Genomic DNA, 57,383 nt, shown 5'->3' with positions numbered 1-57,383 from the left:
GCCGGACGCGCCATCGGATTGCCCGCTGTACCCGACCCGGTGTTCGCCGGCGCGATGGTGGGGCCCGGTACGGCCATTGATCCCGTACGCGAGCCGGGTGAGGCCGTCTCCCCGGTGGACGGTGTGGTGGTCTCCCTGCATCCGCACGCCTTCGTCGTGGTCGACTCGGACGGTCACGGAGTGCTGACGCACCTCGGTATCGACACCGTGCAACTCAATGGAGAGGGCTTCGAGCTGCTCGTCAACAAGGGCGACACGGTCACGCGCGGACAGGCCGTGGTGCGCTGGGATCCTTCCGCCGTGGAAGAGGCCGGCAAGTCGCCCATCTGCCCCGTCGTGGCGCTTGAGGCCACCGCCGATTCCCTCTCCGACCTCCGCGAGGACGGCGATGTGAAGACCGGCGACACACTTTTCGGCTGGCAGTGACGCCGTCGACGTATGTCAGGGACGGGCGCGGTGCGCTCGTCGTACATCCATCGTGGCGACCGGGTCGCCGCATAACCGGAGACGGGTGACATGGAGACAACGCTGCGAGGCGTCGGGGTCAGCCACGGAGTGGCGATCGGCGAGGTCCGGCATATGGGGACCGCGATGCTGGAGCCCCCGGCCAAGTCGATCCCGGCGGAGGAGGCGGAGCGCGAACAGGGGCGTGCTCACCAGGCCGTCGAGGCCGTGTCGGCCGATCTGATCGCCCGCGGCAATCTGGCCGGTGGCGAGGCGCAGGCCGTGCTTGAGGCGCAGGCGCTGATGGCGCAGGACCCGGAGCTGATGGCCGATGTGGAGCGGCGGATCGCCGTCGGGAGCACGGCCGAGCGCGGGGTGTACGACGCGTTCGCCTCGTACCGCGCGCTGCTCGCCGGTGCCGGGGAGTATCTGGCCGGGCGGGTCGCGGACCTGGACGATGTGCGGAATCGTATCGTCGCCCGGCTGCTGGGCGTTCCGATGCCGGGCGTGCCGGACAGCGACGAGCCGTATGTACTGATCGCGCGTGATCTCGCGCCGGCCGATACGGCGTTGCTCGACCCGACGCTGGTTCTCGGCTTTGTCACCGAGGAGGGCGGGCCGACGAGTCATAGCGCGATTCTGGCGCGTGCGCTCGGAGTGCCCGCGGTTGTCGCGCTGCCGGGCGCCGGTGAGCTGGCCGAGGGCACCGTGATCGCGGTGGACGGCAGCACGGGCGAGATCTTTGTCGAGCCGAGTGCCGAGAAGCGTGCCGAGCTTGAGGCGGCTGCCGCCGCGCGGAAGGCCGCGCTGTCCGCCTCCACCGGGCCGGGTGCCACGTCGGACGGGCACAAGGTGCCGCTCCTCGCCAATGTCGGCGGTCCCGCGGATGTGCCGGCGGCCGTCGAGGCGGGTGCGGAGGGCGTGGGTCTGTTCCGTACGGAGTTCCTGTTCCTGGACGACAGCAAGCAGGCCCCGTCGGAGGAGAAGCAGATCGCCGCGTATCGCGCGGTGCTTGAGGCGTTCCCCGAGGGCCGGGTGGTCGTACGGGTGCTGGACGCCGGCGCGGACAAGCCGCTGGACTTCCTGACGCCCGCCGATGAGCCGAATCCGGCGCTGGGTGTGCGCGGTCTGCGGAGCCTGCTGGATCACCCGGATGTGCTCCGGACGCAGCTGACCGCGCTGTCGAAGGCGGCCGAGGGTCTGCCGGTGTATCTGGAGGTCATGGCGCCGATGGTGGCCGACCGCGCGGATGCGCGGGCGTTCGCGGACGCCTGCCGTGAGGCGGGGCTGCACGCGAAGTTCGGGGCCATGGTGGAGATTCCGTCGGCCGCGCTGCGGGCGCGTTCGATTCTCCAGGAGGTCGAGTTCCTTTCGCTGGGCACCAATGACCTGGCGCAGTACACCTTCGCCGCCGACCGGCAGGTGGGTGCGGTGTCGCGGCTCCAGGATCCGTGGCAGCCGGCGCTGCTGGATCTGGTGGCGCTGTCGGCCGAGGGCGCCAAGGCCGAGGGCAAGAGCTGTGGGGTGTGTGGTGAGGCCGCCGCCGATCCGCTGCTCGCCTGTGTGCTGACCGGGCTGGGTGTGACGTCGCTGTCGATGGGCGCGGCGTCGATCCCGTATGTGCGGTCGGCTCTGGCGAAGCACACGCTGGCGCAGTGTGAGCGTGCCGCTGCCGCCGCGCGTGCGGCGGACACCGCCGAGGGTGCGCGGAAGGCCGCGCAGGCGGTGCTGTCAGGCGAGTGAGCTGAGACGGCCGGATTCCGGTCCGGGTTCTGGAGGGGCTTCCCGTCGCACAGGGCGGGAAGCCCCTCTGTCGTTGGCTCCGTTCAGTGGTGGGTCCCGGTGGTCAGTGATGGGTCCCGGTGTCGTCCGGGCCGAGATCGAATCCGGCGCAGTACTCCACGCCGGACTCGGGGGAGACCGGGTCGCCGGTGTCCGCGTCGGTGCAGTAGGCACTGAAGACCTCGCCGACGGTGAGCGGAACGAGGCTGCCGTGCTGGAGGCGCCAGCCGTGCAGCCGGTCGGGGTCACCGGCTCTGGCCGTACGGAGCACCACTCCCCCGGCGCTCTCCAGGGCGATACCGACGGCCAGCACGGTCACGAATTCGGTGGCCTGGGACGAGTCGAGCCGGGCGGACACGCCATCAGGGCCGTCGAGGCCGTCGGGGTCGTTGTCGGGACTGCCGGCGTCCTCGGTGCGCAGGACCGCGAGGAGTTGCTCGTCGGCGGCGGGGACGCTGCAGACGAGGTGATGCGTGCCGGAGCCGGCTCCTTCGAGCAGCCGGAGCAGCAGGTGGGAGGCGCGGTCGAAGGCCGCACGCCCGATGTCCTGTCCGCAGTCGGCGCACTCCCCGAGATCGGCGAGGAGCGTGGTCGCGTACTCCCAGGTGGCTCTGCGGACAGCGGTGCTGATGAGCTGTGGGACGAGACTGTCGATGGGCTGGCCGGTATAGGCGATGGCGGCGCCGCTCCCGGGGATTCGGGCCGTGAAGCGGCCGCGGCTGTCCGCGGTGTCGGGGTCGAGGCCCGAATCCGCGCAGTACTCGGCGTACTCCTCCGGGTCGAAGAGGGCGACGGTGGTGTGGAGACCCTGGGACGCCAGGGATTTCAGCAGTCCGTCGATCTGTCGCAGATACGTGGCGTGGTCGTCGAAGGTGAAGGTGCGGTAGCGCCGCATCGCGGTGAAGTCCCGCTCGTCGGCCAGCAGGCCGACGGTGCTGGGGACTTCGCGGCGCAGACTGCGCCGCGCGGTCCTGAATGTCTGTTCGCTGTGGTCGGTGCGCGCCATGGCTCCCCCTGAGCACGGTCGATCATTGCTCACTCAGCGTAACCAGGGGGTCTGACAACGGAGTCAGTGGCGCTCGCGGGCGAGGTTCTCGTAGAAGCGGAGGAGTTCGAGGTTGTCCACGGACCCCACGTTGACCGCCTTGTCGAGCGGCGCGCCCTGGAGCAGGCGCTTGACCGGGACTTCGATGCGCTTGCCGGTCAGGGTGTGCGGGATACCGGGGACTTCGATGATCTCGTCCGGCACATGGCGTGGCGAGAGCTGTTCGCGGATCGTCGCCTTGACGCGGGCACGGAGCGTGTCATCGAGGACGGCGCCCGGGGCGAGATGGACGAAGAGCGGCATCCAGTAGCCACCGTCCGGCTCCTCCAGGCCGATGACGAGGGATTCGCGGATCTCGGGGAGGCGTTCGACGGCCTCGTAGATGTCGGCGGAGCCCATGCGGACGCCCTGCCGGTTCAGGGTGGAGTCGGAGCGGCCGTGGATGATGACCGAGCCCCGGTCGGTGAGGGTGATCCAGTCGCCGTGGCGCCAGACGCCGGGGAACATCTCGAAGTAGCTGTCGCGGTAGCGGCTGCCGTCGGGGTCGTTCCAGAAGCGGATCGGCATGGACGGCATGGGGTTGGTGACGACCAGCTCGCCGACCTCCCCGATGACGGCTTTGCCGTGCGGGTCCCAGGCCTGGAGGTCCGTCCCCAGACAGGCCGCCTGGAGTTCGCCGATATGGACGGGGAGCGTGGGTACGGCGCCCGCGAAGCAGCTGCACACGTCGGTGCCGCCGCTGACGGAGGCGATCCACAGGTCCTCGGCCACCTCGTCGTGGAGCCAGCGGAAGCCGTCGGGCGGCAGCGGCGAACCGGTGGTGGCGACGCACTTCACCCGGGAGAGGTCGTGATCGCGGCCCGGGTGCGCCTCCGCCTTGCGGCAGGCCATGACGTAGGCGGCCGAGGTGCCGAAGAAGGTGGCGCCGGTCCGTTCCGCGATGCCCCACTGGGCGTCGACGGCGGGGAAGCCGGGGCTGCCGTCGTACAGCACGATCGTGGTGCCGGTGAGCAGGCCGGAGATGAGGAAGTTCCACATCATCCAGCCGGTGGAGGTGTACCAGAAGAACCGGTCCTCGGGTCCGAGGTCGCAGTGCAGGCCGAGCTGTTTGAAGTGCTCCAGGAGGATGCCGCCCTGGGACTGGACGATCGCCTTGGGCAGGCCGGTGGTGCCGGAGGAGTAGAGGACCCACAGGGGGTGGTCGAAGGGGACCGGTTCGAAGACGGGCCGGGTGGTTTCGGCCGCGGCGGTGCCTGCGGTGAGGTCCGCCCATTCCAGGGCGCCTTCGGGGGCCGGGGTGCCGAGGAGCGGGACATGCACCACGGCCCGCAGGGTGGGCAGTTCGCGCCGGAGTTCTGCGACGGTCTCCGTGCGGTCGTGCTCCTTGCCGCCGTAGCGGTAGCCGTCGACGGCGAACAGGACGACGGGTTCGACCTGCTGGAAGCGGTCCAGCACGCTGCGGGCGCCGAAGTCGGGGGCGCAGGAGGTCCAGACTCCGCCGACGGCCGCGGTGGCGAGCAGCGCGGTGACGGCCTGCGGGACGTTGGGGAGATAGCCGCTGACGCGGTCTCCGGGGCGTACGCCGAGGGCGCGCAGCTCGGCGGCGAGTGCCACCACCTGGCGGTGCAGCTCGGTCCAGCTGACGGGCGTCACCTCATGTGTCTCGTCGACATGGAGGAGCGCCGGGTCATGGGCGCGCGCCGGGTCCTCCGCGGTACGCAGCGCGTGTTCCGCGTAGTTCAGGGTGGCGCCGGGGAACCACTGGGCGCCGGGCATGGTGCGGTCGCCCAGGACTCGTGTGTACGGGGTGGTGAACCGTACGTCGAACCAGTCGGCGACGGCGGCCCAGAAGGTGTCGAGCTCATCGACGGACCAGCGGTGCAGCGCCGCGTAGCCGCCCTCGGCGGGAGCGCCGTACCGGTCGGCGGCCCAGTCCTGGAAACGGGTGATCCGGGCGGCGGCGATACGGTCGAGGCCCGGCTGCCAGAGGGGGGCGGGGCTTGCTGCTGCGGTCATGGGGCGGCTCCCGGGCTGACTCGGCGCTGAGATGATCGACGCTGGTGCACTCGACGCTGGTGTGCGTCGGTCGCGTGCGCGTGCGGGGTGTGCGCGGGCACGCGACTGAGACGGACGATGCCATGTGATCGTCTTTCGCACCAGGGTTGCTTCCCCATCGTCGACCAGGCAGATATGTGCTCCCACCACAGGTGAACGGGAGTTGAACGGAGCACCCGAGGCTCCGGACGGATGGCAGGCTGAGCAGCATGGACGGTCGTGAACTGGTGCGTTCGATGAAAGTGGTCGGTTCGGTGCGGGGGCTGCGCGCGGTGCGGTCTGCCTGGCGCCAACGGCGGACGGATGCCAGGGAGCTGGCGCCGCGCGGTCCCGAGCGGGCCCGGGTGCCGGGGCCGGTCACGGGCGCCGAGCCGCTGCCCGGCGGTGGCACCGTACGGTTCGCGCGCGCGGAGCTGCATGTGTGCGTCATGGTGGGCGGCGCCGTCTTCTGGGGATGGGACGGCGCGGAGCCGCTGCCCTCGTACGCGCTCGCCGACGTACCGCCGGAGCCCGATCCGCGGGCCGGGCTCGAACCCGACAAGGACGGCGGCTGGCGGGTCGTGTCGGAGCGGGTGACGGTCGCGGTCTCGCGCAACGGCGGGGTGGAGGTCCGTACGCCGGGTGGTGTCGTGCTGCGCCGGGAGCTGCCGCCGCGCTGGTGGGAGCCGGTCGCGGGCGGGCCCGCGCGGTGGGTGCAGCGGACCGAGGTGTCCGCCGACGCGCGCTTCTTCGGTCTGGGCGGGCGCGGTTCGGGGCCCCGGCTGCGGGACGGCACGTACCGGCTGTGGAACACCGATCCGGGCGGCGGTTTCGGCCCCGGCGACGATCCGCTGTACGTGACGATGCCCGTGCAGCTGGTGGTGGCCGATGCCGGGACGCATCTGGCGTTCCACGACAACTCCTGGGACGGCCGGGTCACGCTCCGGGAGGGCGAGGAGGGCGCGGGCTCGGGGCACGACCGGCCGGGCACGAGCGAGCTGCGGATGGACGGCGGACCGCTGCGCTGCTGGGTGGTGACCGGTACGCCCGCGCGGGTGCTGCACAGCTGGACGGCGCTGAGCGGGGCGCCCGTACCGCCGCCGTCCTGGGCGCTGGGGCCGCAGCACGCGCGCTGGGGGTTCGGCAGCGCGCGTGAGGTGCGACGGGTCGTCGCGGGGTACCGGGAGCGTGGGCTGCCGCTGTCCGCGCTCCATCTCGACATCGATCACTACGACGCGCATCAGGTCTTCACCGTGGACCGTGAGCGCTTCCCCGATCTGCCGGGGCTCGCCGAGGAGTTGCGCGCGGACGGGATCCGGCTGGTCTCGATCGTCGACCCGGCGGTGAAGGCGGAGCGCGGGAACGCGGTGTACGAGAGCGGGCGCGCGGTCGGTCCGGCCGGCGCGTTCGTACGGGACGGGCGGGGGCGCGAGGTGCTCGGTGTCGTCTGGCCCGGCGAGTGCGTGTATCCGGACTTCACGGATCCGGCGGTGCGCGACTGGTGGGGCGGGCTCTACGAGGAGCGGCTGGCGCAGGGGTTCGCCGGGGTGTGGCACGACATGAACGAGCCGGTCTCCTTCGCTCCGTTCGGGGACACGACCCTGCCGCGCTCGGCCAGGCATCAGCTGGAGGGCAGGGGCGGCGACCATCGCGAGGCCCACAACGTGTATGGGCTCACCATGGCGCGGGCCGGTTATGAGGGGCTGCGGCGACTACGGCCGGACGAGAGGCCCTTCCTCTTCTCGCGCTCCGGCTGGGCCGGGATGCAGCGGTACGGCGGCACCTGGTCCGGCGATGTGTCGACCGGCTGGCCGGGGCTGCGGGCCTCGCTCTCGCTGGTGCTGGGGCTCGGACTGTGCGGTGTGCCGTACTCGGGTCCGGACGTGGGCGGGTTCGACGGGAGTCCGACGCCCGAGCTGTTTCTGCGCTGGTTCCAGCTGGGGGCGTATCTGCCGCTGTTCCGTACCCATGCGGCGATCGACGCGGGGCGCAGGGAGCCGTGGGAGTTCGGCCCCGAGGTGCTCGAACACGCGCGGGCCGCGCTGAGCGGGCGGGAGCGGCTGCGGCCGTACTTCATGACGCTGGCTCAGCTGGCCCGGCTGACCGGGGCGCCGTACGTACGTCCCGTGTGGTGGGGCGCGCCGGAGGACCGGGCGCTGCGCGACTGCGAGGACGAGTTCCTGCTCGGTGACGCGCTGCTGGTGGCGCCCGTGCTGGAGCGCGGTACGGACCGGCGGGCGGTGCGGCTGCCGCGCGGCCGGTGGTACGACACGGCCACGGAGAAGGCGTACGAGGGCCCCGGCCAGGTGCTGCTGGACGCGCCCCGGTCACGTATCCCCGTCCTGGCACGGGCGGGCGCGGTGATTCCGGTACGGGGCGAGGACGGCCGGCCCGAACTGGAGGCGTGGGCGCCCGCCGCCGGGCGCGCGGGGGGCGGTCTGGTGGTACGGGACCCGGGCGACGGGCCGCGGGAGGCGGAGGTGGAGCGCTACACCTCGCGGCTGATGAACGGCGAGGTCCGGGTGGAGCGGGTGACGGACGAGGGCGCGGTGGAGCCGGAGTGGCCGGTGCGGGTGCGGGGTCGCTGAGCGGCCGGCCGGTGCGGGGGCGTTGAGGCGGCGCCGGTACGGGGCGCGGGGGTAAGTCCGTCCTGGCGCCCCGCGTTCAGCGGCGCGCCCCCGCCCCTTCCGTTCCGTAGCGGCCCGCGAACCAGGCCCGTACGGCGACCGTGTGCAGCGGGAACGCCAGCTCGGCCGGGCCGCGCAGCAGCTGCCATCCCGCGGTCTCCTCGGTCGGGGCCGAGGGCGGCAGCCGGTCCGCCGGGCGCGCCGGGAGCAGCCCGAAGAGCAGCAGATGGCCGTCCGGGGAGCTGAGCGCGTCGGCGAGCCGTACGTCGTGCGCCGGCGCCTCGATGCTGGTCTCCTCCCTCAGCTCCCGTACGACGGCGTGCCGCCAGTCCTCGGTGCGGTCGATGAAACCGCCGGGCAGGGCGAGAGCGCCGTACGCGGGCTCGATGGCGCGGGTGATGACGACGAGCGCGGTGCCCTTCTCGTCGGTCACCGGGAGCAGCGCGACGGCGACGGGCAGCGGGTTGAGATAGGCCGTGGCACCGCAGGCCGCGCACGTACGGGGCCAGCCGGCTCCGGGCGGGTACGGCGTGCCGCAGCTGCCGCAGTGCGAATGCGCCCCCGCGGGCTTCTTCTGGGACTCGGACACGCGCGGACTGTATCCGATCGCTCTTCCCCGCGGTCCCCGGAGCTGATAGACGAAGGTGCCCATGACACGTCTGATATCCGCACTCCGCGTCCTGACCGCTTCCGCCGCCGCTCTGCTGACCGTCGCCGCCACCGCGCCCGCGGCGCGGGCCACGGCCGAACCGGTGGCGCCGAAGGAGTTCGTGGCCCTGCGCACGGTCGCGCCGACGATCATCCAGGAGATGCGCTACCTCACGCCGCACAACTTCGTGGGCGAGCCCGTGGACGGCTACCGGCAGCCGGTCTGTCTCGTCACCCGCCCCACCGCCGAGGCGCTGCGCACGGCCCAGCGGAAACTGCTGCGGCAGGGGTACTCGCTGAAGGTGTACGACTGCTACCGGCCGCAGCGGGCCGTCGACCACTTCGTACGGTGGGCCGAGGATCTCCAGGACGAGCGTATGAAGCCGGAGTTCTATCCGCGCGTCGACAAGTCGCGGCTGTTCGCGGACGGTTACATCGCGGAGAAGTCCGGGCACAGCAGGGGCAGCACCGTCGATCTGACGCTCGTCAAGCTGCCGGCCCTGCCGACGCGGCCGTACCGGCCGGGTGAGAAGCTCGCTCCCTGCTACGGGCCGAAGGCCGAGCGGTTCCCCGACAACTCCGTCGACATGGGCACCGGCTTCGACTGTTTCGACACACTCGCGCACACCGATGATCCACGCGTCCAGGGCGAGCAGCGCGCGAACCGGCAGCTTCTGAAGTCGACGCTGGCCGGCGTGGGCTTCACCAATCTGCCCGAGGAGTGGTGGCACTTCACGCACAAGCCGGAGACCTTCCCGGACAGCTACTTCGACTTCCCGGTGGCGTGGCGTTCGGTCATGGGGAACTGAGGGAGCGAGAGGCCGGCCGGGGCCACCCCCGTGGGCTCCGGCCGGCCGTCTCCCGGTGGGACGCGCGGAACCCGTATCCGGTTCACAGGAAAGCCATTACGGTGCCCGTATGGCGCAGCGAACATATGAGCACCGGACGAGTGAGCGGCAGACGAACGAGCGACAGCCGGCCGAGCCGCGGACGTTCGATTCGTACGAGGAGTTCTGGCCCTACTACGTCGCCATGCACTCCAAGGCGGCGACGCGCTGGCTCCATCTCACCGGCACGCTCACCGGCCTCGCGGTCAGTGCCTACGGGCTGGCGCGCGGACGGAAGCGGTACGCGGCGGCCCTGCCGCTCATCGGATACGGGGCGGCCTGGCCCGCCCACTTCCTCATCGAGAAGAACAATCCCGCTACTTTCGGCCATCCGGCCTGGTCGCTGCGCGGGGATGTGCAGATGATCCGGATGATGCTGGCGGGCCGGGACCGGGAGCTGGCGGAGACCGCCGCCAAGTGGCTGGCCGCGAACCGCCCCTGACGCGCCGGGGCGGTCCGTACGGGCCCGGCCGGACAGGACCTGGTAGACGGTGCCGGGCTCAGGTCGTGGCCGCGTGCTCGCGCTGCCGCGCCGCCAGGGTCATCGCGTGCTCGACGACCGCCACCAGCACTTCCTTGACGGACTCACGTTCGCGCGCGTCACACATCACCAGCGGGACCTCGGGGTCGAGGTCGAGCGCCGACCGTACGGTCTCGCCCGGGAAGCGGTCCGCGCCCTCGAAGCAGTTGACGGCGACGGTGAACGGGATGCCGCGCCGTTCGAAGTAGTCGACGGCGGCGAAGGAGTCCGCGAGGCGGCGGGTGTCGGCCAGCACGACCGCGCCCAGGGCTCCCTGGGCCAGCTCGTCCCAGAGGAACCAGAAGCGGTCCTGCCCCGGGGTGCCGAAGACATACAGCACCAGGTCCTCGCGGAGCGTGATCCGGCCGAAGTCCATGGCGACCGTGGTGGTCGTCTTGCCCTCGACCCCGTCGACGTCGTCGACAGGCTGACCGGCCTCGCTCAGCACCTCTTCGGTACGGAGCGGTCTGATCTCGCTGACCGCGCCCACGAGAGTGGTCTTGCCCACCCCGAAGCCCCCGGCGACCAGGATCTTCAGCGTCACCGGATCGGCCGGACGCTGCCTGCGGCTAGAGCGCCCGAAGACCATTGATCACCTCGCGGAGAATGCTCACGTCCGGCAGTTCGGCCGGCGGAACGGGACGGGTTACGTGCACGATTTCGTCCTCCACCAGATCGCCGACGAGGACCCTGACCACCCCGACGGGGAGGTCGAGGCCCGCGGCCAGCTCGGCGATCGACTGGGGGCTGGTGAAGCAGCGTTCGACGATCTCCACGTGCTCGGGGGAGAGCGTCTGGTCCCGGCCGGGGTCACCGGCCGCGGGTTCGCAGACGACGAGCGCGATCAGGTCGAGCCGGTGGCGCGTCGCGCTGCTGGTGCGGCCACGCGTCATCGCATACGGGCGTACTACCGGTCCGGCTTCGCCGTCGAACCAGTGCTGCTGATCCTGATCCGCTTCGCTCATCGCAGCCCGCTCACCCTCCGGCGGGCAGGCCGGTCCGTGGGGCCGTACCCAGGTGGACGCCGACCCGCTTGACCATGAGCGTCATCTCGTAGGCGACCTGTCCGACGTCGGAGTCCGCGTCGGACAGGACGGCCAGACAGCTGCCGTCGCCCGCCGCGGTGACGAAGAGGAACGCGTCGTCCAGCTCCACGACGGTCTGCCGGACCTTGCCCGCCTCGAAGTGCCGGCCCACTCCCTTGGCGAGGCTGTGGAATCCGGAGGCGACGGCCGCGAGGTGCTCGCCGTCCTCACGCGTGAGGTCCTTGGACGTCCCGGTGGCGAGCCCGTCACCGGAGAGCACCACCGCTTTCCGGATGCTGGCGACCCGGTCCACGAGCTCGTCGAGGAGCCAGTTGAGCTCTCCGACGACGTTGGGGTCCATGGTGTGGCGTGCTGCGGCGTTCGGTGCGGTCATCGACCGTCCCCCTCCGATGTGGTTCCTTGTATCTCGCCGGGGCCGGTGGGGTCCTCGGCATCGTTCTGCCGACGACCGCGCTGCCAGCCCCGCTGGAGCGAAGCCATGCGGCTGCGTACTTCGTCCGCGTCCCGCTCGGTGTCCTGGCCCGTGGCGGGCGTGAGGTCGGTGCCACGGTCCGGAGCGGTGTCCTTCAGCTGAGGGGCCAGACTGGCCTGCCGGATACGGCGGGGCAGTCCGTCGATCATGGGCGGGGCCGCGTCGGACGCCGGTCCGCCCGGTGCCGAGGAGCGTGAGGGCTGGGCCGGAACGCCGGACCAGGTGCGGCCCGTTCCGCCGGCCGCCCGCTCCGGCTCCGTCGCGGCGCGGCCCACCTCGTCCACGCGCCGGCCGCGGTCCACGACCAGGGTCGGGGGCTTACGGCGGGGCAGTCCGGCCGGGCGGTCGGACGCGGTGGCGTCCACCGGGCGCTGCGGCTGTCCGTGCCGGCCGCGCGGCGGCTGGACGGGGCGGCCGTCGCGCCGGTCGCGGAAGTCCCGGGCGTCGTCCCGTGAACCGCGTACGTCATCACGGCTCAGCAGCCCGTCGGCGGCGTCGCCGGTGTCCCGGCCGCCGTACGGGTCGCGTCCGTCATCGCCGGCGTACGGAACGTCAAGGCCGGAGTCGCGGAGATGTTCCCGCGCGCGGAACAGTCCGCCGCGCTCGCTCTCCGTGTCCTCGATATCGGTGATGCCGTCACCTCCGCCGAGCAACGGCCCGCTCTCCCTTTCGAGAGCGCGTACCGGAGGTTCGAGTTCGACCGGGCCGTCGAGCACGGACGGCTCGCTGCCCAGTCCCGCGGGGACCTGCGCGAGCGCGGTGCGCCGGCCGCCGCCACCGCCGTCGGCACGATGGCGGCCGCGCTCCGTGGTGGTCTTGCGGTCGAGCCGGAAGCCGGTGCCCTCGGTCTCGGGCGCGTCGGTGAGCAGCGCGACCGGCAGGAACACGATCGCGGTGGTCCCGCCGTACGGGGAGGGCTGGAGCGAGACGCGTACGTTCTGGCGCTGGGCGAGCCGGCTGACCACGAACAGCCCGAGGCGGTCGGTGTCGGACAGCTCGAACTCGGGGGTCTCCGCGAGCCGCAGATTCGCGTCGAGCAGCACTTCCGGGGCCATCCCGAGACCGCGGTCGTGGATCTCCAGGGTGAATCCGTTGGCGACCCGCTCGCCGTGCACCTGTACCGCGGTGTGCGGGGGCGAGAACACCGTGGCGTTCTCCAGGAGTTCGGCGATGAGGTGGGTGAGGTCGGCGACCGCGGGCCCGCCGACGCCGATGCGCGGCAGCCTGCGGACCTCGATGCGCTCGTAGTCCTCGACCTCGGCGACCGCCGCGCGCACCACGTCCATGAGCTGGACCGGCTTGCGCCACTGCCGGGACGGGGCGGCTCCGGAGAGGATCACCAGACCCTCGGCGTGCCGTCGCATACGGGTGGTGAGGTGGTCGAGCCGGAAGAGGTCGGCGAGCTCCTCGGTGTCCTCCGTACGGCGCTCCATGGTGTCCAGGAGCGTGAGCTGACGGTGGAGCAGGACCTGGTTGCGGCGGGCGAGGTTGACGAACACCTCGGAGACCCCGCGCCGGAGGTCGGCCTGTTTGACGGCGGCCTCGACGGCGGCGCGCTGGAGCGTGTTGAGGGCCTGGCCGACCTGGCCGACCTCGTCCCTCTCGTAGTCGAGCCGCGGCGCCTCGGTCTCCACGTCGACCGGTTCGCCCGCGGCGAGCCGGCGCATGACGCTGGGCAGGCGTACGCCGGAGACCTCGTGGGCCTCCTTGCGGAGCCGCGACAGGTCGCGGATCAGATCACGGCCGACGCGTACGGACACGATGATGGAGACGAGGAGGGCGACGAGGCCGAGCGCGGCGGCGAAGCCGACCCGTACGAAGATGTCGTTGCGTACGGGGTCGATATGGCCCCGGTACAGCTCGGTGGCCTCGTCGCTCTCGCGGGTCAGGTCCTCCAGGACCGAGGCGGTCATCTGCTGCCAGCCCGCGGCGTCGAGCGTCTTCGGGGTCTCGGTGGCGCCCGCCGCGATGAGACGGTTCTCCGCCTCGCGCAGGGCGAGTGTGGCGGGGGTGCGCCAGTACTGTTCGAGCGTCGCGCGGTCCGAGAGCGGCAGGTCGGCGAGGTTGGTGTCGTAGAGCAGCGTGCGGTTGGCGACGAGGTCGGAGGTGGCGCGGACGTCCTCGGGGGTCACTCGGCGCGCGATCAGCGCGGAGGCGACGAGCGCGTCTTCGCGGGAGAGCATCTCCCGCGCGCGGTCGAACCCGATCAGCGCCCGGCCCCAGTTGTCGCCGTCGACGTCCTCGTGTCCGTACAGGGAGGCCAGGAAGTTGTGGCTGGGGTCGACGAGTCCGTTGTAGAAGGCGAGCGCCTTCTCACGGGTGACGGTGCTCTCGTCCACCGAGCGGCGCATCAGCCCGAGGCCTTCGAGGGAGCCGACGAGCCGGTCGAGCCGCTCGGTCGAGATGTCGTCCATCCGGTCGCGCGCCGCTGATTCGGCTTTTCTGACCGTGGCCAGGGCGCGGTCGGTGTCGCCACGCCGGGCGCGGAGTTCGGTCAGTGAGTCCGCGGCCGTGGGGTCGGCCAGAAAGATGAGGGTCTGTCGTCGTTCGCTCTGGAGGACGCCGACCGATTCCTCGACAGGGTTGCCGACGGTTTTGATGACATGTCTGACATCGATGAGCTGCTTGGCCTGGCTGCCGGCGAGCGTCGTGGCGAGTCCCCAGAGGACGGTCAGTGCGACGAGCGGCACGAGCAGCAGCGCCACGATCTTCCGGCGGATGGATTTCCCGCGAAAGCGCATGGCCTCCCCCAGCTCGATCCCCCGCCCGGTTGCGGGAGATTCTCCGTCAACAAACGGCGCGAGCCTACTACTGTCGCACCGGCAACTCGAAGACACATCCGGATGATTTTCGGCCGCCCCTTGATGCCTTGATCATGAGTTGTCCTGGTATTCGGCGAGTTGGCTTCCTTGACGCGCACGGCGAAGAGCAGACGGGACGGTAGATATCCGGCCGGAACAGATGGCTGAAACTTAATGTTCGGCGATCGTCCCGGGAATCTTCCGGGGCGTCCATTCGTCCTTGTGTGCGGGGATCAGGGGTTAGTTGGGAGCACTGCGGGCGGTTTCGCGTATCACATTCGGTTCCATGGCCGGCGTGAAGCGGAGCGAGCCGGGCAGTCACCCTTGAGACGGACATGGGTGGGGAGTGACGGTCCATGGAGACGGATGAGCGGCGTGGCGCGGCGTCGGCGGAGGGGTTCACGGAGGTGTCCCGTGGGCTCTGGGTCGAGGAGCCAGCGAAGCGGTATCGCATGCCGGACGCGGTCAGAACGGCCGCTGTACGCGCGGTGATCATCGCCGCGGTCACACTGATTCAGGCCATGATTGCGTTTCTCAGTACGCTCGCCGGTTCGTGGCTGGCGTTTCCGATGGTGCTGAGCAGTGTGGCCTCCACGGTGGTGGCGACCTGGGGTGTGCTGGACGTATGGGTGACGCGCCAGGTGTGGAACCAGCGCAACGGCGTGGTGTCCGTACCGAGCAGCACCGCGCGCCAGTTGCGCCGGGAGCGGCGCAGGGCCAGGCGCGCGGCGCGTGCCGCCGCGCGGGGTGCGGACCAGGGAGGAGCCCGGATACGACGCGGGGCCCGGCCCGAGGGAGGGGCCGGCGCTCCGGAGGCGGGTCCTCAGGAGGCCGGCCCCGCGGGGGCCGGTGCTCAGGAGGCCGGTGCCGCTACTCCGCTACGGGCTCCGGCGTCCGTTTGAACATCCGCGTCGCGGTGATCTCGCCGTGCACGGTCTCGCCGTCCGGGTCCTGCTGCGGCAGGCCGGGGCGCAGATGCTCCTCCACGCTGATGTACTTCAGCCCCGCGCGCAGATCGGCGTCATTGCGCAACCGGATGACCAGCGGGAATTCCGCGAGCGCGGTCGTGTCGAAGAGGCCCGTGGTGTAGAGGAGCTGCACCCCCAGGGCATCGGAGACGGCGCGCTGGAGCTCCAGCAGATAGGTGGCGTTGGCGCGGCCGATCGGATTGTCGAGGAAGAGCGTGCCCGCGTGCCGGTGCTTGTCGCGGCCCCGGTCATTGCTGCGCAGCGCCGCCATCGTGCAGTAGAGCGCGATCGCGGCGGTGAGCAGCTGGCCGCCCGAGAAGACATCGCCCATCTGTCCGACCGGAACCCGCTCGGCGCGCAGTACGGCGTCGGGCTTGAGGATCTCGACAGCGACACCTCGGGGCTGGAGCGCCGCCTGAACTCCACGCAGCAGCAGGGACATTCCGTCCCTGCGCAGATCGGAGTTCTTCTTCAGGGCCGCGCGGGTCGCCTCGTCGACGACCTCGCCGAGCCGCTCGGTGAGCGTCGTGCGGTCCGGCTCCTCGAAGCGGATCCGCAGGAACTCCTGGCCGGACCACTCCCCCAGGCCCTCGGGCAGCCGGGAGAGCCGCTGGGCCAAACGGAGCGTCGTGAGCGCGGAGTCCACCAACCCGCGCAGCCGGTCCACGATCGAGTCGCGGTTGCGCTCCAACTGGGCGAGCTCGTCCGTCAGTACGCGCAGCCGGGGCGCGAACGCCTGGGCCCACGCGGCGGCGTGCTCGGGCAGCGCGGACGCGGGCAGTTCGCGGATCTGCTGACGGGCGGGGGTGCGGACCTGCTCGTAGCGGGTGGCGTTGGCATGCCGTACGAGCACGTCGCAGGCTTCCCGTACGCCGGCTTCCGCCGCGGAGAGGTCGCCCGCGCAGGCGCGCAGTGAACGGCGGGCCTCGGCCGTGGAGTGCCGCGCCTCCTCCAGCGTGCCCGGGTACGGCTCCGGCGCCTGGGTCTCCTCGTCGCCGCGCTTCGGGTCGTGGTCGTCGGCCGCCGCGCCGCGCAGCAGATCGCGCAGGAGGGCGGCCGTCTCGTCGAAGCCGCCCGCGCCGTCCTCGGCGGCGCGGTGCGCGTACAGCAACTCGCCGTGGGCGGCCCGCGCGGTCTCCAGCGCGTCGGTCCGTACGGCCAGTTCGGTGGTGGCGGTACGCAGCAGGGTCTGCGCCTGCTCGGCGTCGGCCGGGACCAGCTCCGCGGGCAGTTCGGTGTGCGTGTCGCCGTCCTCGGGGGCGAGCCGCTCGGCCTCGCCGCGGAACCGGCCCAGTTGCTCGCTCGCGGTGGAGGCGCGCGACTCCAGCATCTGGACGAGCGACTCGGCGCGGGCGGCGGCGGCCTGCCGGGACGGGCCGTCGGCGCCGTCGGTGGATTCGAGGAGCTGGGCGGCGCGGGTGCGGACCTTGTTGGTGAGCCGGTCCAGCTCGGCGAGGGCGGCGCTCTCATCGCTCTCCGCGCGCGCCTGCTCGGCGCGCAGATCGGCGCCGACGCCCACCTTCTCGTAGAGCTGGGAGGCGGCACGGTAGGCCTCGCGCAGAGCGGGCAGCGCGGCGCGCGGGGCGTCCGCTTCCGGCTCGGGGACGGTCTCCGGGGCGCCGGCGATCTCGGCGCGTTCGGCGCGCAGGGCGCGGGCGGTACGGCGGGCGTCGTCGGCGGCGCGCTGGGCGGCCCTGCGGTCCTCGTCGGCGGCGCGCGCCCGCTCCAGGCATACGGTCGCGCGCGCCTCGGACTCGGCGGCGTCGTCGGCCAGTTCGCGCAGCTTCGCCTGCCATCCCGACCGCTCGCGGAGCCGGAACGCGAGACCGGCCAGCGCGTCGGCGGCGCGGCGGGCGCGCTGGGCCGCGTCCTGGCGTTCGTCACGTACCCGCGCGGTGTCCGCGGCGGCCTCGTCCGCCTCGGCGCGGGCCGTCCGGGCCTCGGCGAGGGTCGCGGCGGCCGTCTCGGCCGATTCCCTGGCGGTCCCGGCGGCGGCCGCCAGCTCCAGGAGCATGCCGGGCGGGCAGTCCGCACGCCAGGAGCCGAGCCGGGCGGCGAGCGAGCGGTCGCCGGTGAGCCGGGCCGCGAGCACCCGGATCTCCTCGTCACGGGCCGCCGCACGGCTGCGCAGCGCTTGGCGTTCCTCGTCGGCGGCGTGTTCGTCGTGCATGGCCGGGTTCGGCGGTACGAGGAACACCCCGCTGTCGGCCGGTCCTTCGGAGCCAGGGCCCGGTACGGGGGCCAGCAGCGCGGCGGCGGTGCCCACGGCGACGGCCGAGCGCGGCAGCAGGGCGGCGCCCGCGAGTGCCTCGCGGGCGCGGGCGTGCGAGGCGGGGTCGGTGATCACGACGCCGTCGACGAGCTCCGGCCTGGCGGCCAGCACCGCGGCGTGGTCGCCCGGGTCGACGGCCTGGGCCAGATAGCGCCAGCCGGGGAGGGCGGGGATGCCGTGCTCGCCGAGGTACTCGACGGTGGCGAGGACATCGGGCCCCGGCGGCAGCAGCCCGCCGTCGCCGAGCGCGCCGAGGATACGCGAGTCGTCGGCCGCGGCGGTGCGCAGATCGAAGAGCTGCCGCTCGGCGGAGGTGATGCCCTGGTCGAGCAGTTCGCGCAGTTCGTCGGCGTACCGGTCGAGGTCCTCGGGGCTCAGCGGCCCGTCGGGATGCCGGGAGGTGTGCCTGACCGGGGCATCCGGCTCCCGGTCGCCGGTGCCGTCGCGCGGGGCGGGGACCGAGGCCAGGGCGGCGGCCGTCGCGGGCAGGCTGAGCAGTCCGGCCAGCCGCTCGTCCTGGGCGATCGACTCCGCCGCGCGGCGCTCCGCGTCGTACGCGTGCTCCGCGGCCTGCGCGGCGTCGGCGGCGCGGGCGGCGGCCAGTTCTGCGCGGGACTCCGCGGAGGCCGCCTCCCTGGCCCGGTCGGCGGCCGTGCGCGCGGCCTCGCGCGCGGTGTCCCAGCCGGCGACGGCGGACTTCTCCGCGTCGCTCGCGGCCAGCGCGGCGCGGGCCGGATCCGCGTCGGGCGCCGTGTCGTCGAGCCAGCCCGCGCGTACCGCCTCGGCCGTCTCCTGCCCGACCTCCGCGAGACGCTGGCGCAGATGCCCGGCCTCACTGCGGGCGCGCTGTGCCTCGGTGGCGGCGGAGGTCGCGTCGCGGTGAGCGGCCTCGCCCGTCTCCTGGAGCGCGGCGGAACGCTCCTCCTCCTCGTTCGCCAGCCGCTCGCCGTCCTCGGCGGCGGCGTGCAGCGCGCGTACGAGATCGGCCGCGGCGGTGGCCCGCGCGGCCAGCGCGGGCGCGGCGTCGCGCTCGGCCTCCCGGATGGCGACGGCCACGCGCGCGGAGCGGTCGGCGGCGGCGCGGTGGCGCAGCACGGCCTCGGCGGCCTGCCAGGCGGAGTGCAGCGTACGAGCGTCGGTCAGCTCGCGGCGCTGGGCGGCGGCGCGCTTCTCGGCGACGGTGAGGGCGAGCGAGGCGTGCCGGTAGGCCAGTTCGGCGGCGATCAGCGCACTGCGGCCGCGCGCCTGCTCGGCGGAGGTCACCGTATGGGCGGCGGCGGTCACCTGCTGGGCGAGATCGGCGGCCCGCTCCCGCTCCTCCGCCGCGCGGGCCGTGAGCCGGCGTACGAGGGTACGGGCCCGGCGCTCGGCGCCCGCGTGGATGTCACGGGCGCGGGCGCGGGTGTCGGCGGCCTCGACGATCCGGCCGAGCAGATCGACGGACCCGGCCGTGAAGTCGCGCTCCGCGGTGAGCTCGGCACGTCGGCCCAGCTTGTTGCCGAAGCCCCCGACGAGATCCGCGAGCCCGTCCGTGTCCCGCGTGTCGGTGACGGCCCGCAGCAGCAGATCGGTGAAGTCGGAGTCCTTCTTCACCGCGAAGAGGCCCGCCGCCTCGCCCTCGTCGGCGTTCATCTCGCGCTGGTAGCGGAAGAGTTCGGGGTCGAGGCCCAGATCGCCGAGGTGCTCGTTCCAGCGGTCGTGGATCTCCTCCCAGTGGACGTCCAGATGGGGATAGAACTTGCCCGCCTCGGTGAGGGCGTCCCGGAAGCCCTTCATCGTGCGCCGCCTCCCGCGGGCGCCCGAGGCGCCCTCCACGGGAGGCCGTACGGCGGTGGACTCGGCGACGGGCAGGGAGTCGAGACTGAGCCCGGGGCCCGGCCGGAAGGAGTACCAGCCCTCGGCGAACTTCCGCGGATCGTTGGACACCTGACGGCCGCGCCACTCACTGGCCTTGCCGACCACCACGAGTTCACCGGTGAGCGTGTGCTGCCATTCCAGCGCGACATGGCCGCAGTCGTCCGCGAGGAGGAACTTCCGCAGCACGCCGGAGCTGGCGCCGCCGAGCGTATTGCGGTGTCCCGGCAGCATCACCGAGAAGATCAGCTTGAGCAGTACGGACTTGCCGCCGCCGTTCTCCAGGAAGAGCACGCCCGCGGGGGCGGGACGGCGCGGCGGGCCGACCGGCTCCTCCTCGAAGAACTCCGCCTGGGCAGGGGCGGGGTGGGGCACAGGCGCGCCCACTCCGCGCAGATCGAGCACGGTGTCGGCGTAGCGCGCACCGGCAGGGCCGATGGAGTAGAGGCGGACCCGGGACAGCTCGTACATGGCGGGACTCTCGTCGTGGTGGGGGGGTCGGGCGGGATCAGGCGTGGAACGGCAGACCGGCGTCGGCGGCCAGCTCCAGATCGTCGCCCTCGGGCGGTGGCAGCAGGGTGGCGGAGCCGTCGGTGACGGGGACGACGCCCAGCTCCAGCAGCTCGGCCATGGCCGCGTGGCCCGCCATGTCGCGGACCTGGAGCTGGTAGCGGGCGGTGGTGCGGTAGGCGCCGCCGGCGTCGTCGCCGGTGCGCTGGAGAAAACCGGAGTCGGTGAGGAACGCGACGGCCTTGCCGACGATGCCGGTGGTGGAACCGGCCAGCCTGCGGGCGTCCTTGGTCGCGCCCGTGGCACTGCGCCGTGCGTAGATCCGCCACGCGGCTTCCAGGCCCGGCTCGCCGGTCGACGGGTCGGTGTTCTCCCCCTCCTCCCCGGCGCGCTCCTCCAGCCGGCGACACGCCTGCCGTACGAAGGCGTCGACGCCGTTGACCGTGATCCGGCCGATGTATCCGTCGTCGGCGAGGTCGGCGGGGCGGGGGAACGCCATGGCCGCGACGGCGAGATGGGCGAGGCCGTGCAGGAAGCGGTCGGCGGAGTCGGTGGCGGCGCGGCGGGCGTAGTCGCCCATCCGGACCGCGAAGACCGAGTCCTCGCCGGCGGTCACGGCCATGCCGGCGCGGGGGGAGACCTCCAGGACGACGAGGCCGAAGCCGGTGGCGATGGCGTCGGCGACGCGGGCGAAGGCGGGGTCTTCGCGGTAGCGGCGGAGGAGTTCGGTGTACTCGGCGTCGCGGGCGGGGAGCAGCTTGGGCTGAAGGCCGAAGGAGACGAGGCGGGCGGCGTCGGCGGCGTCTGCGGGTGTCACGTGGCCGGCGTGGCCGGCGGAGCCGGCGGTCGCGGGTGCGGTCGCGGTCTCGGCCGCGTTGGCGTCGGCGGTCTCGGTCCACGCGGCGGGGTGCTCGGCGTGGTGGTCGGTCACGGGGTCTCCTTGTGCGGGGCGGTGCGGTTGCGGTTGCGGTTGCGGTTGCGGTTGCGGTTGTTGTGGCTGGTGCCGGGGGCCGGGGGGGGTGCGGTGTCCGGACTGCTTTCCTCACCGCGCTTCGCGCGAGCTGCGACGCTTTACGTCCGGACACGCACCTCCTCCGACCCCGACCCCCTCCCCCCGGCGGTCAGTCCCGGCCTCCGCCCGGCCGGGGGTTGGGGGTAAGTGCGGGCCGGTGGGCCCGGCCATTCGCCGCCTCGGCAGGGGCGAGTGGGCCAGTGCGGGATGGTGCGGTCGCCTCGCGCACGGCCCCGTCGCTTGTGCGGGCGGCGAAGGGGGGCGCGCAGGGGTCGTGTCCGGGACACTGAAGCGTGATGTGTGGCGCACGAACGCCCGCATCCTGACTATGGGCAGAGTCGCGCCGTACGGGGGTCCGGGGGTGTCCCCCGGAAAGCACAGCATGCCGTCCCGGGCGCGAGCCCCGGAGCGCACCCCGGCAACAACCCGCACCCGACCACCGGCCCCAGCCGAAACGCACCCAGGACCACGACCCCCCGCAAGGCGCGCACCGCGCCACCCGGTGACAACCCGCAGACGAAGACCGGCCCCAGTCACAACTCACGCGCCCTCGACCCGCACCGCGTCCCCGACGCGCACGCCCAAGCGGACCGTGCCTACGATCAGGTCCGCCCCGCCGAACTCCGGGTCGTCCAACCGCGTGCCGTCGTCGACCGCGAACAGCAGGCTCTCCTCTCCCTGCCGGTACGCCGTGCCCACCGGCGGGCTCGCCGCGTGGATGGCCAGGAGGGCGACCAGATACGGCAGTTCGGGATCGCGCCGGCGCGCCTCCGCCAGCAGGCCCGAGAGGCGGCGCGGGGCGTCGTGTTCCAGGTCGAGCAGTTCCTTCGCGCTCGCCAGTTGCTCTTCGCTGAAGCGGCTGTCGTCCGGGGTCGCGATCAGGTCCGGTTCCGGCATCTCCGCGCCCAGGTGTTCCCGCTCGACCGGTGGTGTCAGCAGCAGGTCGATCAGGTCGCCGACGCGGACGGAGACGGGCGTGCGCAGGCCGGTGCCGCGGGCGAAGAACGCGTCCGTCACGCGTGTGGCGCGCTCGACGGTCAGGGGCAGCAGCGGGGCGAGCAGCTGGCCGTACAGGTCGAGGCCCGTGCGGGCGGTGGGGCGGGCGAAGGCCTGGCGGTCCTGTTCCGCGCGGAAGAGCGGGCCCGCCTCCAGCAGCCGGGACTGGAGCTGGGTATGCCGGCGGATGCAGTCCTTGACGATGTCGACCAGTTCGGCCGCGCGACGCTTGTGCTCGGCGGTCTTGGGGTCCGCGCCGGTCTCGGCCTCGTCGCGGGCCTTGCGGATGTTGGTCAGGATCGCGTTCTCGTGGCGGTACCGGTCGGCGACATGGTCGAGGGCTTCGTCGATCAGGTCCGGCACGGCGTTGAGCCAGTCGACCGCCCGTACGTTGCGGCGGGTCGCCTCCAGCGTCCTGCGGAGCGTCTCCGCGTACTGCACGGTGCGGTATCTGGCCTGTTCGGCGGCGAGTTGGGCGTCGGCCAGTCTGCCGCGGCTGATCAGCACTTCGAGCTTGACCTCGGCGGCGATCTGCGCGCTGGTGACGTCCGTGTCGAGCGCGCCGACCAGGACGTTGACCGCTTCGTCGGTGGTCCGCAGGAAGACGCTGCCGCCGTGCCCGGGGACCTCTTCGATGAGTTTGAAGTCGTAGTCCCTGCGGGTGTAGACGCCGTCGGTGCCGAACGTGCCGTACACCGCGCGGAATCCGCGGTCCACGCTGCCGACGTTGATCAGATTCTCCAGCACCCAGCGGGCGACGCGCTCATGCTCCGCGACCGGGCGCCGGGGCGCCTGCGCGGCGACGCGTGGCAGCAGTCGGGACACGATCTGCTCATGGTCGGCGCCGGTGTCGAAGTCCATGTTCAGCGTGACCAGATCGATGGCCGAGAGCGCGACCTCCGCCATCGCGTAGACGGAGTACTCACCCGCGAGATTGGCCTTGCGGGTGTCCAGGTCGTGCAGCGGAGCGGTGCAGGCGAGCGCGCGCAGCCGCCGCGCGAGCCCTTCGTCGGCGGCCGGGCCCATCGCGGGCCGCGGCCCCGCGCTGAGCTGGGGCGGAGCGAAGTCCGTCGAGGCAGGCGAAGTCACGCTGCACAGATTATGTCCTCGCACTGACAACGGGCGAAACGGTGCGGAAGCGGCCCCCGCCTCACTCCGTCCCGTCCTCGGCGACGAGCCTCGCGTACACCTCCACGAGCTGCTCGCGCGAGTCGTCCAGATACGTGGCGAGCATCCGTTCCGTGCCTTCCCTGTCCCCGGATGCGAGGGACTCCAGGATCTGCCGGTTCCGTACGAGGTACGGCTCGTGCAGCAGGCGCGGGTCGTCCACCACGTGGAAGGCGAGCCGTAGTTCGGCCAGTACGGCGCTCATCAGTTCGTCGGTGCGTACGCTGCCCGCCAGCGCGACCAGTTCGCGGTGGAAGTGGATATTCGCCGTCGAGACGCCCTTCCAGCGCCCTTCGCGGGCCGCCCGCCGGCCGTTGGAGACCGCCTTCTCCAGGCCGTCGAGCGTGAACGGGGGCTTGCCGAGGCCGCGTACGACCGCGCATTCGATCAGCCGGCGCGTGCGGTAGATGTCCTCGACGTCCTCGACCGCGAGCACTCGCACGAAGACCCCGCGGTTGAGCTCATGGACGAGCAGCCGCTCGTGCGTGAGCAGCCGGAACGCCTCGCGCAGCGTGTTGCGGGAGACGACCAGCGCCTTGCCGATGGACTCCTCCGAGAGCCGTTCGCCGGGCTGGAAGTACCCCTCCGCGATGCGGGTGCGCAGGATGTCCGCCACCCGTTCCGCCGTGCTGGTACGGCCCAGCAGGGGGCGGTCGTCCGCCAGCTCGCCGAGTTCGGTCCCGCTCGTCGCCACAGCGCCCTCTTCCGTCTCCGTTCGCGTATGGACTCATCGTAGAAGCAAGAACGAAACAACAAGAGTCTTGTCGGATCGTTGAACAATCCCCTACGGTCTTCTCAGCTCACGGTCCCAGCACACTCCCTTTCCTGCGAGGTGCAGATGAGCACGACGCAAGCACGCCTGAGCAAGGACGGACTTCCCGACGACACCGGCGCGTTCGCCTGGCTGCGGGCCCTGGGGCCGCAGGGGCGCCGGGCCTTCGCCGGCGCGTTCGGCGGCTACGGCCTGGACTCGTACGACTTCTTCACGCTGCCGCTGTCCATGGTGGCGATCGCCGCGTACTTCAGCCTCGACAGCGGCCAGACGGGGCTGCTCACCACCGTCACCCTCGTCGTCTCGGCCATCGGCGGGGCGGTCGCCGGGGTGCTCGCCGACCGCATCGGCCGGGTCAGGGCCCTGATGATCACCGTCATCACCTACGCGGTCTTCACCGTGCTCTGCGGATTCGCGCCCAACTACGAGACGCTGCTGGTCTTCCGCGCCCTCCAAGGGCTCGGCTTCGGCGGCGAGTGGGCGGTCGGCGCGATCCTCGTCGCGGAGTACGCCTCCGGCAAGCACCGCGGCCGTACGCTCGGCGCCGTCCAGAGCGCCTGGGCGGCCGGCTGGGCGCTCGCGGTCATCGTCTACACGCTGGTCTTCCAGTTCCTGGACGCGGACACCGCGTGGCGCGTGATGTTCTGGACGGGCGCGCTGCCCGCCCTGCTGATCGTCTACGTACGACGGAACGTCCATGACGCGCCCGAGGCCGCCGCGCAGCGTCGCGAGAGCGCGGAGAAGGGCTCGTTCACCGCGATCTTCCGCGAGGATCTGCTGCGTACGACGTTCTTCGCGACGCTCATGTCCACCGGCGTGCAGGGCGGTTACTACACGCTCGCCACGTGGGTGCCGACCTATCTCAAGACGGAGCGCGGCCTCACGGTGGTCGGCACGGGCGGCTATCTGACCTTCCTGATCACCGGCGCCTTCACCGGCTATCTGACCGGCGGGTATCTCACCGACCGGCTGGGCAGGAAGAAGAACATCGCGATCTTCGCCATCCTGTCCGCCGTCGCCATCCTGGCCTACATCAATATCCCGGCGGGCGCGGACGGTCTGCTGCTCGTCCTCGGATTCCCGCTCGGCTTCTGCATGTCGGCCATCTTCAGCGGCTTCGGCTCGTTCCTCAGCGAGCTGTATCCGACGGCCGTACGCGGTACCGGCCAGGGCTTCACGTACAACACCGGGCGGGCCGTGGGCGCGCTCTTCCCCACGCTTGTCGGCTTCCTGGCGACCAGCTGGGGGGTGGGGGGCGCCCTGGTCTTCGGCGCGGTCGGTTACGGTCTCGCGGTACTCGCGTTGATCGGGCTGCCCGAGACCCGCGGCCGCGAACTGCTCGTACCCGAACCGGTCGGAAGGTGACTCCATGACCTGGGCGTCCATCGATCTCAACGCCGATCTCGGCGAGGGCTTCGGCCACTGGCGGCTGACCGAGGACGAGGAGCTGCTCTCCGTCGTCACCAGCGCCAATGTGGCCTGCGGCTTCCACGCCGGGGACGCGGCCACCATGCGGCGGGTCTGCGGCTGGGCCGTCGAGCGCGGGGTCCGGATCGGCGCCCAGGTCTCGTACCGCGATCTGGCCGGCTTCGGCCGCCGCTCGATGGAGGTGCCCGCGGACGAGCTGGCCGCCGAGGTCGCGTACCAGATCGGCGCGCTGGAGGTGTTCGCGAAGGCGGCGGGCGCCCGGGTCGCCTATGTCAAACCGCACGGCGCCCTCTACAACCGGGTGGTCCATGACGCGGAGCAGGCGGAGGCCGTCGTGGAGGGCGTGATGCTGACCGGCGAGCGGCTGCCGCTGCTCGGTCTGCCGGGCTCGCTGCTCCATGACGTGGCGGAGAAGGCCGGACTGCCCGTCGTCACCGAGGCGTTCGCCGACCGGGCCTACACCTCGGAGGGCACGCTGGTGCCGCGCGGGCAGGACGGCGCCGTGATCACGGACGCCTCCGCGGTGGTGGAACGGTCCGTGTCCATGGCCCGGTTCGGCGTGGTGACCTCTCTGTACGGACGGTCCGTCGGCGTCCGCGCCCGTTCGCTCTGTCTGCACGGCGACACCCCGGGCGCCGTGGATCTCGCCCGCCGGGTGCGCCGCCGACTGGAGGCCGCCGGTGTCCGGGTGGAGTCGTTCGTATGAGGGCGCTGCCGGTCGGCGACCGGGCGCTCCTCGTCGAACTGGCCGACGGCGAGGAGACGGCCGCGTTCCACGCCGAGTTGCTGCGCCGCCGCGCCGCGGGCGTCCTGCCGCCGGTGCGGGAGATCGTCCCCGCGGCCCGCACCGTACTGCTCGACGGCCTGGACGATGCGGCGAGCTTCGCCGCGGGGCTGGACGGCTGGCGGGCCGAGGCGCCGGACGCGCGCGTGCCGGACACGGTGGAACTGCCGGTCCGTTACGACGGTCCTGATCTGGCGGAGGTCGCCGCGCTGTGGGGCGTGCCGGCCGAGGAGGTGGCACGGATCCACTCCGCGGCCGAATTCCGGGTGGCCTTCTGCGGGTTCGCGCCCGGCTTCGGCTATCTCACCGGGCTGCCCGCGCGGTACGCCGTGCCCCGCAGGCCCACGCCCCGTACCGCCGTCCCCCCGGGTTCGGTCGCGCTCGCAGGCCCGTACACCGGGGTGTATCCGCGCTCCTCACCCGGCGGCTGGCAGCTGATCGGGACGACGGACACCGTCCTGTGGGACCCGGCGCGGGTGCCTGCGGCGCTGCTCGCGCCCGGGACGCGGGTGCGCTTCGTGGCGACGGCGGCCGGCCGATGACGGACCGGGCGCCAGGGCCTGTCCGGCGGATCTTCACGGGCCCGCAACGCCTGGCACCGCACCTCGCCGCGTTGTCGGAGTCGTCCGAGTACGGCCGGGCCATCCACAACGCCGATCCTCCGCCTTGCGATGCTCCCCCGTGGCCTGAACCGCACGGGGGTACCCCCGGCACCGGACTGCCGCGGCCTGATCCGCAAAGATCCGCCGGACAGGCCCTGGCCGTCGTACGGTCCGGGGCGCTGACCACCGTGCAGGACCTCGGCCGGTACGGGCACGCGCATCTGGGGGTGCCGCGCTCCGGGGCCCTCGATCCGCCGGCGCTGCGGCTGGTCAACCGGCTGGTGGGCAATCCGGAGGGCGCCGCGGCGCTGGAGACGACGCTCGACGGCTGTGCGGTTCGGCCGCGCCGCGCGGTGACCGCGGCGGTCGCCGGGGCGCCGTGCCCGGTCCTGGTCGACGGCCGCCCCGCTCCCTGGGGCGCTCCCGTGCGGGTGCCGGCGGGCGCGCTGCTTGAGGTGGGGAGGGTCGTCTCCGGGGTCCGGAGCTATGTGGCGTTCGGCGGCGGGGTGGCGGTGGAGCCGGTCCTCGGCAGCCGGTCGACGGATCTGCTGTCGGGCCTCGGGCCGGCGCCGCTGCGCGAGGGTACGGTCCTGCCGCTGGGCCCGGCGACGGGGCGCGCGGCGCCGGTCGACGGGGTGCCCACGCAGGCGCCGCCCGCCGAACTGGTGCTGCGGATACGGCTCGGGCCGCGCGACGACTGGTTCACGAGCGCGGCCCTGCGCACGCTGGCCACGCGCGTCTACCGGGTGTCGGCGGCGAGCAACCGCATCGGGCTGCGTACGGAGGGCCCGCCCCTGGAGCGTGCCGTCTCCGCCGAACTGCCCAGCGAGGGCATGGTGACGGGGGCCGTGCAGGTGCCGCCCGACGGCCGGCCGCTGGTGTTCCTCGCCGACCATCCGACGACCGGGGGCTATCCGGTGGTCGCGGTCGTGGCGGAGCGCGACCTCCCGGCGGCGGCGCAGGCCGCGCCGGGAACGCCCGTGCGGTTCGTAGCGGTACGGCACCGGTCTTCCGGGTGAAGCCATGAGGACCAGGGGCCGAACGGAAATTGGCCGAAGGGGCGGTGTGTGCGGCGGTCCGATCCCGGCAAGTTCACCGTTCGTCTCATCAACCACCGTAAAATCAGGAGTGGTTGAGAGGCTCTCCGGTAGGCTTGACGGTGTAGCCCCACGTGTGCGGGGCGGGTGGCTCGGGGGGGCTGATGCGCGTGACGGAATCCGGAGTGCGCATAGGCCTCAGGGGCCGCAACGGGATCGTCTCCCTCGTCGATGAGTGTCTGAGGCAGCCGCCCACCGCGGAACGTCCGGTGACGATGCTGCTCGGCCCGCGCGGCAGCGGCGCCAGCGAGGCGCACAGCGCGCTGATGGAGCAGTTCGGCCCCGAGAATCCGTTCGCCTACGTCAATCTCGCCGCCGAGCACGGGCTGCTGCCGCGCTACGGTCTGGGGCTGCTCGCCCGGCAGCTCGAACGGAAGCTGCCGCGGTACCGCCGCTCCCACTTCCCCCGGCTCACCCTCGGGCTGCTCGCCTCCGACCATGAGCTGCGGATGACCAGCCTGGCCGAGGGGCGGCGCAATATCCGGCGGGAGCTGGACGCGTTCCAGGAGCGGGCCGAGGCCCGGTACGGCGACTATCTGGCCGCCTTCTTCGAGGTGGCCGGCGGCGCCGTGGGAGCCCCTGACGGCGCGTCGACGGCGGCGCTCGCGCTGCTGCGGGACGGCCTGCGGCGCGGCCGTCGCCGGCTGCCCGGCCGTAAGTTCACCGGAAGCGCCGCGTGGTACGGCGGTCATCCGCTCATCCGGAGCCAGGACCCGTGGGAGGCGCTGGTCGAGCTCAACCTCTGGCGGCACGACGGCGACGCGGAGGACGAGGAGCGGCTCGACCGCGTGCTGTTCTCGGCGTTCCTGGCGGATCTGCGGGACAACGCGGACCACTCGTTCATGCCCCGCTCGTATCTGCTGCTGCTCGACAACTCCCATTCGGAGTACGGCCGTCGCTTCCTCGATCTGCTGATCCGCGCCCGGCACGACGACACCGTGGTGGCGGGGCTCTCCTGCGACCCGCTGACCATCGTCGCCAGCTCCAACCGCTGGCTGCCGCGCTGGGGCCCGGCCACCGGCGACCAGTGGCCCTGGCAGCTGCGCGGCCCGGACCGGGCCTCTCTCACGGACTGGAGCGAGCACCGGCCGACCCGCGACAGTGACGACACCTGGTGGTATCCGCTGCGGCTGCGGGATCTCAACCTCGACGAGGTCCGTATCCGTATCGAGCTGGAGCTGCGCCGCCACTCGGATCTGGCGCCCTTCACCCGGCTCGCGCCCTTTGTGCACCGGCTGACCTGCGGGCTGCCGAGCGCCGTGCACCAGGTCCTGGAGGTGCTGCGGCACTCCGACGTACCGGCCGAGGACGGCCCCGAGCAGGACCGCTGGCTGCGCGGCCTGCCCGACCGTACGCTGCGCGACGGCGAGGAGACTCTCACGCTCGCCGACGCCGCGCTCGACCATCTGCTCCAGGGCATCGACGAGCCGCGGCGCGCCACGCTCGCCGAGTGCGCAGCCGCGCGTGATCTGTCGATCGGTACGCGGGTGCTCAGCCCCGGGGACTCACTCTTCGGCGAGATGCGCGCCCGCTGGCTGCTGCTCGGCCCGGGAGGCGTGACACCGGCGCTCCACCCCTGGCCGCGACGGCTGCTGCTGTGGCGGCTGGCCCGGCGCCCCGACGACTGGGACACCGTGCACGAACTCCTCGCTGAGCACTTCGGATCCGTGGGGCGCACGGTCCAGGAGATGTACCACCGGCTGGCCTGGGGCCGGATCGACGAGGTGACCGCCCATCTGGTCGGGCGCTTCCCCGGGGTCCCCGCGGCGCAGTGGATCAGTGAGTTCAACGCGATCACGGCGGCGCCCAACCGGCTCGTCTCCACGGGCGGTCCGCTGGACCTGCTCGCCGGACTCGGCCCGGGAGAGCCCGGCGAAGCCGTCACCACCGCGGCGGTGATCCGGGAGCTGATCATCACCCGCTGGGTGTGGAGCGATCCGCTCGCCGACCCGGGAATGCGGCTGAACGATCTGATCGCCGACGGGTTCAACCAGTTGTCGCGGCTGCGCAGGAACGATGTCGTGGCGCTGTTCAACGAGGCGGAGCGCTATCGCCACTGGCGCCATCCGCTGACGTCCACGAGCGAGGGGTGAGCGGGATGCGCAGACTCGAATGGCCGCTGCACATCGTGCGCCGCGTGGTGATCGGGGTGGTCGTCCTCGCCGTACTCGCGGTGGCGATCCCGCTGGGCATCCGTTGGATCGGGGACGTCCGGGCCCGGTGCGACGACGGTGTCGTCAAGCGCGGCGAGAACAAGGAGTGCGTCGGCGTCACCGACGGCTCGTACCATTTCGCGGGCCACCTCGCCGCCGTGGTGAAGAAGATCAAGGAAGAGAACGACAAGGTCAGCAAGGAGGCCGAGGAGGGGGAGCCGTATGTCAGCGTCGCGTATCTGACCTCCTTCACGCTCACCAACGACGACAGCAACTCCGAGGATTCGGTACGGCACGAACTGGAAGGCGCCTATCTCGCGCAGTACCGGCACAACCGCGGCGATCTCGCGTCCTCCCCCAAGATCCGGCTGCTGATCGCCAATACCGGCAGCAGCTCGGCGCACTGGAACTACACCGTGGACGAGCTGATCGACCGGATGGACTCCGCCGACAAGCTGGTGGCCGTCACCGGTCTGGGCCCCAGCACCGACCCGAATCTGGAGGCGCTGAGGAAGCTCTCCAAGAGCGGCCTCGCCACCGTCGCCAGCACCATGACCGCCACCAATATCCAGGGGATCTCCGGCTTCGTACGGGTTTCGCCCACCAATGTGGACGAGGCGTACGCCGCGACGGCCTACCTGAAGGGGTCCACGAAGCTCCGTACGGCGGTGGTCGTCCAGGACGCCGCCAAGACCAATCTGTACGCCGCCACCCTGGGCACCGCCTTCACCGAGGCGTTCCCCGACAAGAAGACCGGCCACCGGCTGGTGGCGGAGCGGATGACGTTCGACTCGTCGGTGCCCGGCGGCGCCTGGAAGAACGAGCTGCGCTATTTCCCCGCGCAGCTCTGCGACACACGGCCGCAGGTCATCTACTTCGCGGGCCGCGGGCGGCACCTCACCAACTTCCTCGATTCGCTGGCCAACCGCAGCTGCACGGACCACACGTTCACGGTCCTCGCCGGTGACGACACCTCGAACCTGGACCGGGAGCAGATCGCCCACGCCGTCGAGAACGACGTCACGGTGCTCTTCACGGGGCTGGCCCATCGCGACATGTGGCGGGCCGATCCCAGGCGGGTCTCCGAACGCTCGGCGCGGTACTTCCAACAGGGCGGCCAGATGGACGAGTGGTTTCCGACCGACGACCGCTACGACGGCCAGGACATCATGGCCCATGACGCGGTTCTGACCGCCGCCGAGGGCATACGCATGGCGGCGATCGGCGGCCCCGACTCGGTGACAGGAATCACGGTGCGCCGGATGTTCCACCAGATGAACGGGCCGCAGCAGGTGGCGGGGGCGAGCGGGTTCATCTCCTTCCAGAACAACGGCAATCCGCGCAACAAGGCCGTCCCGATCCTCCGCCTCAACGCGCAGGGCCGCGCCGAACTCGTCGAGGTCTCCTCCGCCCAGGGCAAGCCTCCCGAGGGGCAGTGACCCGGCGTCAGCGAGGGCCTCTCGTCCGGATCTCGCCGGGCGCCGTTCCGTAGCCACCGCCGCCCGGTGTCCGCATGACCAGTACGTCGCCGGGGCCCACCTCCGCCGAGTCGACGCCCCGCAGCGGCGTGACCGTACCGTCCGCGCGCTCCACCGCGTTGCTCCCGAGCGCGCCGGGTCCGCCGCCCGCCATGCCGTACGGCGGGACCCGGCGGTGTCCGGTCAGCAGCGTCACCGTCATCGGCTCCAGGAAGCGCAGCCGCCGTTCGACGCCGTCGCCGCCGTGCCAGTGCCCGCCGCCGCCGCTGCCGTCCCGTACGGCGAACGCGTCGACCCGTACCGGATAGCGCCACTCCAGCACCTCCGGGTCGGTGAGCCGGGAGTTGGTCATATGGGTCTGTACGGCGTCCGCGCCGTCGAAGCCGTCGCCCGCGCCCGAGCCACTGGCCACGGTCTCGTAGTACTGCACCCGGTCATTGCCGAAGGTGAGGTTGTTCATGGTGCCCGAGCCCTCCGCCTGGACGCCGAGGGCCGCGTACAGCGCGCCGGTGACGGCCTGGGAGGTCTCGACATTGCCGGCGACGGTCGCCGCCGGAGGCTCCGGCGCGAGCATCGATCCTTCCGGTACGCGCACGTCCAGGGGCTCCAAACAGCCGCTGTTGAGCGGGATGTCATCGGCGACGAGCGTGCGGAAGACATAGAGCACGGCGGCCATCACCACGGACTTGGGCGCGTTGAAGTTGCCGGGCAGTTGGGGCGAGCTGCCGGTGAAGTCGAGGACGGCGGCCCGCGCCTCCCGGTCGACCCGGACCGCGACCTCGATCACCGCGCCGCCGTCGGTCTCGTAGCGGTACGAGCCGTCGTGCAGCCCGGCGACGATCCGGCGTACGGACTCCTCGGCGTTGCGCCGTACATGTCCCATATACGCCTGGACGACATCGGTGCCGAACTCGTCGGTCATGCGGCGCAGTTCGGCGATGCCCTTCTCGTTCGCCGCGATCTGGGCCCGCAGATCGGCGAGATTGGTGTCCGGGTCGCGGGAGGGGTGGCGGGCGGTGGTGAGCAGGTCCCGGGTCTCGGCCTCGCGCAGCCGGCCGTCCCTGACGAGCAGCCAGTTGTCGAAGAGCACGCCCTCCTCGTCGATGGTGGTGCTGAAGGCGGGCATGGAGCCGGGGGTGATGCCGCCGATCTCGGCGTGGTGGCCGCGCGAGGCCACCAGGAACTCCAGGCTTTCGCCCTGTTCGTCGAAGACGGGCGTCACGACCGTCACATCGGGCAGATGGGTGCCGCCGTGGTACGGGTCGTTGATGGCGTACACATCGCCGGGCCGCAGCGCGCCCTCGTTGCGCCGGAGCACTTCCTTGATGGATTCGCCCATCGAGCCCAGATGGACGGGGATATGGGGCGCGTTGGCGATCAGATTGCCGCCGGAGTCGAAGAGCGCGCAGGAGAAGTCGAGCCGCTCCTTGATGTTGACGGAGTGGGCGGTGTTCTCCAGGCGCACGCCCATCTGTTCGGCGATGGCCATGAAGAGGTTGTTGAAGACCTCCAGCAGGACGGGGTCGACGTCCGTGCCGACCGCGACCCGCGTGGGGCGTGGCCGTACGCGCGTGAGCAGCAGATGCCCCCGCTCGCCCAGGGCCGCCTGCCAGCCCGGTTCGACGACGGTCGTGGCGTCGGCCTCCGCGATCACGGCGGGCCCGGTCACGGTGTCGGTGGGGCGCAGGTCCTCGCGGCGGTGCAGCGGGGTGTCCCGGACCCGGCCGCCGGTGAACATCCCGATGGTCGCGTACGGTTCGCAGCCGCCGGTCCTGGTGGACGGCGTGGGCGCGTACGGGGCGTGCGGGCCCGACACGCCGACGGCCTCGACCGATACCGCCTCCACCACCAGCGGTTTGTCCATGGTGAAGGCGTAGCGCGCGAGGTGTTCGGCCACGAATGCCTCGGTCATAGCCGCGGCCCCGTCCAGGGGTACGGGCAGGCTCGCGTCCGTACCGGCGTACCGCAGCAGTACGCGCGCGTGCGTGGTGATCGCCTCGTCCGGGACGGAGTCGGCGCGCAGTTCGGCGCGGGTGCGCTCGGCGAGGGAGTCGCACAGCGCGCGCACCCGCGGCAGGGCCGGTTCGGTCAGCTCGGCCTCGACGGAGTGCTCCCGCATGGCGGTGGTGTCGGCGAGCCCGATGCCGTACGCGGAGAGCACGCCCGCGAGCGGCGGGACGATCACGGTGTCGACGCCCAGCGCGTCGGCGACCGCGCAGGCGTGCTGGCCGCCGGCGCCGCCGAAGCTGGTGAGGGCGTAGCGGGTGATGTCGTGGCCGCGCTGTACGGAGATCTTCTTAACGGCGTTGGCCATGTTCAGAACGGCGATCTCCAGATAGCCGGCCGCGACCTCCTCCGGGGTGCGGCTGACGCCGGTGGCCTTCCGTACCTCCTCGGCCCGCCGCGCGAAGCGCTCCCGTACGACCTCCACGTCCAGCGGCTGGTCGCCGTGGGGGCCGAACACGGCGGGGAAGTGGGCCGGCTGGACGCGGCCCAGCATCACCTGCGCGTCGGTGACGGTGAGCGGGCCGCCGCGCCGGTAGCAGGCGGGGCCCGGCACGGCGCCCGCCGAGTCGGGGCCGACACGGTAGCGCTGTCCGTCGAAGTGCAGCACGGACCCGCCGCCCGCCGCGACGGTGTGGATGTTCATCATGGGCGCCCGCATCCGCACCCCGGCGACCTGGGTGCCGAGTTCGCGCTCGAACTCGCCCGCGTAGTGCGAGACATCGGTGGAGGTGCCGCCCATGTCGAAGCCGATGACCCGGCGGAAGCCCGCCTGTCCCGACGTACGGGCCATCCCGACGACCCCGCCGGCCGGTCCCGACAGCACGGCGTCCTTGCCGCGGAAGTGGGCGGCCTCCCGCAGGCCGCCGTTGGACTGCATGAACATCAGCCGGATGCCCCGGAGTTCACGGGCGATCTCGTCGACGTAGCGGCGCAGGATCGGGGAGAGATAGGCGTCGACGACGGTGGTGTCGCCGCGCGGTACGAGCTTGATCAGCGGGCTGACCTCGTGGGAGCAGCTGACCTGCGTGAAGCCCGCCGCGCGCGCGGCGTCGGCGACGGCGCTCTCGTGCGCGGGATGGCGGTAGCCGTGCATCAGGACGACGGCGGCGCTGCGGAAGCCGTCCTCGTGGGCGGTGCGGAGGGCGGCGGCGACGGTGTCCGTGTCGAGCGGCCGTACGGTCGCGCCGTGCGCGTCGATACGTTCCGGGACCTCGATGACGCGTTCGTAGACGGCCTCGGGCAGCACGATATGCCGGTCGAACAGCCGGGGCCGGTTCTGGTACGCGATCCGCAGGGCGTCCCGGAAACCCTCGGTGATGAGGAGGACGGTCGGCTCGCCGCGCCGCTCCAGGAGCGCGTTGGTGGCGACGGTCGTCCCCATCTTGACGACATCGATCCGGTCGGCGGGCACCGGATCACGGGGACCGAGGCCGAGCAGCAGCCGGATGCCGGCCACCGCCGCGTCCTGGTACCGCTCCGGATGGTGCGAGAGCAGTTTCCGTGTGACCAGCTCTCCGTCGGGGCGCCTGCCCACCACATCGGTGAAGGTGCCGCCCCGGTCGATCCAGAATTCCCAGCGCCCGGTCATTCCCCCATTCTGGCAAGGGGAGTGCCCGGCGACAGTGCGGCGAGTGCGCGGGAGAGGGCGAGTTCGGCGTGCAGATCGAGCCGGGCGCCGGTGCCGCGTGCCCAGTGCGTCACCTCGTCGCCCGCCAGCCGCAGCAGCTCGGGCAGGAGATCCCGGCAGCGGCGCGCCACCCATCCGGTCCCCGAGGTGGCGAGCCAGCGCAGCGTGGCCGCGCGGCTGGGCGGGGTCTGGTCGGCGACCAGGGAGGGTTCGGGGCCGAGGGCCAGTCCCCGTTCGGCGAGCAGTCCGTGGAAGCGCGCGGCGATCATCCGGTGCCCGCGCTCGGCGGGGTGCAGCCGGTCGGCGCTCCACAGGGACCGGTCGGCGACCCAGGACGCCTCCGCCATATGCAGATGGACGGTGTCGTAGCGCGCCGCCAGGGCGTGGACGACGGCGTTGACGGCGCGCTGCCGCCGGGCGAGAGGCATGGCGAGCGGCGCGGGCAGCCCGAGCATGCTGCCGGGGTCGGGCAGACAGGTGGTCAGCAGGACGGTGCCGCGCGCGGCGAGGGCGCCGCAGACCCGGTCGAGGCGCAGGGCGAGGTCCTGGATGTCGAAGGCGCGGCGCAGGGTGTCGTTGACGCCGACGACGACGGAGGCGAGGTCGGGCGCGAAGGCAAGGGCGGCGGGGGTCTGCTGCTCCTCGACGTCGCGGGTGAGGGCGCCGCTGACGGCGAAGTTGTGGAACCGTACGCCCGTCCCGGGGTCGCCCACGCCGGCGCCGAGCAGCGCGGCCCAGCCCCGCCACCCGCCGTCGACGGGGTCGCCGATCCCGGCGGTGAGCGAGTCCCCGAGCGCGGCGTACCGCAGCGCGCGCGGCGGCGCGGCGGCCTCCGGAGCCCGGTCCGGCTCCTGGTCCCGTTCCAGGGCCTGGGCATGGGCCTGGCCCTGGTACGTGGCCGGGTCATGGGCCGGGGCCGCAGGCAGCGCGCCTCTGTCCGCCTCCGTCGTCATCTCGCCTCTCCCTCCGGGTGGTGAACCTGCTGTGCCTGCGACGGGACCCTGTTCAGCATCGCTACATCGACCGGGACATCGTGGGCCGCCAGGAACGCGGCGACCGCGTTCTCCCAGCTGAAGAGCTCCGCACGGGCGCGGGCCGCGGCGCGGCGGGCCCCCTCGGGGCGGGCCAGGAGCTCCTGGATCGCGTCGGCGAAGGCCGTGGCGTTGTCCCGGGCGGCGATGCCCGCGTCCCCGATCACCTCGCCCAGCGCCGATGACGCGCTGGCGACGACCGGTGTGCCGCAGGCCAGCGCCTCCAGGGCCGACAGCCCGAAGGTCTCGGCCGGTCCCGGTGCCAGACAGATGTCCGCGGCGGCCTGGAGATCGGCCATCGCCGCGCGGTCGCCGACATGGCCGAGGAAGAGCGCGGGCAGCCGCTCGGCACGGGCCCGGCGGACCAGCCCGGCCCGCAGCGGACCGTCGCCGGCGACGACCAGCACCGCCTGTACGCCCCGCTCCCGCAGCGCGGCGAGCGCGTCGAGCGCGGCGCCGGGACGCTTCTCCACCGACAGCCGGGAGCCGAGTACGAGCAGCACTTCACCCGTACGCGCGTACCGGGAGCGCAGCTCGGCGTCGTACCGCTCCGGCGTGCACCGGCGCAGATCGACACCGAGCGGTGCCCGCACCACATTGCGGGCCCCGATCCGGAGGAACTCGCGCTCTGCCCACTCCGTGGTGCAGACGATCCGCGAATACGCCCAGGCGGTGCGCAGATTGAGCCGGTCGGCGGCCCGGCCCGCGGCGACCCCCGGTACGCCCCAGGTGCGCAGCACCCCGTCCGCCGTCTCGTGGGAGACCATCACGGACGGGATCCGGTGGCGGCGTGCCCACTCCCCCGTCCAGCGCAGGGTGGTGCGGTCGGAAACTTCGAGCCGGTCGGGCCCGATGTCTTCGAGCACCTCCCGCAGCCGCCGCCGCGCGCCCAGCACCCGGTATCCGCCGGTGCCGGGCAGTACCGGGCCCGACAGGGTGATGACCCGCCCCTGGGAGGTGTCCGCGTGGGACTCCCGCTCCCCCGGCACGATCAGCACCGGCTCGTGCCCGGCCGCGAGATAGCCGCTGCCCAGCTCATGGAGCGCGGTGCGCAGTCCGCCCGAGGCGGGGGTGACGAAGTTGGCCAGCCGTACGATCTTCAGCCCGCTCACGCGACCACCGCCGTACGGGCGCCCAGCACCTCGGTGTAGTGGCCGAGCAGCTGGTCCCCGACGACGGCCCAGGTCCTGCCCTCGACGGTGGCGCGTCCCGCCTGCCCGTAGGCCGCGCGGAGCGCGGGGGCGAAGGCGAGTTCCTCCACGGCCGCGGTGACGGCGTCGGTGTCGTGCGGGGCGACCAGCAGTCCGGTGCGTCCGTGGTCGACGAGGTCGAGCGGTCCGCCGGCGGCGGGCGCGATCACCGGCACCCCGCTGGCCATGGCCTCCTGCACGGTCTGGCAGAAGGTCTCGTAGGGGCCGGTGTGCGCGAACACGTCGAACGAGGCGAAGGTCCTCGCCAGGTCGTCGCCGGTCGACCGGCCGAGGAAGACCGCGCCGGGCAGCGCCCCGCGCAGCGAGGTCTCGCTCGGGCCGTCCCCGACGATGACGACACGGACGCCGGGCAGCCGGCAGACCCCGGCGAGGAGCTCGACATGCTTCTCGGGGGCCAGCCTGCCGACATAGCCGACGATCAGTTCGCCGTTGGGCGCGAGCCGCCTGCGCAGTTCCTCGTCCCGCAGTTCGGGCCGGAACCGTACGGTGTCGACGCCCCGCGGCCAGAGCCGTACCCGGGGGATGCCGTGCTCCGCGAGATCGTTGGCGGCGGCGCTGGACGGCGCGAGGGTGAGGTCGGCGGCGGAGTGCACGGCGCGGATCCGCCGCCACGCCGCGGCCTCGCCGGCGCCCACATAGGTACGGGCGTAGCCCGCGAGGTCGGTCTGGTAGACGGCGACGGCGGGGACGCCGAGCCGGGCGGCGGCCGTCATACCGCGTACGCCGAGCACGAAGGGCCCGGCGAGATGGACGAGTTCGGCGCGGTGCGCGGTGATGGCCGCCGCGATGCGCCTGCTGGGGAGGGCCACCCGTACCTGCGGATAGCCGGGCAGCGGGAGTGAGGGCACGCGTACCACGGGGCACGGTGCGTCGATCTCGGCATCACCGGCGACCGTCGGGGCGATGACGAGCGGATCATGACCGCGGGCGGCGAGATGCCGGGCGGTCTGGAGGGCGCAGTGGGCCACCCCGTTGACATCGGGCGGGAAGGATTCGGTGACGATGACGACGCGCATATCCGTGTTGTCGTCGCACCGAACGTGTCCCTGCCAACGTGGATCTTTCCGCGTGGGGAACGTCCCGTGAGCATTGGACGCGGGACGTTCCCCGGACGCGACGAAGACGCACAGACCGTACGGACCGGCTTACGGAGCGAAGGTTTCCGGTCGTACGCGACGGCGGGCGGCGGTGGCCGCCGGTCTCACCGCGCGGCGGCGTCCGGGCCCATCCTGCTGCGTACGGCGGTCTGCACCTCGGCCTCCTCGGCCGGATCGGCGGCCAGCCGCCGCAGCCTTTCCGCCACGCGTACATCCCCGGTCTCGGCGTGCAGCGCGGCGACCTCCCGGGTGGTCTCCTCGCAGTCCCACAGACATTCGACGGCGAAGCCGGTGGCGTAGGAGGGATCAGTGGCGGCGAGCGCACGCGCGGCCCGGCCGCGCAGATGCGAGGAGGCGGTCTCGCGGTAGACATGGCGCAGCACGGGCGCGGCGCAGACGATGCCGAGGCGTCCCGCGCCGTCGACGAGGGTCCACAGCCGCTGGGTGTCGGGGCCCTCGGCCCGTACGGTCTCCCGCAGCGCGCCGAGGACCAGCGCGGTGTCCTTCGTACCGCCGCGGCAGGCGAGCACGCCCGCGGCGGACGCGCCGAGCGCGTCGGGCCTGTGCACCCAGCCGCGGGCCCGGTCGACCGCTTCGTCGCCGCACATCCGCTCGAAGGCGGCGACGGCCGCGTCGGCGACGGTGCGGTCCGGGCCGCCGGCCGCCGCTTCGATCAGATCGAGGACGACGGGGTCACGGACCTCGGCGAGATAGTGCAGGGCCGCGCAGCGGGCGCCGTCGGGGCCGGTGCGCGCGGCCTCGACGATCAGCGGGCGGTCGTCGGGCCCGGCGACGGCGGTGAGGCAGCGGGCCGCGGGCCCGTGCATCTCCGTGCCGCGCTCCAGGGCCTGCTGTGCCCAGTCGAAGACGGCCTGCACGCTCCAGCCGGGACGCGGACCGCTCGGCCGCAGCTGCCGCTGCCAGCGGTCGAACGAGCCCTGTTCACCGGCGGCCCTGATCCGCGCGCCGACCGCGGGCCGTGGATCGTCGGCCCAGAGCCGCCAGGGCCGGGGCTCGAAGGCGTCCCGTACGACCGACGCCAGCTCGGCGTCGCCCTCGGGGCCCGCCGGGAATCTGGCGAGGACGGGCACGGCCAGGGAGCGCAGCCCGGTGTCGTCGTCGCGCAGCGCCAGTTCGTCCAGGGCCCAGGCCCAGTTGGCGCCGGTCGCCGCGTACCGCCTGAGCACGTCGAGGGCATCGCGCCTGCCGTACGCGGCGAGATGGCCGAGCACGGCGAGCGAGAGCCCGGTCCTGGACTCCTCGGTGTCGAAGTGGTCCTCGGCCCGGAAGAGATGGTGGTCGATGGCGTCGAGACCACCGTGGATATCCAGATACAGGCGTGCGTAGTACAGCGAACGGTTCTCGACCTGCCAGTCGTGGCGGGGGTCGTTCAGTACGCAGTGGTTGAGGGCGGCGAGCGCCTCGGCGCGGGGTGCCGCGAGCGCGTGCAGCGTGCCGTCGCCGCGGCCTCTCTGCAACAGCCCGAGCAGAGTGCCGCTCGGCGCTATGATTGTCGTCAGTCGCCTACGCTCCGCGTGGGCTCCTTCCTCCGCCTTGCGATCCACGGCACCAGACCCCGCTCCCTGATCCGGCCTGATCCAAACGAAAGACCCTAGACCGCGCGGCAACATGATCGGCCGACCGTCGTCTTCCGCTTAATGCAGACCATCTTCCCTGCCTCTCGTCGATGACCCGTTGCGGGCCCGACGTCATGATGACCCAGCCATTTCGCCACCGCGACCACATTTACGACGTCTCTCACCCGGGGCATCACTGGGCGCCGAACAGCTCCAGAAGGTCCGTCTTCCCAAACATCCGCGCGGTATCCACGGCGGAGGGGTTTCCTCCGGATGGATCCGCGCCACCGGCCAGCAGTGCGCGGATGACGGCGTCCTCGCCCTTGAAGACAGCCCCGGCGAGTGGGGTCTGGCCGCGGTCGTTGACGCGTCCGGCGTCGGCGCCGCGCGCGATCAGCGCCTCCACCGCCTCGGCGTGGCCGTGGTACGCGGCGAGCATGATGAGGGAGTCGCCCCGGTCATTGGTGAGGTTCGCGGGCACACCGGCGTCGACATAGGCCGCGAGCGCCTCGGTCTCCCCGTGCCGGGCCAGCTCGAAGACCTTCGTGGCCAGCTCAACCACTTCGGGATCCGGTGTCTCACTCATCGGTGGACCGCCTTTCAGACCGGCTCGCACGCCGGCTCGCACGCCGTTGACCTGGTCCGTACGGCCTGAATGCCATACGGATAAACCGACAGGGTACTGCGGACCGCGCCCCGCCCGGGCGCCATCGCGTCCCCTCGGCCAGCACAGTGAAATACCTGTCATTTCACTCATTTGCACCTTTTATCGCATAGATACTTTCGGTGATCCTGGAAGAACTCATGGTGACTGTCCCCTCAAACCAGGAGAATTCTCATGATTCTGTCCATGTCAGGCGTGGTGCTGCTCGGAATCATCGTCTTCCTCTTCTTCCGGAAGGACGGACTCAAGGCGTCGCACGCCATGGTCTGCGCCCTCTTCGGCTTCTATCTCGCGGGCACGGCCATCGCGCCGAGCATCACGGCCGGCGGCGCGAGCCTCGCCGGGCTCATCGGCGGGATCAAGTTCTGACGCCCGCCCACCCCCTTCCGCACCATCAGGAGACAGACGTGGCCCGGCGACCACTCCCCCGCATTCTGACCAGCGGCAGCGCCCAGATCGCCCGCAGTCGCGAACTGGCCCGCACGGCCGCCGACAGCGCCACCGATGTCCTCCATCCGCTGATCACGGTCTCCCGGGGTCTGCGGATGCTGGCCGCCGCCGCACGCCAGAAGTGGGCCGGCACCCCGAAGGAGCGGCGCGGTCCCGCGCTGTTCGTGGTGGCGGCCTGCGTTCTGGTGGTCGCGCTCATCCCGTACGGGCCGCTGCTCGGCCTCATCACGCTGATGGGCGTGGCCGGCTGGAAGGGGCGCGACACCGCTCCCGTACCGGCCGGACCCGACGACACGGAGGTGAAGCGGCTCCAGTCCCTCTACGAGGCGCTGGTGCCGTACTTCGCCGTACCGGAAGACCCGAATCCGCTCTATGCCCACGGCGGCGCGTGGGGTGCGGCGTTCGACGACCACGCCTTCGACACCGGCGGACGGCTCACCCGGCTCCAGCTGAGGTATCCCCCGTACTTTCCCGACAGCGATCCCGACGTGCGCGCCCGGATCGAGCAGCTGCTCCAGGCCAAGTGCGGGCGCGGACGCGAGTACCTCTTCGAGTGGGAGGAGGAGGCCAACCAGCTCACGGTCACCGTGCTTCCCGCGCTGTCCACCGCCATCGCGGCCCAGACCTTCATCACCGCCCCCGGCGAGACCCTGCTCGGCTTCACGGACGACGGCGCGGTACGGCGCACCGTCCCGGTGGTGGCGGACGGCGAGAGCCGGGACGAGCCGCCGGTGCTCTGGCGGACGGGGCCGCGCTCCACCGAGCCGCATCTGCTGGTCACGGGTCTGCCGGGCAGCGGCGCCACCAGCCTGCTGCGCTCGCTCGCACTCCAGGCCGCGCAGCACGGTGAGGTCCTGATCGTGGAGGGCGGCGGGACGGGCGAATTCGGCTGTCTGGCCGGGCGTACGGGCGTGCTGGCCGTGGAATGCGGACTGGCCGGGGCGCTGGCCGGTCTGGAGTGGGCCGCCAGCGAGACGGAGCGCCGGCTGATCGCCGCGAACCGGGCCGGGCAGTCGGGCCATCCCGCGCCCGAGGACATCAAGCGCCCGCTGTGGATCCTGCTGGACCGGCCGAGCGTCTTCGGTCATCTGGCCGCCGCCGAGGGACGGCCCGATCCGCTGGAGCTGCTCCAGGTGCCGCTGCGGCACGGCAGATCCGCGCATGTGACCGTGGTGGTGGCCGACCAGCTCGACAGTCTGGACACGCTCAGCGAGGCCGTACTGACCTACACCCGCGCGCGGGTCATCCTCGGAGCCGCCGCGCCCGCGCAGGTGGAAGCGGTGCTGGGCGCGCCGCCGCGCACCACACCCCCGGCGGACGTCCCGCCCGGCCGGGGGTACGCGCGGCTCGGCACCGGACCGGTACTCAGGCTCCAGGTCCCGGCGACGCCCGACCCGTACGACGACGGGGCGAGCGAGGCGCACCGGCGCGCCGTCCTCGGCCTTCTTCCGGAACGGCACCCGGCGGTGGCGGCGCCGGACGAGAACCGGACCGCCGTGGAGCGGACCGCCGCGCAGTCGGTCCCCGACCAGGAGCGCGAGCCGGGCCGCGCGCCGGCCCCCGCTCCGGGGCCGGTCGGCGCCGTCGTACCCGCCGAGGGCTGACGCGGCCCCGGGCCGTCACGCGACGAAGGTGCGCGGTGCGTCCGTGCCGGTGCTCGCCCCGGTTTCCACGAGCCGCGCCGCCGCCGCCAGCCGGGCCGCCGCCTCGACGGCGACCGGGCCGCCCACGGTGAACGGCAGCCGTACGTACCCCTCGAACGCTCCGTCGACCCCGAAGCGGGGCCCGGACGGCACCCGTACGCCGACCCGTTCGCCCACCTCGGCCAGGCGGGATCCGGACAGTCCGCCGGTCCGTACCCACAGGGTCAGCCCGCCGCCCGGCACCTCGAACTCCCAGCCGGGCAGCTGTTCACGTACCGCCGCCACCAGCGCGTCGCGGTTCTCGCGCGCCTGGACCCTGCGCAGGGCGACGGCCTCCTCCCAGCCGCCGGTCCGCATCAGCCAGTTGACGGCGAGCTGCTCCAGCACCGGCGTGCCCATGTCGGCGTACGCGCGCGCGGAGACCAGCGACCGGATCACATCCGGCGCGGCGCGTACCCAGCCGATCCGCATCCCCGCCCAGAACGCCTTGCTGGCCGAACCGACCGTGATGACCGTGCTGCCCGCCGGGTCGAACGCGCAGACCCGCCTCGGCATGGGGAGATCCGCGTCCAGCCGCAGTTCGGACATGGTCTCGTCGACGACCAGGACCGTGCCCGCCGACCGTGCCGCGTCGACCAGCTGCCGCCGCTGGTCCTCGTCGGCCAGCGCGCCCGTCGGGTTGTGGAAGTCGGCGACCACGTAAGCGAGCCGGGGGGCCGCCTCCCTGAGCACCTGGCGCCAGCGCCCCAGATCCCAGCCGGTCAGCCCCTCCGCCATGGCGACGGGTACCAGCCGCGCGCCCGCCTCCCGCATCAGCTGGAGGATATTCGCGTACGACGGCGACTCCACCGCGATCCGCTCGCCCCGGCCCGCGAAGAGATGACAGATCGCGTCGATCGCCCCCATCGCGCCGGTGGTGACCATGATCTGCTCCGGCATCGTCGGGATGCCGCGCTCGGTGTACCGGTCGGCGAGCATCTGCCGCAGGGCGGGCAGCCCGGCCGGGTAGTCGCCATGGGTGTGCGCGTACGGCGCCAGCTCCTCCAGCGCGCCCTGGACACCCCGGGTGAGCCAGGGCTCGGGGGCCGGCAGCGCGGCGGTGCCGAGGTCGATCATCGAGCCCAGCGACTCGGGCGGCAGCGGCTCCAGACCGCGCGCGGGCAGCGGATTGCCCGCCGGAACGGCCGTCCAGCTGCCGGCTCCCCGACGGGACTCCAGGAACCCTTCCGCGCGCAGCGCCTCGTACGCGGCGGCCACCGTCGTACGGCTCACGGTCAGGGCGAGCGCCAGCTCGCGCTCGGCGGGCAGCCGGGCCGCGACGGGGACGCGGCCTTCGAGGACGAGCAGCCGGACGCCGTCGGCGAGGGCCCGGTAGGCGGGCGGTCTGCGGGTGCCGGGTCCGGCGGGCACGCGCTGCTGGGTCTTGAGCTGCCGGGCGAGCTGAGCCGCGCCAACGGCAGAAGTCCACTGAGCCATGGAAATCAGTCCACCTTCCCCGAATTGGCCATGGTTGGCATCTGCCACCCCGCCACAGAGTGGCACGTATCAGTCCACCATCGCATCAGGGGGCACCACCATGTCCATCACCTCCGGTCTCCGGGGTCCACATCTCACGCGGCGGCTGCTCCAGCTGTACGCGGGACTCGCGCTGTACGGGGCCAGCGCGGCGCTGCTGGTCCGTGGCGGCCTCGGTCTGGAGCCATGGGGAGTGCTGCACCAGGGGCTGGCGGAGCTGACCGGACTGACGATGGGGGTCGTCTCGATCATCGTCGGCGCGGTGGTGCTACTGCTCTGGATACCGATCAGACAGCGCCCCGGGCTCGGCACGGTCTCCAATGTCTTCGTGGTCGGCATCGCCATGGACGCCGCGCTCGCCCTCGTCCCCGAAGGCCACGGGCTGGGCGTCCGTATCCCGTTGCTGATCGCGGGCATCGTCCTCAACGGCGTGGCCACCGGGCTCTACATCGCGGCCCGGTTCGGCCCGGGGCCGCGGGACGGTCTGATGACCGGGCTGCACCGGCTGACCGGCCGCTCGGTCCGGCTCGTCCGTACAGGGATCGAGGTGGCGGTCGTCGTCACCGGCTTCGTCCTCGGCGGATCGGTGGGCATCGGGACCGTCGCCTACGCCCTGGCCATAGGACCGCTCGCCCAGCTGTTCCTGCGCGTCTTCGCCATCCCGGCGGCGGACAACGGCAGCACGGTGGTCGCCACCGGGTCACCGGAGCAGGCCATACTGCGGCGGTGACTCGCGTACCCCACCCCTATCTGGACCGGCCGACCCCGATCCCGTTCGCCCATCGCGGCGGCGCGGCGGACGGCCTGGAGAACACCGCCGCCGCGTTCCGCCGCGCCGCCAGGCTCGGATACCGCTACTTCGAGACCGATGTGCACGCCACGGCGGACGGCCGGCTCGTCGCCTTCCACGACGCGACCCTGGACCGGGTGACCGACGCCCGCGGCCGGATCGCCGAGCTGCCCTGGAAGGACGTGCGCCGGGCGAGGGTGGCGGGGACCGAGCCTCTGCCACTCTTCGAGGAGCTGCTCGAAGAGTTCCCCGACGCGCGCTGGAATGTCGACATCAAGGCCGCGCCCGCCCAGCTGCCGCTGGTCGAGCTGATTCGCAGGACCGGCAGCTGGGACCGGGTGTGCGTGGGCTCCTTCTCCGAGGCCCGGGTGGCCGGCGCGGCCCGTCTCGCGGGCCCCAGGCTCGCCACCTCGTACGGGGTACGGGGCGTGCTGGGCCTGCGGCTGCGTTCGTACGGCATCCCGGCCCCCGTCCGGCGGGGCGCCGTCTGCGCGCAGGTCCCCGAGACCCAGAACGGCGTCCGGGTGGTCGACGAGCGCTTCGTACGGACGGCGCACGCGCGCGGCCTCCAGGTGCATGTCTGGACGGTCAACGATCCGGATCGGATGCAGGCGCTCCTCGATCTCGGCGTGGATGGCATCATGACTGATCAACTGGAAACGCTGCGCGCGGTGTTGACCGCGCGGGGAGCCTGGCATTGACCGGGCGCGGCGGCGTCCGCCGGGGAAATCCGGAACAGCCGGCAAGGCTACGGGGAGAGCGAGGAAGCACCGGTGACCGCTGACACCGTGGACCGTACCGACGGTTCGGCCGACGGGGCGTCGGAGCGCAGACGCGAGCAGCGCGGCTGGTACTTCTACGACTTCGCGTGCTCCGTCTACTCGACGAGCGTGCTCACCGTCTTCCTCGGCCCCTATCTGACGTCGGTGGCGAAGGCGGCGGCCGACGCGGACGGCTTTGTCCGTCCGCTGGGCATACCCATCCGCGCGGGCTCGGTGTTCGCGTACACGGTCTCCGTCTCCATCGTGGTGGCGGTGGTGGTGATGCCGCTGGTCGGCGCCGCCGCCGACCGCTCGGGACGCAAGAAGCCGCTGCTCGCGCTCGCCGCGTATCTGGGGGCCGGCGCCACGGCGGGCATGTTCTTCCTGGACGGTGACCGCTATCTGCTGGGCGCGCTGCTGCTGATTGTGGCGAACGCCTCACTGGCGGTCTCGATGGTGCTCTACAACGCGTATCTGCCGCAGATCGCCGGGCCCGAGGAGCGCGACGCCGTCTCCTCGCGCGGCTGGGCGTTCGGCTACACCTCGGGCGCGCTCGTGCTCGTCCTCAATCTCGTGCTCTACACCGGCCATGACTCGTTCGGTGTCTCGGAGTCGATGGCCGTACGGATCTGTCTGGCCTCGGCCGGTGTCTGGTGGGGCGCCTTCACGCTCGTCCCGCTGCGCCGGCTGCGCGACCGCCGGGTGGTGCGGGACGGCGCGGGCACCGTCGGCACCGGCTGGCGGCAGCTGATCGCGACACTGCGGGACATGCGCCGCCACCCGCTGACGCTGTCCTTCCTGCTCGCCTATCTCCTCTACAACGACGGCATCCAGACGGTGATCTCGCAGGCGTCGGTCTATGGCTCCGAGGAACTGGGCCTGGACCAGACGACCCTGATCACCGCCGTGCTGCTGGTGCAGATACTCGCGGTGGCCGGCGCACTGGGGATGGGCCGAATGGCCAGGTCCTACGGGGCCAAGCGGACGATTCTCGGCTCGCTCGCCGTCTGGACGCTCATCCTCGGAGCGGGGTACTTCCTGCCGTCCGGCGCGCCGGTCGCGTTCTACGCGCTGGCCGCGGCGATCGGGCTGGTTCTGGGCGGCAGCCAGGCGCTCTCCCGCTCGCTCTTCTCGCATCTGGTGCCCAGCGGCAAGGAGGCGGAGTACTTCTCCGCGTACGAGATGAGCGACCGCGGCCTGAGCTGGCTGGGCCCGCTGGTGTTCGGGCTCGCGTTCCAGCTGACCGGGAGCTACCGGGATGCGATCATCTCGCTGGTGGTCTTCTTCGCGCTCGGTTTCGTCCTGCTGGCGAGGGTGCCGGTACGGCGCGCGATCGCCGCCGCGGGCAACCCCGTACCGGAACGGATTTAGACGTTGAAGTCAAAGGGCGGTAGTGTACGCGTTTGGCCTGCCAGGCGGACCGTTACTGCGTAGTCGAGAAACGAAAACGCTGGGTGACATCTCCCGTTAGATGTGACAAACCGGGCGTCGGCGGGTACGCAATCCTGGAATGACCAGCGGCACAGACGGGCGACGCATGACCCGGAACGGGAATCTTTACCGCCGACCGGACGTTGACCGGATGACGACGACAGCGACACCTGTCCTGTGGGCGACAAGCCCGGGAGGCACGATTCATGAGTGAGCGAGCTCTCCGCGGCACGCGACTTGTGGTTACCAGCTACGAGACGGACCGCGGCATCGATCTGGCCCCGCGCCAGGCGGTGGAGTACGCATGCCAGAACGGCCATCGATTTGAGATGCCGTTCTCGGTAGAGGCGGAAATTCCGCCGGAGTGGGAGTGCAAGGCGTGTGGCGCCCAGGCACTCCTGGTGGACGGGGATGGCCCCGAAGAGAAGAAGGGCAAGCCTGCGCGCACGCACTGGGACATGCTCATGGAGCGGCGCACCCGCGAGGAGCTGGAGGAGGTGCTGGCCGAGAGGCTGGCCGTCCTGCGCTCCGGCGCCATGAACATCGCCGTGCATCCGCGGGACAGCCGGAAGTCCGCCTGACCGCGTAACCACCGCACACGACAAGCGAACAGCACCAAAGCCGCGGGCCGCGTCACATTCCATGTGTGACGCGGCCCGCGGCTTTGGTGTCCCCTACCGGTACCGGTCAAGGCGCCGGTACCGGATAGGGCGGGCTTACGGGGTGAGCGGCGGGCGCGGGCCCTCGTCCCCGGGGTGGCGGCGGGTCCCCGGCTCGTCGTCGTGCTTGATGACCTCGCCCTGGACCACCTTGCCGTCAGGCCGGTGCATCCGGGCCTGCTGGAAGGCGTCGCCGAGACTGCCGGGCACGGCCGCCTCGCGCATCCGGCGCTCCAACGACCGCTCCGCGTACCGGCCGAGGGCCATCCGTACCGGCGGGATGAGCAGGAGCAGCCCCAGTACGTCGGTGATCAGCCCCGGCAGCATGATCAGCAGGCCGCCGAGCATCAGGAAGCCATTGCCGGTGCTGCCGGTGCCGGTCTCGGTCTCGGGCGCCTCGCCCGGCTGTCGCTGCTGCTGCCGTTGCACGGTCTCGGTGAGATTGCGGAAGGCGCGGCGGCCGGCGCTCTTGATGACCACCGCGCCGAGCACGACCGCGCCCACGAGCAGCAGCAGGACGGTCAGCCCGCCCGCGACATCGGCCACCACGGTCAGCAGCCAGATCTCCAGCACGAGCCAGGCGGCGATGCCCAGCGGAATGAAGGTGCGGGCGCGAGAGCGCTTGGGAACGGTCCGGGGCGAGTGCGCGGTCGTCATACGTCCAGTGTGCCTGGGGACGCGCCCGGATGGCGTATGGGGGCGAGCGGAATGATCAAGCGGATCCGGCGGATCCGGTTCCGGTCGGCCCGGCTCCGGTGGGCCCGGTCCCGGTCGGTCCGGTCCCGGTCGGTCCGGCGGGCTTCCGGCCGAGCAGTCGGTTCGTCCGGGCCTCGACGCCCCAGGCCGTGACCCGCCACAGCGCCTCGACGAGGATGTCCTTGCTCATCTTCGAGTCGCCGAGTTCGCGTTCCACGAAGGTGATGGGCACCTCGACCACATGACAGCCCGCCTCGATGGCGCGCCGGGCCAGATCGACCTGGAAGCAGTAGCCCTGGGAGGAGACGGCGTCGAGGCCGAGCCGCTCCAGGGTCTCCCTGCGGAACGCCCGGTAGCCGCCGGTGACATCGCGGATCGGGACGCCGAGCAGAACACGGGAGTACGTACTGCCGCCACGGGAGATCAACTCCCGGGTCCTGGGCCAGTTGACGACCCGTCCGCCCGGCACCCAGCGCGAACCGAGCACCAGATCGGCGCCCTTGAGCGCGGTCAGCAGCCGGGGCAGTTCCTCGGGCTGGTGGGAGCCGTCGGCGTCCATCTCGACGAGGACGCCGTAGTCGTGCTCGATCCCCCAGCGGAAGCCCGCCAGATAGGCGGCGCCGAGCCCTTCCTTGCCCCTACGGTGCAGGACCTTGACATGACTGTCCTCGGCGGCCAGTTCATCGGCGATCTTGCCGGTGCCGTCGGGGCTGTTGTCGTCGGCGATGAGGATGTCGGCCTCCGGCACCGCGGCGCGCACGCGGGTGACGATGGTCCTGATGTTCTCGGCCTCGTTGAAGGTCGGGATGATCACCAAGGCTGTACCGAGCGGGCCGTACCGCCTCTGGCCACCGTCGTTCACTGCTGCCCCTTAATCGCCGTACGCAGGTGCCCCAGCTTAGCGAGCACGCCATGGCCGACGACCACCATGGTGACCCTGTGTCGGTGGGGATGGGCGGTGATGTCCGGAGATGGAGGACGGAACCGGAGATCTTGTTACGGAACACATACCGGCGGAGGGAAACCGGAGGGGAACGGAGGGAAACGGAGAGAAACGCGTACTGCGGATCGGGACCCGGCGTCCTTCGGGCCGACCTGGGACCCGCTGGCTGCGGGTCGACCGAAAGCCGTTGTCTACTGAACGCCGGGCCCCATCCGGGGTCACACCTGCCGACCGGCTGAAACCTTCCCTCGCCCCCGAGACGCGACTGCTGGACCTGGCTCCCAGTGGTGGTGCGCCGGTGCGGCACACCGCCCCATGACCCAGTGGCGTTCGACGACTGCGTGGAGGCTGCCGGACGGACGTCCTGTGGTGGACCCGGCCGAACCTACCCGCCGGTGGCTGCTTACTGTCAATAGTGGTTTGACCTGCGGTGTTGACCCAAATCAGCAGGTCAGTGAGGAAGATCCGCAGGTCGCGGCAGAGGCCGGCGGGCAGCGGGCGGCGGCGCGAAATGTCCGTACGTCACTCGTTCGGTCGCAGGAAGACCGTTTGTCCGCCGACGACGGTCCGCAGACATTCGGGCAGCGGGCGGCCGGGCGTCAGATCCGGCAGGCCCGGTGTCCCCGAGCGCGGATCGGTGGACCAGCGGGCCACCCGGTCGTCGGGGGCCTGGACCACCAGTTCCTCCGTACGCCACACGGCGTAGTCGGCGGGGGCGCCGGGCACGAGCGTACCGGCGTCGTCACGGCCCATGGCCCGCCGGCCGCCCCGGGTGTGGGCGGTGAAGGCGGCCCGTACCGAGATCCGGTGGTCGGGGGTGCGGTGGAAGGCGGCGGCCCTGACGGTGCCCCAGGGATCCAGCGGGGTGACGGGGCTGTCGGAGCCGAAGGCCAGCGGCACGCCGGCGCGCAGCAGCGCGGCGTACGGATTGAGGGTACGGGCGCGGTCGGCGCCGAGCCGCTGGGCATACATACCGTCAGCGCCGCCCCAGAGCGCGTCGAAGACGGGCTGTACGGAGGCGGTGAGGCCCAGCTCGGCGAAGGCCGCGATGGTCGCCGGGGTGAGCATCTCGGCGTGCTCGATACGGTGCCTGGCTCCCCTGATACGGGCCAGTCCCAGGCGCTCGGCGGCGGCGCGTACACCCTCGACGACAGTGCTGATCGCGGCGTCGCCGATGGCGTGGAAACCGGCCTGGAGCCCGGCCTCGGTACAGAGGGCGACATGGGCCGCGACGGCGGCGGCGTCGAGCCGGGCGGTACCGGTGTGGGCGGCGTCGGCGTAGGGCTCGTGCAGGGCGGCGGTGTGGGAGCCGAGGGAGCCGTCGACGAAGAGATCACCCGCGGCCCCTACGGCGCCCAGCTCCTGGACGCGGCGGACGCCCTTCTCGTCGGTGATCCGTTCGGCCCAGTAGCCGTGGATCCGTGGTCCGGGCTCGTCCTCGGCCAGTCGCAGCAGCGCGGTGAAGTCCTCCTCGTCGGAGATGTCCGGCCCGCCGCACTCATGGAGCGCGCCGATGCCGAGCGAGGCGGCCCGGGCGCGGGCCGCGCGCTGCGCCTCGGTGCGCTGGCGCGCGCTGATGGACTCGTGGGCGGCCGCGCGCACGGCGTGGTGGGCGGCGGCCGTCAGCGGCGCGTCCGGGTGGTAGCCGGTCAGTGAGGTGACGCCGGGGACCAGTTCGAGCAGGGCGGTCGTCACGACCGCGGAGTGCACGTCGATCCGGGTCAGATAGAGCGGCCGGCCGCCGGCCGCGTCGTCGAGCTCGGCACGGGAAGGGGGGCGCTGCTCGGGCCAGCGGGCGGAGTCCCAGCCGTGGCCGAGCAGGATCCGGTCGCCGGGGTGGGCGGTGCGGTGGTCCCGTACGAGCTTCAGCGCCTCCGGCAGGGTCCGGGCGCCGGACAGATCGAGACCGGTGAGGGCGAGGCCGGTGGCGGTGGTGTGGACGTGGGCGTCGGTGAACGCGGGGGTGACGAGCGCGCCTTCGAGGTCGATGACCTCGTCGACGCCGGAGGCGAAGGAGTCGGCGGCGCCCTCGGAGCCTACCCAGGCGATGTGGCCGCGTTCTACGACCATGGCGGTGGCGAAGGGGTCGGCGGGGGTGTGGACTTCGCCGCGGCGGAGGAGGGTGGTGGTGCGGTTGTTCATGTGGACAGTGTCGCGCGGGTCGCCGTCCGGCGGGGGTACGGGTGCGGTCTCGTACGGCTGGTGCGGCTTCGTGGGCGTTCCGGTCAGTGAATCAGAGCGTTGGGGGGCGGGACTCGTAGGGGGTGGAGAGCACCACCGTGGTGCGGGTGGAGACTCCGGCCAGGCTGCGGATGCGGGTGAGCAGGTGTTCCAGGGCCAGGGGGGTCGCCACCCGGACCTTGAGGATGTAGTTCTCGTCGCCCGCCACGCTGTGGCACGCCTCGATCTCGGGGATGTCGGCGAGCCGGTCCGCGATGTCGTCGGGGGCGCTGGGGTCGAACGGTTTGGCCGAGATGAACGCGGTGAGGGGGAGGCCGACCTCCTCCGGGTCGACCACCGCGGCGTAGCCGCGGATGACGCCACGCTGCTCCAGTCGGCGTACGCGCTGATGCACCGCCGAGGTGGACAGGCCGGTGGCCTTGCCCAGGTCGGTGTAGCTCATCCGGCCGTCCTTGACAAGCAATTCCACGATCTGACGATCCAGCTCCTCCATGCGGATCAACCTATTGCCCCGGGCCGCTTCCAGCACAGTCGGGAGTGGGCCGAAGTCGCGCGCGAGGGCTCGTGTGACGAAGACCACAGGCCTCTGGGCGGGTCGGTCGAGACCTTACGGTTACCTGGCTCGCGCGACGGGAATTGCTTGCTGTGGTCGAGACCACAAGAGCCTGGTCGGCCCACCCGAGGGGGAATGTCTCCATGCAGAGCCTGAAGCGCGCCGGACGTACGGAACCGGAGCCCGTTGAACTCGTCGACGCCGACGAGCTCGACTTCTACGACACCTTCGAGATGTACCGGGTCGTCTGCCCGGACTGTGCGCAGCCAATCGCGTTGCTGGCGGACGAGGACGTCCTGCCGGAGCACGCGCTGTGCCCCTCCCCGTGGAATCCGTTCGTGCTCTCGGTGTGTGCCGGTACGGGCCGTCCGGCGTCGGAGGCTCCGGCCGCCGACGCGTCGTCCGAGGCTCAGGAGCAGGACACCGCGCTGCTGCTGACGCTGCCGCAGGGGCTCGACTGGCGGACGCAGCCGTTCTCGCATGTCGGCGGTCCCGGGTCACGGCCGTTCAAGGTGCCCTCCCTTCAGCGGCACGCTGCCTAGTGCCGCCACCGGCAATGTTTGCCCCGAAGGAGCGTCGTCCAGCGCACTACGTTCGCTGCGCTCTCTTCGTCTCGGCGCCTTGATTCCTCCTTCGGATGCCGAGCGGCGATCGCAAGGCGGCCGGGAGCCCTTGGAGGGGGCCCCTCCCATGCCCTTGAGGCTATGGGGGAGGAGCTACCAGGGCTTTCGGCCAACGCCGCGAGCGTGCGTGATGGGCGGCGTGACGGGGCGAAGCTTGCCGGGAGGGGCACTGGGCAATCCCTGCGCGGCTGACCGTGGGTCAGCCGCGCCGGGCGTTCAGCGGGTTTCCGGGCCCGCCAGGTGGCGGGCGATCACCATGCGCTGGATCTGGTTGGTGCCCTCGACGATCTGGAGCACCTTCGCCTCGCGCATATAGCGCTCCGCCGGGAAGTCCGCCGTGTAGCCGTAGCCGCCGAGCACCTGTACGGCGTCGATGGTGACCTGCATCGCGGCGTCCGTGCAGAACAGCTTGGCCATGGCGGCCTGTTGGGAGAACGGACGGCCCGCGTCGCGCAGCCGGGCGGCGGCCAGGTAGAGCGCGCGGCCGGCCTCGATTCTGGTGGCCATGTCGGCGAGCAGGAAGCGCAGTCCCTGGAAGTCCGCGATGGGTCTGCCGAACTGCCGTCGTCCTGTGGCGTATCCGACGGCTTCGTCCAGGGCCGCCTGGGCGAGTCCGATGGCGCAGGCGGCGATGCCGAGGCGGCCCGAGTCGAGGGCCGAGAGCGCGATGGCGAAGCCCTGGCCCTCGTCGCCGATGCGGCGGTCGTCGGCCACCCGTACGCCGTCGAAGTGGAGTTGGGCGGTGGGCGAGCCCTTCATGCCCATCTTCTTCTCGGGGGGTGCCGCGTTCAGTCCGGCCGCGTCGCCGGGGACGAGGAAGGCCGTGATGCCCCGGGCGCCCTCCTGGCCGGTACGGGCGAGGACGGTGTAGAAGTCGGCGATGCCGCCGTGGGTGATCCACGCCTTGGTGCCGGTGATGACCCAGTCGTCGCCGTCCCGTACGGCCTTGGTCCGGAGCGAGGCCGCGTCCGAGCCCGAGGCGGGCTCGGAGAGGCAGTAGGCGCCGAGGAGGCCGCCGCCGAGCATGGCGGGGAGGTGCTCGTTCTGCTGGGCCTTCGTTCCGTAGCCGGCGAGGGCGTGGCAGGCGAGGGAGTGGACGCTGACGCCGAGGCCGACGGTGAGCCGGGCGGCGGCGAGTTCTTCGAGTACCTGGAGGTAGACCTCGTACGGCTGGTCCCCGCCGCCGTGGGCGGAGTCGTAGGGGAGGCCGAGCAGTCCGGATGCGGAGAGGAGGGTGAAGAGTTCGCGGGGGAAGTGCCCGGCGTCCTCCTCCTCGGCCGCCCTGGGGGCGATCTCCCGCTGGATGATGTCGCGTACGAGGGCGACGAGGTCCTGGGACTCCTCGGTGGGCAGCTGGCGTTCCACCGGTTGCGGGGCGCGGTCGGGCATGGCGGCGCTCTCCTCCCTGTCGGGCGCTACGGCGGTCGCGCGCAGGGTGTGGCGGCGCCGCCGGCTGGAGTCCGGGGGTGCCCCCGGACGGCAGTGGTGCCCAGCCGATGCTGCCTCTCCGGATCGCGGAAGCGGCTGACCAGCGGCTGTGGCGCGTTGAGTATGCCCGATCGGGCGCCTTTCGTCACTGGCGGTATGGGGCCGCGGGCACGGCGGAACTTGGTCCGCACCATTGACCGCAGTGGTCTAGTCCTTCTAACGTCCACCTCAACGCGTTTCGCGTTCATGCCAAGTCAACGCCATGGCTTCGCTGTCCCCCCACTCTCGCTCTTCCTCCCCCACGAGGAGATCCCGTGCTCAGACTCCACCGTCCCCGCGCCCGGTTCCGCGCGCTGATCGCCGCCGCGTGTACCGCCGTCCTCGGCGTGACCCTGCTCTCCGGAGCGGGCAGCGCGTCCGCCGGCGAGGCCTCCACCACCACGGCCGCGGCCGGCAGCAAGGTGGTCGGCTACTTCACCAACTGGGGCGTCTACGACCGGAATTACCACGTCAAGAACATCGAGACCTCCGGCTCCGCCGCCAAACTCACGCATATCAACTACGCGTTCGGCAATGTCACCGGCGGGAAGTGCGTGATCGGCGACTCGTACGCCGACTACGAGAAGGCCTACACCGCCGATCAGTCCGTCGACGGCGTCGCCGACACCTGGGACCAGCCGCTGCGCGGCAACTTCAACCAGCTGCGCAAGCTCAAGGCGCAGCACCCCGGTCTCAAGGTGATCTGGTCCTTCGGCGGCTGGTCCTGGTCGGGTGGCTTCACCGAGGCGGCGAAGAACCCGGCCGCGTTCGCGCAGTCCTGCCGCGCGCTGGTCGAGGACCCGCGCTGGGCCGATGTCTTCGACGGGATCGACATCGACTGGGAGTACCCCAACGCCTGCGGTCTGACCTGTGACGCGAGCGGTCGTGACGCGTTCAGGAACCTGGCCTCCGCGCTGCGTACCGAGTTCGGTTCCGACCTGGTGACGGCGGCCATCACCGCCGACGGCTCGGACGGCGGGAAGATCGACGCCGCCGACTACGCAGGCGCCGCGCAGTACCTCGACTGGTACAACCCGATGACGTACGACTTCTTCGGCGCGTTCGCGGCGCAGGGCCCCACCGCCCCGCACTCGCCGCTCACGTCGTACCCGGGCATCCCGACCGAGGGCTTCAACTCCGACGCGGCCATCACCAAGCTCAAGGGGCTGGGTGTCCCGGCCGAGAAGCTGCTGCTGGGCATCGGCTTCTACGGGCGCGGCTGGACCGGTGTGACGCAGAAGGAGCCGGGCGGCAGCGCGACGGGCGCGGCGCCGGGGAAGTACGAGGCGGGCATCGAGGACTACAAGATCCTGAAGACCTCCTGCCCGGCCAACGGCACGGTCGGCGGGACCGCGTACGCCTACTGCGGCAGCCAGTGGTGGAGTTACGACACCCCCGCCACCATCGCCGGGAAGATGGCGTACAAGAACCAGCAGGGGCTGGGCGGCACCTTCTTCTGGGAGCTGAGCGGGGACACCACCGACGGTGAGCTGATCAAGTCGATCAACTAGGGACCGCGCGACGGGATCGCGCCGACGGCCCGTCGGGGGCGGGGAGCCTCAGCGGCCCCCGCCCCCGGCGGCTTATGGCTGTGAGGGGTCCTCATCGAGGCCCGTGAAGGGGCGCCAGTCGAGGTCCGGCGGCGGCGCGGGGCACTCCGGGGAGAATTCCTCGATCGTGTTCAGCGTGTGGCGCAGCATCCGTACCAGCAGATCGCGGGGGATCTCCCGCGGCAGGTCGTGCTGGTACTCCAGCCATTCGAGCGTGAGCCACTCGACGCTGCTGAGCCAGCCGAGCAGCGCGAGCCGGGCGATCGGCGGGATGTCGGAGCGGCCGTACGCGCCCTGGGCGACCGTGGAGACCAGCCCCGTCCGTACGGCGTCGCGGATCGCCTGGACCTGGGTGTCGAAGCCGACGCCGCCCGTGATGATGGTGCGGTACGCCGCCTCGTTGTACTGGGCGAAACGGAGATACGCCTCGACCGTGCGCTGTACCCGCTGGGTGCGCGGGAGTTCGGCGCCGCCCGAGGCGAGCGAGACGAGTTCGGCGACCGAGTCCTCGACGATGGCGAGGTAGTAGCCGCGCTTGTTCTTGAAGTAGTAGTAGATCAGCCCCTTGGCGACCCCGGCGTGCTGGGCGATGTCATCCATCGACAGCGCGTCGTACGAGGTGTCGGCGAACAACTTCCGGCCGGTCGCGATGAGTTCGGAGCGCCGCGCCTGGGAGCGTTCGGAGCTGCCACGCTGTTCACTGCGATTCACATTCGCGTCCTGGTCTCCGGCTGCCACGGGGTCTGCGCACGATCGCCCGCAGTATCGCAGAGCGGTCCCGGGCCGCCGCGGGCGGCCGGAGGAGACGGTTCCTCCGGCCGCCCGGGGAGAACGGACGCGTCAGAGCAGGCCCACCGACCGCAGGGCCCGGCGCTGGGCCGCGTCCGGCTCGGCGGGCCAGTAGACGTAGCAGACACCGCCCGTGCCGGAGGCCACCTTGCCGGAGGCGTTGTACCGCTTGGTACGCAGCCAGATGTTCTCCCATTCCGAGCGCCGGTAGACACGGCGTACGGCCGGGTTGTCCGGCGAGGCGGGGTCATTGGCGATCACATCGCCGCCGGCCGTGAAGCCGATCACGGTCATCAGATGGCCCGAGGTGCCGTAACCCGCCCCCGTCAGCTCCTCCTTGAGGAAGGACTGCGAGGTGATCACGGGGATACCGGCGCGGATGAGGGTCTCCACGTCGGTGAGCGAGCCCAGCCGGGTCACGGCCGCGCTCATGTCCCGGTAGGTGGTGGCGTACGCGGCGTTGAAGGGCCAGTTGCCGCAGCCCTCGTACTGGTAGTCGTAGGTGAACCGGGCCGCGTGGCAGACCTGGGGGTCGGCAAAGTCCGGGTTCACCCAGGCGAGATCGTCGGCGGTGGGCCGGCGCCCCCAGTACTCGATGATCATCTGCGAGGAGGTGGGGCTGCACCAGGCCTCGCCGCCGTTGTCGTACTCGGGGTACTGCCCGGCATGGGTGTTCTGCGAGTAGCGCGGCACGATCAGCTCGCGGGCGAGCCCCGGTG

Annotated in this window: 45 protein-coding genes (2 of these 45 running past the window's edge); 20 read left to right on the top strand and 25 right to left on the bottom strand. The window is 72.0% G+C overall.

Features of this window, described 5'->3' with window-relative positions; translation table 11 throughout:
* Nucleotides 1-426, top strand: the 3' portion of a protein-coding gene (locus IF11_RS0133605) for a PTS sugar transporter subunit IIA (RefSeq protein WP_030355589.1). Its footprint begins 24 nt before the window's first position; 426 of the gene's 450 nt are visible here — the last part of the coding sequence; the start codon falls outside the window, past its left edge; it ends in the stop codon at nt 424-426.
* A 90-nt stretch (nt 427-516) separates the two neighbouring features.
* The gene (gene ptsP / locus IF11_RS0133600; RefSeq protein ID WP_030355588.1) at nt 517-2,187 is read left to right on the top strand and encodes a phosphoenolpyruvate--protein phosphotransferase; all 1,671 of its coding nucleotides are present in this window, start codon (nt 517-519) and stop codon (nt 2,185-2,187) included.
* A gap of 103 nt (nt 2,188-2,290) precedes the next feature.
* Here the strand turns inward: ptsP and IF11_RS0133595 are convergent, their stop codons facing one another.
* A complete protein-coding gene (locus tag IF11_RS0133595; RefSeq protein ID WP_030355587.1) occupies nt 2,291-3,232 on the bottom strand; it encodes a hypothetical protein in 942 nt (313 codons plus the stop codon).
* A 63-nt stretch (nt 3,233-3,295) separates the two neighbouring features.
* Nucleotides 3,296-5,287 carry an acetoacetate--CoA ligase gene (locus tag IF11_RS0133590; RefSeq protein ID WP_030355586.1) on the bottom strand — a complete coding sequence of 664 codons (1,992 nt, stop codon included), beginning with the start codon at nt 5,285-5,287 and terminating at the stop codon, nt 3,296-3,298.
* 248 nt (nt 5,288-5,535) lie between these two features.
* On the opposite strand from IF11_RS0133590, the gene IF11_RS0133585 reads away from it, so the two are divergent.
* Nucleotides 5,536-7,893 carry a glycoside hydrolase family 31 protein gene (locus IF11_RS0133585; RefSeq protein ID WP_030355585.1) on the top strand — a complete coding sequence of 786 codons (2,358 nt, stop codon included), beginning with the start codon at nt 5,536-5,538 and terminating at the stop codon, nt 7,891-7,893.
* 76 nt (nt 7,894-7,969) lie between these two features.
* Here the strand turns inward: IF11_RS0133585 and IF11_RS0133580 are convergent, their stop codons facing one another.
* On the bottom strand, nt 7,970-8,521 hold the full coding sequence (locus IF11_RS0133580; RefSeq protein WP_030355584.1) for an NUDIX domain-containing protein: 552 nt from the start codon (nt 8,519-8,521) through the stop codon (nt 7,970-7,972).
* 61 nt (nt 8,522-8,582) lie between these two features.
* Between IF11_RS0133580 and IF11_RS0133575 the strand changes: the two genes are divergently transcribed.
* Together IF11_RS0133575 and IF11_RS0133570 are read left to right on the top strand one after the other, a co-directional pair.
* The gene (locus IF11_RS0133575) at nt 8,583-9,389 is read left to right on the top strand and encodes a M15 family metallopeptidase (protein WP_030355583.1); all 807 of its coding nucleotides are present in this window, start codon (nt 8,583-8,585) and stop codon (nt 9,387-9,389) included.
* Between the two features lie 109 nt (nt 9,390-9,498).
* The gene (locus tag IF11_RS0133570) at nt 9,499-9,909 is read left to right on the top strand and encodes an Mpo1-like protein (RefSeq protein ID WP_037729204.1); all 411 of its coding nucleotides are present in this window, start codon (nt 9,499-9,501) and stop codon (nt 9,907-9,909) included.
* A gap of 58 nt (nt 9,910-9,967) precedes the next feature.
* Here the strand turns inward: IF11_RS0133570 and IF11_RS0133565 are convergent, their stop codons facing one another.
* From IF11_RS0133565 to IF11_RS0133550, 4 genes are read right to left on the bottom strand one after another with little or no spacing between them, the layout of a single operon-like run.
* Entirely contained in the window at nt 9,968-10,576 is a 609-nt protein-coding gene (locus tag IF11_RS0133565) for a GTP-binding protein (protein WP_030355581.1), read from the bottom strand.
* A complete protein-coding gene (locus tag IF11_RS0133560) occupies nt 10,557-10,952 on the bottom strand; it encodes a DUF742 domain-containing protein (RefSeq protein WP_030355580.1) in 396 nt (131 codons plus the stop codon). The genes IF11_RS0133565 and IF11_RS0133560 overlap by 20 nt, the downstream gene beginning before the upstream one ends.
* A gap of 10 nt (nt 10,953-10,962) precedes the next feature.
* A complete protein-coding gene (locus tag IF11_RS0133555; protein ID WP_030355579.1) occupies nt 10,963-11,406 on the bottom strand; it encodes a roadblock/LC7 domain-containing protein in 444 nt (147 codons plus the stop codon).
* On the bottom strand, nt 11,403-14,246 hold the full coding sequence (locus IF11_RS0133550; protein ID WP_030355578.1) for a nitrate- and nitrite sensing domain-containing protein: 2,844 nt from the start codon (nt 14,244-14,246) through the stop codon (nt 11,403-11,405). The genes IF11_RS0133555 and IF11_RS0133550 overlap by 4 nt, the downstream gene beginning before the upstream one ends.
* A gap of 416 nt (nt 14,247-14,662) precedes the next feature.
* Between IF11_RS0133550 and IF11_RS42505 the strand changes: the two genes are divergently transcribed.
* Nucleotides 14,663-15,208: a hypothetical protein gene (locus IF11_RS42505; RefSeq protein WP_240627583.1), complete on the top strand. Its 546-nt coding sequence runs from the start codon at nt 14,663-14,665 to the stop codon at nt 15,206-15,208.
* On the opposite strand, the gene IF11_RS0133540 is transcribed toward IF11_RS42505, so the two are convergent.
* From IF11_RS0133540 to IF11_RS0133525, 4 genes are all read right to left on the bottom strand, one after another.
* On the bottom strand, nt 15,177-19,871 hold the full coding sequence (locus IF11_RS0133540; protein ID WP_037729201.1) for a hypothetical protein: 4,695 nt from the start codon (nt 19,869-19,871) through the stop codon (nt 15,177-15,179). The two genes, IF11_RS42505 and IF11_RS0133540, sit on opposite strands and share 32 nt — an antisense overlap.
* A gap of 37 nt (nt 19,872-19,908) precedes the next feature.
* A complete protein-coding gene (locus tag IF11_RS0133535) occupies nt 19,909-20,841 on the bottom strand; it encodes a hypothetical protein (protein WP_030355575.1) in 933 nt (310 codons plus the stop codon).
* Nucleotides 20,842-21,462: 621 nt separating this feature from the next.
* Nucleotides 21,463-23,007: a hypothetical protein gene (locus IF11_RS0133530; RefSeq protein WP_051746424.1), complete on the bottom strand. Its 1,545-nt coding sequence runs from the start codon at nt 23,005-23,007 to the stop codon at nt 21,463-21,465.
* Nucleotides 23,008-23,068: 61 nt separating this feature from the next.
* Complete coding sequence (locus IF11_RS0133525; protein WP_030355573.1) at nt 23,069-23,779, bottom strand: GntR family transcriptional regulator; 711 nt, start codon at nt 23,777-23,779, stop codon at nt 23,069-23,071.
* A 144-nt stretch (nt 23,780-23,923) separates the two neighbouring features.
* On the opposite strand from IF11_RS0133525, the gene IF11_RS0133520 reads away from it, so the two are divergent.
* From IF11_RS0133520 to IF11_RS0133495, 6 genes are all read left to right on the top strand, one after another.
* Nucleotides 23,924-25,222, top strand: coding sequence for an MFS transporter (locus IF11_RS0133520; RefSeq protein WP_030355572.1), 1,299 nt, complete (start codon nt 23,924-23,926; stop codon nt 25,220-25,222).
* Between the two features lie 4 nt (nt 25,223-25,226).
* A complete protein-coding gene (locus tag IF11_RS0133515) occupies nt 25,227-25,991 on the top strand; it encodes a LamB/YcsF family protein (protein ID WP_030355571.1) in 765 nt (254 codons plus the stop codon).
* On the top strand, nt 25,988-26,611 hold the full coding sequence (locus IF11_RS0133510; RefSeq protein ID WP_030355570.1) for a 5-oxoprolinase subunit B family protein: 624 nt from the start codon (nt 25,988-25,990) through the stop codon (nt 26,609-26,611). Before IF11_RS0133515 ends, IF11_RS0133510 begins: the two co-directional genes overlap by 4 nt.
* 176 nt (nt 26,612-26,787) lie before the next feature.
* Nucleotides 26,788-27,690, top strand: coding sequence for a 5-oxoprolinase subunit C family protein (locus IF11_RS0133505; RefSeq protein WP_051746429.1), 903 nt, complete (start codon nt 26,788-26,790; stop codon nt 27,688-27,690).
* A 203-nt stretch (nt 27,691-27,893) separates the two neighbouring features.
* Nucleotides 27,894-29,861 carry a hypothetical protein gene (locus tag IF11_RS0133500; RefSeq protein ID WP_240627710.1) on the top strand — a complete coding sequence of 656 codons (1,968 nt, stop codon included), beginning with the start codon at nt 27,894-27,896 and terminating at the stop codon, nt 29,859-29,861.
* Between the two features lie 5 nt (nt 29,862-29,866).
* The gene (locus IF11_RS0133495) at nt 29,867-31,360 is read left to right on the top strand and encodes an ABC transporter substrate-binding protein (protein ID WP_030355567.1); all 1,494 of its coding nucleotides are present in this window, start codon (nt 29,867-29,869) and stop codon (nt 31,358-31,360) included.
* Between the two features lie 7 nt (nt 31,361-31,367).
* Here the strand turns inward: IF11_RS0133495 and IF11_RS0133490 are convergent, their stop codons facing one another.
* The 6 genes from IF11_RS0133490 to IF11_RS0133465 form a co-directional block, all read right to left on the bottom strand.
* Complete coding sequence (locus IF11_RS0133490) at nt 31,368-34,994, bottom strand: hydantoinase B/oxoprolinase family protein (RefSeq protein WP_037729198.1); 3,627 nt, start codon at nt 34,992-34,994, stop codon at nt 31,368-31,370.
* Nucleotides 34,991-35,986 carry an SGNH/GDSL hydrolase family protein gene (locus tag IF11_RS0133485; protein ID WP_078491041.1) on the bottom strand — a complete coding sequence of 332 codons (996 nt, stop codon included), beginning with the start codon at nt 35,984-35,986 and terminating at the stop codon, nt 34,991-34,993. The genes IF11_RS0133490 and IF11_RS0133485 overlap by 4 nt, the downstream gene beginning before the upstream one ends.
* Nucleotides 35,983-37,176 (bottom strand): glycosyltransferase, encoded by a 1,194-nt coding sequence (locus IF11_RS0133480; RefSeq protein ID WP_051746423.1) that lies wholly within the window; start codon nt 37,174-37,176, stop codon nt 35,983-35,985. Before IF11_RS0133480 ends, IF11_RS0133485 begins: the two co-directional genes overlap by 4 nt.
* Nucleotides 37,173-38,291 (bottom strand): glycosyltransferase family 4 protein, encoded by a 1,119-nt coding sequence (locus IF11_RS0133475; RefSeq protein WP_030355563.1) that lies wholly within the window; start codon nt 38,289-38,291, stop codon nt 37,173-37,175. Before IF11_RS0133475 ends, IF11_RS0133480 begins: the two co-directional genes overlap by 4 nt.
* Nucleotides 38,292-38,476: 185 nt before the next feature.
* Nucleotides 38,477-39,892: a HEAT repeat domain-containing protein gene (locus tag IF11_RS0133470; protein ID WP_030355562.1), complete on the bottom strand. Its 1,416-nt coding sequence runs from the start codon at nt 39,890-39,892 to the stop codon at nt 38,477-38,479.
* Nucleotides 39,893-40,142: 250 nt separating this feature from the next.
* Nucleotides 40,143-40,535: an ankyrin repeat domain-containing protein gene (locus IF11_RS0133465; protein ID WP_030355561.1), complete on the bottom strand. Its 393-nt coding sequence runs from the start codon at nt 40,533-40,535 to the stop codon at nt 40,143-40,145.
* Between the two features lie 252 nt (nt 40,536-40,787).
* On the opposite strand from IF11_RS0133465, the gene IF11_RS0133460 reads away from it, so the two are divergent.
* On the top strand, nt 40,788-40,982 hold the full coding sequence (locus IF11_RS0133460; protein ID WP_030355560.1) for a hypothetical protein: 195 nt from the start codon (nt 40,788-40,790) through the stop codon (nt 40,980-40,982).
* 38 nt (nt 40,983-41,020) lie between these two features.
* Nucleotides 41,021-42,667, top strand: a complete 1,647-nt coding sequence (locus IF11_RS0133455; protein WP_078491040.1) for a hypothetical protein — start codon at nt 41,021-41,023, stop codon at nt 42,665-42,667.
* Nucleotides 42,668-42,682: 15 nt separating this feature from the next.
* On the opposite strand, the gene IF11_RS0133450 is transcribed toward IF11_RS0133455, so the two are convergent.
* Nucleotides 42,683-44,182 (bottom strand): SCO1417 family PLP biosynthesis transcription factor, encoded by a 1,500-nt coding sequence (locus tag IF11_RS0133450; protein ID WP_030355558.1) that lies wholly within the window; start codon nt 44,180-44,182, stop codon nt 42,683-42,685.
* Nucleotides 44,183-44,282: 100 nt separating this feature from the next.
* Here IF11_RS0133450 and yczE point away from each other — a divergent pair, with 100 nt between their 5' ends.
* The 4 genes from yczE to IF11_RS0133430 all read left to right on the top strand — a co-directional run bounded on the left by yczE (nt 44,283) and on the right by IF11_RS0133430 (nt 47,784).
* On the top strand, nt 44,283-44,951 hold the full coding sequence (gene yczE, locus IF11_RS0133445; protein ID WP_030355557.1) for a membrane protein YczE: 669 nt from the start codon (nt 44,283-44,285) through the stop codon (nt 44,949-44,951).
* A complete protein-coding gene (locus tag IF11_RS0133440) occupies nt 44,948-45,712 on the top strand; it encodes a glycerophosphodiester phosphodiesterase family protein (RefSeq protein ID WP_030355556.1) in 765 nt (254 codons plus the stop codon). The genes yczE and IF11_RS0133440 overlap by 4 nt, the downstream gene beginning before the upstream one ends.
* A 72-nt stretch (nt 45,713-45,784) precedes the next feature.
* Nucleotides 45,785-47,143: an MFS transporter gene (locus IF11_RS0133435; protein ID WP_030355555.1), complete on the top strand. Its 1,359-nt coding sequence runs from the start codon at nt 45,785-45,787 to the stop codon at nt 47,141-47,143.
* Nucleotides 47,144-47,409: 266 nt separating this feature from the next.
* Nucleotides 47,410-47,784, top strand: a complete 375-nt coding sequence (locus tag IF11_RS0133430; protein ID WP_003959706.1) for an RNA polymerase-binding protein RbpA — start codon at nt 47,410-47,412, stop codon at nt 47,782-47,784.
* A gap of 135 nt (nt 47,785-47,919) precedes the next feature.
* On the opposite strand, the gene fxsA is transcribed toward IF11_RS0133430, so the two are convergent.
* The 4 genes from fxsA to IF11_RS0133410 all read right to left on the bottom strand — a co-directional run bounded on the left by fxsA (nt 47,920) and on the right by IF11_RS0133410 (nt 52,175).
* On the bottom strand, nt 47,920-48,519 hold the full coding sequence (gene fxsA / locus IF11_RS0133425) for an FxsA family membrane protein (RefSeq protein ID WP_030355554.1): 600 nt from the start codon (nt 48,517-48,519) through the stop codon (nt 47,920-47,922).
* Nucleotides 48,520-48,574: 55 nt separating this feature from the next.
* Nucleotides 48,575-49,420, bottom strand: coding sequence for a polyprenol monophosphomannose synthase (locus IF11_RS0133420; protein ID WP_078491039.1), 846 nt, complete (start codon nt 49,418-49,420; stop codon nt 48,575-48,577).
* 603 nt (nt 49,421-50,023) lie between these two features.
* Entirely contained in the window at nt 50,024-51,643 is a 1,620-nt protein-coding gene (locus IF11_RS0133415) for an amidohydrolase (protein WP_030355552.1), read from the bottom strand.
* 91 nt (nt 51,644-51,734) lie between these two features.
* Nucleotides 51,735-52,175 carry an Lrp/AsnC family transcriptional regulator gene (locus IF11_RS0133410; protein ID WP_030355551.1) on the bottom strand — a complete coding sequence of 147 codons (441 nt, stop codon included), beginning with the start codon at nt 52,173-52,175 and terminating at the stop codon, nt 51,735-51,737.
* Between the two features lie 203 nt (nt 52,176-52,378).
* Between IF11_RS0133410 and IF11_RS0133405 the strand changes: the two genes are divergently transcribed.
* Nucleotides 52,379-52,777, top strand: a complete 399-nt coding sequence (locus IF11_RS0133405; protein WP_030355550.1) for a hypothetical protein — start codon at nt 52,379-52,381, stop codon at nt 52,775-52,777.
* 297 nt (nt 52,778-53,074) lie between these two features.
* Here the strand turns inward: IF11_RS0133405 and IF11_RS0133400 are convergent, their stop codons facing one another.
* On the bottom strand, nt 53,075-54,247 hold the full coding sequence (locus IF11_RS0133400) for an acyl-CoA dehydrogenase family protein (protein WP_030355549.1): 1,173 nt from the start codon (nt 54,245-54,247) through the stop codon (nt 53,075-53,077).
* Between the two features lie 353 nt (nt 54,248-54,600).
* Between IF11_RS0133400 and IF11_RS0133395 the strand changes: the two genes are divergently transcribed.
* The gene (locus tag IF11_RS0133395) at nt 54,601-55,836 is read left to right on the top strand and encodes a glycoside hydrolase family 18 protein (RefSeq protein WP_030355548.1); all 1,236 of its coding nucleotides are present in this window, start codon (nt 54,601-54,603) and stop codon (nt 55,834-55,836) included.
* A gap of 72 nt (nt 55,837-55,908) precedes the next feature.
* Here the strand turns inward: IF11_RS0133395 and IF11_RS0133390 are convergent, their stop codons facing one another.
* Together IF11_RS0133390 and IF11_RS0133385 are read right to left on the bottom strand one after the other, a co-directional pair.
* The gene (locus tag IF11_RS0133390) at nt 55,909-56,586 is read right to left on the bottom strand and encodes a TetR/AcrR family transcriptional regulator (protein WP_051746422.1); all 678 of its coding nucleotides are present in this window, start codon (nt 56,584-56,586) and stop codon (nt 55,909-55,911) included.
* Between the two features lie 129 nt (nt 56,587-56,715).
* Nucleotides 56,716-57,383: the 3' end of a peptidase C39 family protein gene (locus IF11_RS0133385; protein WP_030355546.1), read on the bottom strand. 727 nt of this gene lie beyond the right edge of the window; 668 of the gene's 1,395 nt are visible here — the last part of the coding sequence; its start codon lies off the right edge, out of view; it ends in the stop codon at nt 56,716-56,718.

It is taken from the genome of Streptomyces scopuliridis RB72 (assembly GCF_000718095.1).
Taxonomy (GTDB): domain Bacteria; phylum Actinomycetota; class Actinomycetes; order Streptomycetales; family Streptomycetaceae; genus Streptomyces; species Streptomyces scopuliridis.
The sequence above is the reverse complement of the archived record's forward strand: the minus strand, read 5'-3'. Positions and strand labels throughout refer to the sequence as shown.

Bases quoted from the DNA above. Each gene is read 5' to 3' on its own strand.
- IF11_RS0133570 (WP_037729204.1), top strand. From the start codon at position 9,499: ATGGCGCAGCGAACATATGAGCACCGGACGAGTGAGCGGCAGACGAAC.
- yczE (WP_030355557.1), top strand. From the start codon at position 44,283: ATGTCCATCACCTCCGGTCTCCGGGGTCCACATCTCACGCGGCGGCTG.
- IF11_RS0133465 (WP_030355561.1), bottom strand. From the start codon at position 40,535: ATGAGTGAGACACCGGATCCCGAAGTGGTTGAGCTGGCCACGAAGGTC.
- IF11_RS0133490 (WP_037729198.1), bottom strand. From the start codon at position 34,994: ATGACCGGGCGCTGGGAATTCTGGATCGACCGGGGCGGCACCTTCACC.
- IF11_RS0133585 (WP_030355585.1), top strand. From the start codon at position 5,536: ATGGACGGTCGTGAACTGGTGCGTTCGATGAAAGTGGTCGGTTCGGTG.
- IF11_RS42505 (WP_240627583.1), top strand. From the start codon at position 14,663: ATGGAGACGGATGAGCGGCGTGGCGCGGCGTCGGCGGAGGGGTTCACG.
- IF11_RS0133495 (WP_030355567.1), top strand. From the start codon at position 29,867: ATGCGCAGACTCGAATGGCCGCTGCACATCGTGCGCCGCGTGGTGATC.
- IF11_RS0133475 (WP_030355563.1), bottom strand. From the start codon at position 38,291: ATGCGCGTCGTCATCGTCACCGAATCCTTCCCGCCCGATGTCAACGGG.
- IF11_RS0133405 (WP_030355550.1), top strand. From the start codon at position 52,379: ATGCAGAGCCTGAAGCGCGCCGGACGTACGGAACCGGAGCCCGTTGAA.
- IF11_RS0133510 (WP_030355570.1), top strand. From the start codon at position 25,988: ATGAGGGCGCTGCCGGTCGGCGACCGGGCGCTCCTCGTCGAACTGGCC.
- IF11_RS0133410 (WP_030355551.1), bottom strand. From the start codon at position 52,175: ATGGAGGAGCTGGATCGTCAGATCGTGGAATTGCTTGTCAAGGACGGC.
- IF11_RS0133590 (WP_030355586.1), bottom strand. From the start codon at position 5,287: ATGACCGCAGCAGCAAGCCCCGCCCCCCTCTGGCAGCCGGGCCTCGAC.
- IF11_RS0133560 (WP_030355580.1), bottom strand. From the start codon at position 10,952: ATGAGCGAAGCGGATCAGGATCAGCAGCACTGGTTCGACGGCGAAGCC.
- IF11_RS0133540 (WP_037729201.1), bottom strand. From the start codon at position 19,871: ATGTACGAGCTGTCCCGGGTCCGCCTCTACTCCATCGGCCCTGCCGGT.
- IF11_RS0133400 (WP_030355549.1), bottom strand. From the start codon at position 54,247: ATGCCCGACCGCGCCCCGCAACCGGTGGAACGCCAGCTGCCCACCGAG.
- IF11_RS0133485 (WP_078491041.1), bottom strand. From the start codon at position 35,986: ATGACGACGGAGGCGGACAGAGGCGCGCTGCCTGCGGCCCCGGCCCAT.
- IF11_RS0133550 (WP_030355578.1), bottom strand. From the start codon at position 14,246: ATGCGCTTTCGCGGGAAATCCATCCGCCGGAAGATCGTGGCGCTGCTG.
- IF11_RS0133555 (WP_030355579.1), bottom strand. From the start codon at position 11,406: ATGACCGCACCGAACGCCGCAGCACGCCACACCATGGACCCCAACGTC.
- IF11_RS0133515 (WP_030355571.1), top strand. From the start codon at position 25,227: ATGACCTGGGCGTCCATCGATCTCAACGCCGATCTCGGCGAGGGCTTC.
- IF11_RS0133575 (WP_030355583.1), top strand. From the start codon at position 8,583: ATGACACGTCTGATATCCGCACTCCGCGTCCTGACCGCTTCCGCCGCC.
- ptsP (WP_030355588.1), top strand. From the start codon at position 517: ATGGAGACAACGCTGCGAGGCGTCGGGGTCAGCCACGGAGTGGCGATC.
- IF11_RS0133565 (WP_030355581.1), bottom strand. From the start codon at position 10,576: ATGGTCTTCGGGCGCTCTAGCCGCAGGCAGCGTCCGGCCGATCCGGTG.
- IF11_RS0133450 (WP_030355558.1), bottom strand. From the start codon at position 44,182: ATGGCTCAGTGGACTTCTGCCGTTGGCGCGGCTCAGCTCGCCCGGCAG.
- IF11_RS0133430 (WP_003959706.1), top strand. From the start codon at position 47,410: ATGAGTGAGCGAGCTCTCCGCGGCACGCGACTTGTGGTTACCAGCTAC.
- IF11_RS0133460 (WP_030355560.1), top strand. From the start codon at position 40,788: ATGATTCTGTCCATGTCAGGCGTGGTGCTGCTCGGAATCATCGTCTTC.
- fxsA (WP_030355554.1), bottom strand. From the start codon at position 48,519: ATGACGACCGCGCACTCGCCCCGGACCGTTCCCAAGCGCTCTCGCGCC.
- IF11_RS0133520 (WP_030355572.1), top strand. From the start codon at position 23,924: ATGAGCACGACGCAAGCACGCCTGAGCAAGGACGGACTTCCCGACGAC.
- IF11_RS0133595 (WP_030355587.1), bottom strand. From the start codon at position 3,232: ATGGCGCGCACCGACCACAGCGAACAGACATTCAGGACCGCGCGGCGC.
- IF11_RS0133415 (WP_030355552.1), bottom strand. From the start codon at position 51,643: ATGAACAACCGCACCACCACCCTCCTCCGCCGCGGCGAAGTCCACACC.